The organism is Kordiimonas aestuarii (genome assembly GCF_025574465.1).
In the GTDB taxonomy this organism is placed as follows: Bacteria; Pseudomonadota; Alphaproteobacteria; order Sphingomonadales; family Kordiimonadaceae; genus Kordiimonas; species Kordiimonas aestuarii.
Map to the genome: position 1 here is coordinate 1 of NZ_JAOBPP010000012.1, position 57,671 is coordinate 57,671.

At 56.0% G+C, this 57,671-nt stretch carries 40 protein-coding genes (1 of these 40 running past the window's edge); 26 read left to right on the forward strand and 14 right to left on the reverse strand.

What is annotated here, in order from left to right:
• Positions 1-18 precede the first annotated feature (18 nt).
• Entirely contained in the window at positions 19-2,415 is a 2,397-nt protein-coding gene (locus tag OEU85_RS02420) for a calcium-binding protein (RefSeq protein WP_262689455.1), read from the forward strand.
• A 191-nt stretch (positions 2,416-2,606) separates the two neighbouring features.
• Here OEU85_RS02420 and rfbA read toward each other — a convergent pair whose 3' ends face one another.
• The 4 genes from rfbA to rfbC are packed head-to-tail and all read right to left on the reverse strand — an operon-like array spanning position 2,607 to position 6,042.
• A complete protein-coding gene (rfbA, locus tag OEU85_RS02425; RefSeq protein WP_262689841.1) occupies positions 2,607-3,476 on the reverse strand; it encodes a glucose-1-phosphate thymidylyltransferase RfbA in 870 nt (289 codons plus the stop codon).
• A gap of 12 nt (positions 3,477-3,488) precedes the next feature.
• Positions 3,489-4,403 carry a dTDP-4-dehydrorhamnose reductase gene (rfbD, locus tag OEU85_RS02430; RefSeq protein ID WP_262689842.1) on the reverse strand — a complete coding sequence of 305 codons (915 nt, stop codon included), beginning with the start codon at positions 4,401-4,403 and terminating at the stop codon, positions 3,489-3,491.
• A 10-nt stretch (positions 4,404-4,413) separates the two neighbouring features.
• Positions 4,414-5,460, reverse strand: a complete 1,047-nt coding sequence (gene rfbB / locus OEU85_RS02435) for a dTDP-glucose 4,6-dehydratase (protein ID WP_262689843.1) — start codon at positions 5,458-5,460, stop codon at positions 4,414-4,416.
• A gap of 12 nt (positions 5,461-5,472) precedes the next feature.
• Complete coding sequence (gene rfbC, locus OEU85_RS02440) at positions 5,473-6,042, reverse strand: dTDP-4-dehydrorhamnose 3,5-epimerase (protein WP_262689844.1); 570 nt, start codon at positions 6,040-6,042, stop codon at positions 5,473-5,475.
• Between the two features lie 182 nt (positions 6,043-6,224).
• On the opposite strand from rfbC, the gene OEU85_RS02445 reads away from it, so the two are divergent.
• Positions 6,225-7,211, forward strand: coding sequence for a hypothetical protein (locus OEU85_RS02445; RefSeq protein ID WP_262689845.1), 987 nt, complete (start codon positions 6,225-6,227; stop codon positions 7,209-7,211).
• Positions 7,208-8,968, forward strand: coding sequence for a glycosyltransferase family 2 protein (locus tag OEU85_RS02450; RefSeq protein ID WP_262689846.1), 1,761 nt, complete (start codon positions 7,208-7,210; stop codon positions 8,966-8,968). Before OEU85_RS02445 ends, OEU85_RS02450 begins: the two co-directional genes overlap by 4 nt.
• On the opposite strand, the gene OEU85_RS02455 is transcribed toward OEU85_RS02450, so the two are convergent.
• Positions 8,965-11,895 carry a glycosyltransferase gene (locus OEU85_RS02455; RefSeq protein ID WP_262689847.1) on the reverse strand — a complete coding sequence of 977 codons (2,931 nt, stop codon included), beginning with the start codon at positions 11,893-11,895 and terminating at the stop codon, positions 8,965-8,967. The genes OEU85_RS02450 and OEU85_RS02455 overlap by 4 nt on opposite strands.
• A 16-nt stretch (positions 11,896-11,911) precedes the next feature.
• Positions 11,912-12,922, reverse strand: coding sequence for a hypothetical protein (locus OEU85_RS02460; RefSeq protein WP_262689848.1), 1,011 nt, complete (start codon positions 12,920-12,922; stop codon positions 11,912-11,914).
• Positions 12,923-13,122: 200 nt separating this feature from the next.
• Between OEU85_RS02460 and OEU85_RS02465 the strand changes: the two genes are divergently transcribed.
• From OEU85_RS02465 to OEU85_RS02515, 11 genes are all read left to right on the forward strand, one after another.
• A complete protein-coding gene (locus OEU85_RS02465; protein WP_262689849.1) occupies positions 13,123-16,443 on the forward strand; it encodes a glycosyltransferase in 3,321 nt (1,106 codons plus the stop codon).
• A 149-nt stretch (positions 16,444-16,592) separates the two neighbouring features.
• Positions 16,593-20,507, forward strand: a complete 3,915-nt coding sequence (locus OEU85_RS02470) for a glycosyltransferase (RefSeq protein ID WP_262689850.1) — start codon at positions 16,593-16,595, stop codon at positions 20,505-20,507.
• Between the two features lie 21 nt (positions 20,508-20,528).
• Positions 20,529-22,307 (forward strand): asparagine synthase (glutamine-hydrolyzing), encoded by a 1,779-nt coding sequence (asnB, locus tag OEU85_RS02475; protein ID WP_262689851.1) that lies wholly within the window; start codon positions 20,529-20,531, stop codon positions 22,305-22,307.
• Positions 22,308-22,328: 21 nt separating this feature from the next.
• The gene (locus OEU85_RS02480; protein ID WP_262689852.1) at positions 22,329-23,015 is read left to right on the forward strand and encodes a class I SAM-dependent methyltransferase; all 687 of its coding nucleotides are present in this window, start codon (positions 22,329-22,331) and stop codon (positions 23,013-23,015) included.
• A gap of 79 nt (positions 23,016-23,094) precedes the next feature.
• The gene (rfbF, locus tag OEU85_RS02485; protein ID WP_262689853.1) at positions 23,095-23,871 is read left to right on the forward strand and encodes a glucose-1-phosphate cytidylyltransferase; all 777 of its coding nucleotides are present in this window, start codon (positions 23,095-23,097) and stop codon (positions 23,869-23,871) included.
• 6 nt (positions 23,872-23,877) lie between these two features.
• Entirely contained in the window at positions 23,878-24,981 is a 1,104-nt protein-coding gene (rfbG, locus tag OEU85_RS02490) for a CDP-glucose 4,6-dehydratase (protein ID WP_262689854.1), read from the forward strand.
• Positions 24,978-25,406 (forward strand): dTDP-4-dehydrorhamnose 3,5-epimerase, encoded by a 429-nt coding sequence (locus OEU85_RS02495; protein WP_262689855.1) that lies wholly within the window; start codon positions 24,978-24,980, stop codon positions 25,404-25,406. The genes rfbG and OEU85_RS02495 overlap by 4 nt, the downstream gene beginning before the upstream one ends.
• 1 nt (position 25,407) lies before the next feature.
• Positions 25,408-26,280 (forward strand): SDR family oxidoreductase, encoded by an 873-nt coding sequence (locus tag OEU85_RS02500; RefSeq protein WP_262689856.1) that lies wholly within the window; start codon positions 25,408-25,410, stop codon positions 26,278-26,280.
• Positions 26,273-27,538, forward strand: coding sequence for a protoporphyrinogen/coproporphyrinogen oxidase (locus tag OEU85_RS02505; RefSeq protein ID WP_262689857.1), 1,266 nt, complete (start codon positions 26,273-26,275; stop codon positions 27,536-27,538). The genes OEU85_RS02500 and OEU85_RS02505 overlap by 8 nt, the downstream gene beginning before the upstream one ends.
• 64 nt (positions 27,539-27,602) lie before the next feature.
• Positions 27,603-29,489, forward strand: a complete 1,887-nt coding sequence (locus OEU85_RS02510; RefSeq protein WP_262689858.1) for a glycosyltransferase family 61 protein — start codon at positions 27,603-27,605, stop codon at positions 29,487-29,489.
• A gap of 38 nt (positions 29,490-29,527) precedes the next feature.
• Complete coding sequence (locus OEU85_RS02515) at positions 29,528-30,334, forward strand: hypothetical protein (protein ID WP_262689859.1); 807 nt, start codon at positions 29,528-29,530, stop codon at positions 30,332-30,334.
• 117 nt (positions 30,335-30,451) lie between these two features.
• On the opposite strand, the gene OEU85_RS02520 is transcribed toward OEU85_RS02515, so the two are convergent.
• The 4 genes from OEU85_RS02520 to OEU85_RS02535 all read right to left on the reverse strand — a co-directional run bounded on the left by OEU85_RS02520 (position 30,452) and on the right by OEU85_RS02535 (position 35,264).
• The gene (locus OEU85_RS02520; protein WP_262689860.1) at positions 30,452-31,243 is read right to left on the reverse strand and encodes a sulfotransferase; all 792 of its coding nucleotides are present in this window, start codon (positions 31,241-31,243) and stop codon (positions 30,452-30,454) included.
• A gap of 126 nt (positions 31,244-31,369) precedes the next feature.
• Positions 31,370-32,353: a sulfotransferase family protein gene (locus OEU85_RS02525; RefSeq protein ID WP_262689861.1), complete on the reverse strand. Its 984-nt coding sequence runs from the start codon at positions 32,351-32,353 to the stop codon at positions 31,370-31,372.
• A gap of 111 nt (positions 32,354-32,464) precedes the next feature.
• Positions 32,465-33,793, reverse strand: a complete 1,329-nt coding sequence (locus tag OEU85_RS02530; RefSeq protein ID WP_262689862.1) for a glycosyltransferase — start codon at positions 33,791-33,793, stop codon at positions 32,465-32,467.
• Positions 33,794-33,830: 37 nt separating this feature from the next.
• Positions 33,831-35,264, reverse strand: coding sequence for a mannose-1-phosphate guanylyltransferase/mannose-6-phosphate isomerase (locus OEU85_RS02535; protein WP_262689863.1), 1,434 nt, complete (start codon positions 35,262-35,264; stop codon positions 33,831-33,833).
• Between the two features lie 240 nt (positions 35,265-35,504).
• On the opposite strand from OEU85_RS02535, the gene OEU85_RS02540 reads away from it, so the two are divergent.
• From OEU85_RS02540 to OEU85_RS02555, 4 genes are all read left to right on the forward strand, one after another.
• On the forward strand, positions 35,505-38,813 hold the full coding sequence (locus tag OEU85_RS02540; protein ID WP_262689864.1) for a glycosyltransferase: 3,309 nt from the start codon (positions 35,505-35,507) through the stop codon (positions 38,811-38,813).
• A 34-nt stretch (positions 38,814-38,847) separates the two neighbouring features.
• Positions 38,848-39,828, forward strand: a complete 981-nt coding sequence (gene galE / locus OEU85_RS02545; RefSeq protein WP_262689865.1) for a UDP-glucose 4-epimerase GalE — start codon at positions 38,848-38,850, stop codon at positions 39,826-39,828.
• 187 nt (positions 39,829-40,015) lie between these two features.
• Entirely contained in the window at positions 40,016-41,800 is a 1,785-nt protein-coding gene (locus tag OEU85_RS02550; protein ID WP_262689866.1) for a cytochrome c, read from the forward strand.
• Positions 41,801-41,925: 125 nt separating this feature from the next.
• A complete protein-coding gene (locus tag OEU85_RS02555; protein WP_262689867.1) occupies positions 41,926-42,744 on the forward strand; it encodes a substrate-binding periplasmic protein in 819 nt (272 codons plus the stop codon).
• A gap of 8 nt (positions 42,745-42,752) precedes the next feature.
• On the opposite strand, the gene galU is transcribed toward OEU85_RS02555, so the two are convergent.
• From galU to OEU85_RS02570, 3 genes are all read right to left on the reverse strand, one after another.
• On the reverse strand, positions 42,753-43,619 hold the full coding sequence (gene galU / locus OEU85_RS02560) for a UTP--glucose-1-phosphate uridylyltransferase GalU (RefSeq protein ID WP_262689868.1): 867 nt from the start codon (positions 43,617-43,619) through the stop codon (positions 42,753-42,755).
• An 11-nt stretch (positions 43,620-43,630) separates the two neighbouring features.
• On the reverse strand, positions 43,631-44,905 hold the full coding sequence (locus OEU85_RS02565) for a hypothetical protein (RefSeq protein ID WP_262689869.1): 1,275 nt from the start codon (positions 44,903-44,905) through the stop codon (positions 43,631-43,633).
• A gap of 194 nt (positions 44,906-45,099) precedes the next feature.
• Entirely contained in the window at positions 45,100-45,714 is a 615-nt protein-coding gene (locus OEU85_RS02570) for a 2OG-Fe(II) oxygenase (protein ID WP_262689870.1), read from the reverse strand.
• Positions 45,715-45,935: 221 nt separating this feature from the next.
• Here OEU85_RS02570 and OEU85_RS02575 point away from each other — a divergent pair, with 221 nt between their 5' ends.
• Together OEU85_RS02575 and OEU85_RS02580 are read left to right on the forward strand one after the other, a co-directional pair.
• Positions 45,936-46,364 carry a hypothetical protein gene (locus OEU85_RS02575; RefSeq protein ID WP_262689871.1) on the forward strand — a complete coding sequence of 143 codons (429 nt, stop codon included), beginning with the start codon at positions 45,936-45,938 and terminating at the stop codon, positions 46,362-46,364.
• 77 nt (positions 46,365-46,441) lie between these two features.
• Positions 46,442-47,419, forward strand: coding sequence for a calcium/sodium antiporter (locus OEU85_RS02580; protein ID WP_262689872.1), 978 nt, complete (start codon positions 46,442-46,444; stop codon positions 47,417-47,419).
• A 25-nt stretch (positions 47,420-47,444) separates the two neighbouring features.
• Here the strand turns inward: OEU85_RS02580 and OEU85_RS02585 are convergent, their stop codons facing one another.
• Positions 47,445-48,026: a hypothetical protein gene (locus tag OEU85_RS02585; RefSeq protein WP_262689873.1), complete on the reverse strand. Its 582-nt coding sequence runs from the start codon at positions 48,024-48,026 to the stop codon at positions 47,445-47,447.
• A gap of 297 nt (positions 48,027-48,323) precedes the next feature.
• On the opposite strand from OEU85_RS02585, the gene OEU85_RS02590 reads away from it, so the two are divergent.
• The 6 genes from OEU85_RS02590 to gspD form a co-directional block, all read left to right on the forward strand.
• The gene (locus tag OEU85_RS02590; RefSeq protein ID WP_262689874.1) at positions 48,324-48,704 is read left to right on the forward strand and encodes a hypothetical protein; all 381 of its coding nucleotides are present in this window, start codon (positions 48,324-48,326) and stop codon (positions 48,702-48,704) included.
• 203 nt (positions 48,705-48,907) lie between these two features.
• On the forward strand, positions 48,908-49,444 hold the full coding sequence (locus tag OEU85_RS02595; protein WP_262689875.1) for a prepilin peptidase: 537 nt from the start codon (positions 48,908-48,910) through the stop codon (positions 49,442-49,444).
• A gap of 207 nt (positions 49,445-49,651) precedes the next feature.
• On the forward strand, positions 49,652-52,486 hold the full coding sequence (locus tag OEU85_RS02600; RefSeq protein ID WP_262689876.1) for a hypothetical protein: 2,835 nt from the start codon (positions 49,652-49,654) through the stop codon (positions 52,484-52,486).
• Between the two features lie 119 nt (positions 52,487-52,605).
• Entirely contained in the window at positions 52,606-55,188 is a 2,583-nt protein-coding gene (locus OEU85_RS02605) for a TonB-dependent receptor domain-containing protein (protein ID WP_262689877.1), read from the forward strand.
• 60 nt (positions 55,189-55,248) lie between these two features.
• Positions 55,249-56,127 (forward strand): type II secretion system protein N, encoded by an 879-nt coding sequence (locus OEU85_RS02610; RefSeq protein WP_262689878.1) that lies wholly within the window; start codon positions 55,249-55,251, stop codon positions 56,125-56,127.
• Positions 56,128-56,150: 23 nt separating this feature from the next.
• Positions 56,151-57,671 carry the 5' portion of a type II secretion system secretin GspD gene (gene gspD / locus OEU85_RS02615; RefSeq protein WP_262689879.1) on the forward strand. Its footprint extends 462 nt past the window's final position, so only the first 1,521 of its 1,983 coding nucleotides appear in the window; its start codon is at positions 56,151-56,153; the stop codon falls past the right edge of the window.

Genomic DNA, 57,671 nt, shown 5'->3' on the forward strand with positions numbered 1-57,671 from the left:
GCTTTTAGGAGGAACACTATGGCTATTTACACACGTTTCGGTACGGAAAGTAACGATTCGATTTTCGGCACGGCGGATGACGATGTCACGTATGGTGCTGAAGGCAACGATCAGCTTTCTGGCGGTACAGGTAATGACTCGCTTTATGGCGAGGCAGGCAACGACACGCTGACAGGCGGCGCGAACGACGATGAACTGTCGGGCGGCGCAGGCGATGACAGCCTCGTTGGTGGCGACGGTAACGACAATGTTTCCGGCGGTGCGAACGATGATAAGGTATCTGGCAACGGCGGCGACGATACAGTCGACGGCGGCGCAGGTAACGACGAAGTTTATGGTGGTCCGGGCGACGACGTTCTGACGGGCGGCACGGGCGACGATACAGTTGACGGCGGTGACGGCGCGGATGACATTTCCGGCGGCAACGGCGACGACAGCCTTATCGGCGGTGAAGGCGATGACACGCTCTCGAGCGGCAATGCCAGCAGCGCTTCCGGCACAGAGACGATGGACGGCGGCAACGGCGATGACGTCTTCAACGATGGCACAGGCCAGGACGTTGTAGACGGCGGCCTTGGCGACGATACGTTTGTCATCGACGGTACTATCGACGAGACGACGGACCTGACGGTATCGGGCGGCACGGTCACGATTGACCTTGACGGCGACGGCAACGCTGACACGGTGACGAACGTTGAAGTGTTCCAGGCAGACAACGTAACGATCGACATGGGCTCGAACGACGACGTTAACTTCTCGATCTCGAACAGCCTCTCTGCAGTGGCTGGCGCTTCGGCGACGGGTTCGAACTACAATGACGACGTTCTGGTTTGGGACGCCTCAGCGGACGCGATTGTCACGACGGCGACCGCGGGTACCGAGTGGGGTATCACGGCGATCAATGGTACGGCAGTTGATTCAAACGGCGACACGGTTGCTGTTGACAACGGCACGATCACCGCGCTTGACACGGACAGCGATGGCAACATCGACAGCATCAGCTTCAAAGCCTCGACCGCGTTTGCGAACGAAAGCTCGAACGTTGATGATGAGTTCACGATCACGCTGACAGACGTTTCGAACGACGACGTTTCCATCTCGATGGACGTTACGACAACGGTTGTTGAAGACTATAACTACGATGCGGCTGAAACCGGTTCGACGATCACAGGCGACGCAGACAGCGAAGACTTTGACGGCGGCAACGGCGACGATCGCTTTGTTGGCAACAACGGCGACGACACCATGGACGGTGGTCTTGGTGACGACACGCTCAACGGCGGCAACGGTGCTGATTCGCTTAGCGGTGACGCAGGTGATGACGTTATCTGGGCTGGCGCAGGCAACGATGTTGTTGCAGGCGGCAACGGCGACGACACCATTGGTGGCGGTGCTGGTGACGACACGATCACCGGTGGTAACGGTTCGAACCTGATCTACGGCGGCACGGGCGATGACAGCATTGCTTCCGGCACGGGCGCGAACACCGATGGTGATTCGACTGTCTGGGCTGGTAACGGTGATGACACTGTTACGGGCGGCTACGGCGATGATGTTATCGGTGCTGGCAACGGCAACGACGACGTTGACGGCGGCGACGGCGACGACACGATCTATGGCGGCGGCGACAGCGGCACGGATGCTCTCCGTGGCGGCGACGGCGACGACCTGATCTTCGGCGGTGCCGGCATCGACACGCTTTCGGGCAACGCTGGTGACGACACTCTCTGGGGTGGCGACGGCAACGACTTTGCTTATGGCGCGGCCGGTGATGATCTTATCTGGGCTGGTGCAGGTGCCGACGTGGTTACCGGTCAGCTTGGTGACGACACCATCTGGGGCGGTGCAGGCAATGACACGCTGAACGGCAACGAAGGCGCGGACGTGATCAACGGCGGCGCTGGTGTTGACAGCGTGATGGGTGACGCAGGCAACGATACGCTTGACGGCGGTGCTGGTGACGACGTTGTGGCCGGTGGTGCCAACAATGACGTTGTTTCCGGTGGTGACGGCAACGATGACCTGTCTGGCGATGCTGGTAACGACACACTGAACGGCGATGCCGGTGACGATACGCTCACGGGTGGCGCAGGTAACGATGTGATGTATGGCGGTGCCGGTGACGACGAGTTCACCAGCGATGCTGGCAGCGACACGCTTGATGGCGGAGCCGGTGCAGATACGTTCATCTTCAGCGCGGGCCATGGCAACGACGTCATCAACGGCTTCAACGTTGATGAGGATACGCTTGACCTGACGGCGATCACCTCGATTACCGAACTGGACGACCTCGAGATGATCGATACGTCGCTCAACGGTACAAGTGGTGTGTTGCTGACCACCAGTGATGACGAATCGATCTTCGTGGCAGGCGTTACCTCCGCTGAGATCGTGGTGGCGATCGATATCGCATAAGCCATCTCGGTAATAAGCACCAAGAAAACTGGGGGAGCCAACCGGCTCCCCCTTTTTGTTGCCTGAGGCTTTAACCTCGCTTTTATCTATCTTGACGCAATTGGGCTGATATCTGGCAGGAAGCATAGGCGAAAAGCATAAAAAAGCCCCGCATGACTCAGTGGGGCTTTTGTTTTGGCTGAAACGGCAGGCTAATACTGGTCCTTCAGCAAGCGGGCCAGATATTTACCGTAACTGTTTTTATATGACTTCGCGAGCGCACCGAGCGCATCATCGGAGATGAAGTCTTTACGCCACGCTACCTCTTCCGGGCAGGCGATCTTCAGACCCTGGCGCTCTTCGATCGTTTGCACGAAGTTGCTGGCAGCCAGCATGGCATCCACTGTTCCGGTATCCAGCCACGCCGTACCGCGCGCAAGCTTGATGACGTTGAGCTTGCCTGATTGCAGGTACGCATCGTTCACACTGGTAATTTCAAGTTCACCGCGCGCGCTGGGTTTCACATTACGCGCAATATCAACGACCTGGTTGTCGTAGAAATAAAGCCCGGTGACAGCGAGATTGCTTTTGGGGTGTTTGGGTTTTTCCTCAATAGACAACGCCTTGCCGTTTGCATCTGTCTCAACGACGCCAAATGCCGTCGGGTCACCCACCGGATAGGCAAATACATAGGCCCCATCAGTTACCTTGCCTGCGCGCTGCAGGTGTTCACTGAAGCCGGCGGCATAAAAGACATTATCACCCAGTGCGAGTGCACAAGGAGAATTGCCGACAAAATCTGGGTCGAGCAGAAAGGCCTGAGCCAGTCCCTTGGGCTCGGGCTGTGCGACGTATTTGAGGTCGAGCCCCCACTGACTGCCATCCCCCAAAAGGTCTTGATAGAGCGGCAGGTGATGCGGCGTGGAGATGATCAAAATTTCCCTGATGTCAGCCAGCATCAAAGTGGTTAGCGGATAATAGACAAGTGGCTTGTCGTAGATCGGCAGCAATTGTTTACTGAGCGAGCGGGTGATCGGATAAAGGCGTGTCCCCATGCCGCCCGCGAGAATGATACCTTTCATGGTAATGACCCCTTATGCTTTTTGCTTGTTTCCAAAAGTACCCTCGCCAAACAGGCGGTTAACGCAGGCATTCAGGCTGCTTTGCCATGTGGGCAGCGTGACGCCGAAGGTCTCTTTGAGTTTTGTCCCATCCAACCGGCTGTTGGCCGGACGCTTGGCGGGTGTGGGATATTCGGCCGTCGTCAGCTTGTTGACCTTTGGCACAGGGTGCCCGTGCTCCGCGCCTTCACTGAAGGTTTGTGTGGCAAAACTGTACCAGCTTATGTGACCCGTGCCCGCCAGATGGTACACACCCGCCCATGATGGCTGCCATTTGTGCAGGCGCAGATAGTCGACGACGTCCAGCAGTGCATCGGCAATGTCGGGCGCATAGGTCGGGTTGCCAATCTGGTCGGCAACCACGCCGAGTGTGTCGCGCGTTGCTGCCAGCATCAGCATGGTTTTGACAAAGTTTTTGCCAAAGGGGCTGTAGACCCAGGCTGTGCGGAAGATCATTGCATCCGGGTTGGCTGCCGTTACCGCCTTTTCGCCCGCGAGTTTGGAGCGACCATAAGCACCCTGCGGGTTTACCGGGTCGTTCTCGGTGTAGGCACCGTCCTTGTCGCCGTCAAAAACATAGTCGGTGGAGATGTGCAGGTAAGGGACACCGAGTTTCTTTGCAACCACGGCGAGGGCCCTGGCACCGTCTGCATTGATGGCAGTCGCCTGGGCCTCTTCTTCCTCTGCCTTGTCAACAGCGGTGTAGGCCGCGGCATTGATGATGGCGTCGGGCTGGAAGTCACGGATCAGCGCTTCATTGACCTCATCAGCGCCAAGGTCCAGTTCCGGGCGTCCGAAACAGGCGAGGGTGATACCGCGTTTGGCTGCGGCTTCCTGAAGCGATAGAGCTACCTGGCCTGATTTTCCTGCAACGAAGATACGTGTCATGTTTACCCTGTTATTTTTTAAGAAGTCCGCGACGTTCCCCGGCTACATCACGCAGCGGGCCCCACCACCATTCATTATCCAGATACCACTGGATGGTCTTTTTGATGCCGGTCTCGAAATTTTCTGCGGCGCGCCAGCCAAGCTCATCCTCCAGTTTGGTGGCGTCGATGGCATAGCGCGCATCATGGCCTGGGCGGTCGGTGACAAACTTGATCAACTCGCGGCGCGGGTGGTTCGCTGGCCGCAATTCGTCGAGAATGTCGCAGATGGTTTCCACCACATGCAGGTTGGTGCGTTCATTCCGTCCGCCGACGTTATATTTTTCGCCCAAGCGGCCCTTGCTCATGATGGTGTACAGCGCCCTGGCATGATCTTCGACATAGAGCCAGTCCCGCACGTTGGAGCCGTCGCCGTATACCGGCAGTTCCTTGCCGTCGAGAGCATTGAGCGTGACAAGCGGGATAAGCTTTTCGGGGAAATGGTAGGGGCCGTAGTTGTTGGAACAGTTGGAGATAACCACAGGCAGGCCATAGGTCTCGAACCATGCGTTTGCCAGATGATCTGCCGACGCCTTGGATGCGGAGTAAGGCGAACTTGGGTCATAGGGTGTGGTCTCTTCAAAAAGGCCGTCCGCCCCCAGCGAGCCATATACTTCATCCGTGGAGACATGCAGGAAGCGGAAGGTTTCCCTGGCATCCTCATCCAGCTTGTTCCAATAATCCCGCGCGGCTTCAAGCAGCACAAAAGTGCCGACTATATTGGTCTGGATAAAATCAGCCGCACCGGTGATGGAGCGGTCCACATGGCTTTCAGCGGCCAGGTGCATCACGCCGTCAGGCTGGTGCTTTTTGAAGATGGCGTCCATGGCGCAGCGATCACAGATGTCAGCCTGCTCAAAGTGATAGAGCTGGCTGTGTTCAATCTCCCGCAAGCTGGCGAGGTTGCCCGCGTAGGTGAGCTTGTCGAGGTTGATGACCGTATGACCAAGGTCGTTTACAAGGTGGCGACATACAGCAGACCCAATAAACCCGGCGCCGCCTGTAACAATAATCTTCATTCCTATAAGTCCTTAAGCGTTTTCGCCGTAGATGAACGGGCTATCAATATCCTTCAGGCGTGGCAAAAGCTTGTCCTTGCCGGAAAGAGTGACCGTATCGCGGTTTACCGGCCAGTCGATGCCAATATCCGGATCATCAAAGGCGATGCCTGCGTCATGGTCCGGTGCATAAAAATTTGTCACCTTGTAGAAAAAGGCTGTGTCGGGTTCAAGCGTGCAGAACGCATGCGCGAATCCCGCAGGCACCCAGAGCTGACGCCAATTCTCGGCGCTCAGTTCCACCGCGACATGCTCGCCAAAAGTGGGCGAGCCTTGGCGGATGTCGACCACAACATCAAGGACCGCGCCGGAGATCACCCGCACCAGCTTGCCCTGGGCAAACGGCGGTTTCTGGAAATGCAGGCCGCGCAACACCCCAACATCGCGCGACAGCGAGTGGTTGTCCTGCACAAACGCCTGGCCGGGCACGGCGTCGTCAAAAAGCTTCTGATTGAACGTTTCGGAAAAGAAGCCACGGTCGTCCCCGAACCGCTTGGGCGTCAGAATTTTGACGTCCGGAATTTTGGTGTCTTCAACAAGCATGAAACTACCATCTGTTTCTAAATGAATTGCCCGCCTTGTATAACGAAGAATAACCGGTTTACAAAGGTTGAACGCTAGATTTGTACAAAATATGGCCGCTACCTTTCATGGCCTATAAGTCTTGGGAAACGCTGGGTGATATTGCACAAGCTGAACAGGCGCGGGAAAAGAGGTGGTTGTTCGTGTTAACCTACGCGCCGATACCGACAACTGACCTTTATTTCCTCAACAGCTGCGGCGACCTTGTGGCGCGCCCATGGCGTCGTGCGCCGGTCACACGCCTCGGCGCCAATGTATTTCGCGTGGGTAACCGCTATCTCGTCGTGCGGCGGGATCGGGAAAAGGTGATCCGGCAGGTACTGGCAAAACCGGATGCCGAAATCATCTATCTGATTGACGACAACCTGGAGGCGCTTGAGGATCAAAGCCTGCCTGATGGGTACCGGGAGCGCCTGCGGGCGCTGAAAACGGGTACCTACGCAGAAATGCTTGAGCGCGCGACGCTTGTCGTGACGAGCGCACAGGACATTGCCGCAAGCCTGCCAGCGGGAAAGAGGTACCGCATACTGGACCCAGTATGGCACGGGCAGCCAAGGGAAGCCAGCCATTTGCCTACCCGGCCCGCGCAGCACGTGGATATGGTCCATTTGGGCACCGGCAGTCACGCTGCCGGGTTTGGCTTTCTGGCACCGGTGCTGAAGCAGGTGCTTGAGCAGGCTGCGCATGCGCATTTTCACTATTTCAGCAATATGCCACAGCTTGGTGGTATGGACGGGCATCCGCGGGTTCACCGGCAGCGGGCAAAAACATGGAACAGCTACAAGCGGGCTTTGCCGGGGTTTCGCTTCGATCTCGGGCTTTATCCGCTGCCTTCTACGCCCTTTAATGCTGCCCGTTCGAAGAACAAGATTTTGGAGTATACTCTTGCAGGTTGCCCGGCTATGTACAGCGCAGCCTGGGGCAGCACGCATGGGCTGGTGGATGGTCAAACCGCCTTTCTCTCAGAGGAGGGGCAGGAGGCATGGATAAAGCGTTTGCTTGACGTGCTGGCGGCACCTGACGTTCTGGGCTCAGTTTATAACGGCGCTAAAATGCATTTTAAAGACTTGAATGACCTGCCCGGGCAACGGGCTTTCTGGCAGTCGGTATTCATAAAGGACAGCAAGTGAGGCTTCTATATCTCTGGATACGTGCGGCCTTGCTGCACCCGGTCAGAAGCCTTGTGGCGTTTTTTTGGCTGGTGTGCGGCAAACGGCTGCGCGCCCGCAACCGGTTTTCGGTCCTTATTGAAGATGAACGATACCGCTACGAGAAGTGGCTGCAGAAAAATGCCCGGCTAAGTGAAGCCGAGCGCAAAAAAATCATCGAAGCTGTGAAGGCGGACAAGGCCGAGGGCGTGCGTTTTGTGTTGTTGTGCGAAGTGCCACACGGCACCGGGGATATTTTCCTGCGCCGGACGATCAAATCACTGCGTGAACAGTTTTATGAGCACTGGACTCTCTGTTTGCTACCTGTGGGAGAGGATTTTACCCTGCAGGTGGCCGACAAGCGTGTGCAGATAGTGTGCGGGGTGCAGGCCATGCCTGAACTGAATGACGCGGACTATATATGCTGGCTCAAGCCGGGTGACGAACTGTCGGAACAGGCGCTTTACATGTTTGCGCGCGCGGTTGAGGACAGCCCTGCACTGGTGTATTGCGACGAAGATCAACTCAATATCAGGCATGTGCGTCGCCACTCGCATTTTAAGCCGGGGTGGAACTATGAACTGTTGCTGGCTTGCGACTATATCGGAGGGCTGAGTGCTCTCAGAGCCGATCTGGCCAGGAAGCACGGCGAGCCGACAGCCAGCTGGAAAGCGCGCTACGGGGCGCTATTGTCGCTTGGCGAAGGGTTTTCTCGCGACGACGTACGCCACATCCCGGCGGTGCTTTATCACCGGTATGTACGAAAATTTATTGGACCCAACGCTGTGCGGCTCGCCTCTCACGGCGTGAATCATGAGGAAATGCTGCGCAGGCACGGCCCGCTTGCAAGACAGGACGCAGATTTTTCCGTTGACGCCTTTGGCCATATCCGCGGACGCCGCCGCGTGGCAAACGACGGACCATTTGTGTCGTTGATCATCCCGACCCGAGATATGCGGCGGCTGACCAAAAACTGTGTCAGCAGCATATTGCGAAAAACCGAATACCGGAATTTCGAGATATTGATCGTCAATAACGACAGTCGTAAACCGGCGATGCTGCAATATCTTTCGAATATTGCCAGCCACAAAAAGGTTCGGGTGCTCGATTACCCCGGTGCCTTCAATTATTCCGCGATTAATAATTTTGCCGTGAGCCAAGCCCGTGGTGACTTTATCGGCCTCATCAACAACGACACGGAGGTCATTACCCCGGGTTGGCTTGACGAATTGCTGGCGCAGGCGATGCGCGCACACATTGGTGCGGTTGGTGCCAAGCTGTTGTATGGTGACCAGCGCATCCAGCATGCGGGTGTTTATACCGGGATGGGCGGCCTTGCCGGGCACGGCCACCGCATGCTCAAGGCAAACAAGCCAGGCTATTTTTTCCGTGCCCACCTTAGCCAGTATGTCAGTGCGGTCACTGCGGCCTGTCTGATCGTGGCAAAAGACAAGTTCCTTGAAGTGGGCGGGTTGGATGAAGAGGCGTTCAAGGTGGCGTTCAATGACGTGGATTTTTGCCTTAAGCTGCAGGCGGCGGGGTATGATAATATCTACCACCCCCATGCGGTGCTGTTTCACTACGAAAGCAAATCCCGGGGGAAGGACATTAAGGGCGAAAAACGGGCGCGTTACCTGCGGGAAGCAACTGCGCTGAAAGCCAAATGGGGCACCGATGTTGAAGTGGACCGTTACTTCAACATCAACCTTTCAACCGCGCGCGAGGATTTTGTGCTTTAGGTACGGGCCAGTTCCTGCCAGGCGCTCACAAAGATATCTTCGCCGTAGCGCTTCGCTGCTTCAAATGCCCTGAGCGCCATCTCCTGTCGTGCCTCTTCCTGCATGCCGTGATGCTGCACCAGCGTCCTTACCGCATCTTCTACCGTCGTGAATGTGTAGCCGACTTTGCTGTCACGTACGATTTCGGCCGCGCCGCCGCCATCGAAGACAAGGGGGACACAGCCATAGGACATGGCCTCCACGATTGTGATGCCAAAATGCTCCATATATTGCGGCTGTATGACCGGGTTGATGCCAAACCCTGTGGCGTGCATATAAATGGTGGCGTGGGATAACAGGTCAGCTATCCGGGCGCGTGAGACATTGGCCTCGACACTGATGTGGCGCGGCGCTGCTGCCTTCAGGCTATCAAAAAAAGCGTTGTCTTCAGTTTTTGTGGACAGGCTGCCGGCAATAACACTGCGGTGTTTTATGCCGTGACCTTTCAGTTGCTGAAGCGCGCGCAACACAATGTCCTGCCGTTTCATGTGCTCTTCGGTGATATAACGGCCGACGGTGGCCACGCCAAAACCATCGGTGTGATAGGCCGCGACGGCGGCATCGGAATTCAGTGGCACCGGCGGGTGTATCACCCTCACCGGCATATGGCCTCGCCCATACATCTGCAATTGTTTTACCGTGCAGTCCCTGGTGAACTGAGAGTTGACGACAATCTCGTCATAGCCGTCGAGAAACGCAATATTGCGCCCGGCGACACGGTGCAGGGGAAACGGGAACTGGCAATGGAATATGTTGCGCTTGCCCTGGGCTTTCACCGACGGGGCGAGCTCATTCCCCATGGAGATAAAGAGATCGGCGCCTGCGCGAAGGTCAATATCGTCAAGCGATGAGAGCGTGAAATCTCCCTTCAGCCCAAGGTCATCCATGACAAAGGCAAGCCGGGTGCGGCTGGTGGGGCATGAGGTTGCAAAGGTCACCGAATGTGTCGCGGATAGAGCACAGGCAACCGACAGCACATAACGTTCACCACCGCCAACCGACAAGGGGAACGGTGTATAGACGATGGCTGTCGGTTTGGTCTTCCCGTCGGTTTTTGGCGCGGCAAAGCGCGAAAGCCGGCTGCCGGTACGGGGAACCTCCATCCCTGCCGGGCGCCTTAGCCAGCGGTCGGCATAACGCAAACGGTTGGTGTTGATCTGCTTGATAAAGCCGTCTGCCAGAAATTCGCCGGTTGAGGTGTTTTCAATATGCACAACAAAAGCGTCGTGTGACACCAAGACCGACTTTCCGTGTGCGCGGATACGGCGGCACAGGTCCGTGTCTTCAAAGAAAAACGGCTCAAAAATATGGTCGAACCCGCCAATTTCCTCAATGAGCGCAGCCGGCACCATGGCGACCGCTGCGGATACATAATCCACAGTCGTCGCATCCATGTCAGGAGCGCGGCGTGTGATAAACTCATCAAACGGCAGGTGTTTTGACCGCTGGACGGAGTTGCCGCAGTCTGGCACCGTGCCGCCCTCTTCCTGAATGGTGCCATCGGGGAACAACAGGGTAGCGCCTACCATGCCACAATCGGGGGTGCGTTCCAGTACCTTAAGCATCGTGCTGGCGCTGCCCTTGCCAAGGTAGGCATCATTATTGAGGAACAGCAGGTATTTACCACGAGCAGCATCGATCAGCAGGTTGTTACCTTCACCAAAATAGGTGTTGCGGTCTGACGAAATAATGCGAACGTTCGGCAGTCTGCCAATATATCGCTCAAGCTGGTGGACATCCCAGTTGCCGCTGCCGTTATCCAGCACCAGAAACTCGCAGGCAATGTCGTCGCTGTTTCGCACTGCTGCAAAAACCGACAGGATCGTGTGCTCAAGGTTGTTATAGTTAAGGACCAGCACGCTAAGAAGCGGCGCGTCGACAGGCGCAGCATCGGCTGATGGTACTCGCTCCAATGTTTCCAGGCGCAGGCTGGAAATCAGAGAGATCAGATTGCGGGCCTCAAAGGGCCGCCCATCCCCTGCGACGCTATCCTGCATGGCATGGCCAAGCGCCCCGAAATTGAGTTTTGCATGTGGCGCGATGAATCTGTAGCGCGGGTCCAGCGCGCAAAAGGCCTCCAGCGGATTGCGATATGCGGTTTCCTGAAGGTTCGCCTCGTTATTGAAAAAACCGCAGTCGAAAAAAGGCGACGGATTAGGCCCGACACTCCAGTTCTCGACAAAATGCTCAAGTGGTGTCTGGAGATCAAAACTGTAATGATCAAGCGTTTCGTACTTTTCCAGCATTTCGAGATAATGCCCGCCATCAAAAAGCGGGTGGGGGTCATAACCCTTGCGCCAGCCGGACAACAGATAGTCATACAGCTCATTGCCCCATTCGCGTGTATGGGCAATGCGTTTGTAAAATATCGGGCGGAAGATACATTTGGGAAAAAGGCCCATCAGGGACGTTTCCGGGTCGAACAGCTGGCTGTAGGCGGTGGCGGCCAAAATGTCCGTCAGTTCTTCGGTCCAGTTTGCCGGTATGATTGTACTGAAGGTGGGCGTGTGCCCGCGGCGGACTTCCGACAGGAAGTGTTGAAACAGGTCGGCAATGTTTTGTGCGTCGCCGCCAAGGAAATAAGCATAAACATGCGGGTTAAAAACCGGGTTTGGCCAACGGCGTTCCAGGCAGCCCGTGCGGACATAGTGCACAAAAGCTGGCGTGTCTGCGGGTGCGCCGCCGCCCCGGCCACACGCCTCATACACCGTGCTGCTGAAGTACGGGCCGGGGTCATGCCCTTCCCAGATGCCCTTGCTGAGAAATGCGTCTTCCAGTGCGCTGGTGTCGAGGCCGTCATACTCGTAGCGTGCGCCATACCATGCCGGGTCAAAATAGCTAAGCGCGCGTCTCCGTTCGGCGTCGGTCAATCGTTGCTGTTCTGACATGAAACTGTACTTCCCCTCAGCGTGGCTTGTCGCCAGTACCCTTGGCGATCACCTTATCAAACAAGTGAGCGGCCAAGCGCTTGTCAAATTGCGATAAATTTACAAAAAAGTCCAAAATTTCGGGTGTTGTGGGTTTGCGAAACACATGCCCGCTTTCTTCCATCCTGCTGTCAAATGGCGTCGTGGTGTTGCCATAGCCGCCAAAAGCTGCCTCGTTTGACTCTTTGTAGCGCTCCAGAAGCGAGTGTCGTTCTTCCGGCGTGAAAATATCCAGTGCGGGTTTTGAGCTCAGGTTGCCCAGAATGTAGCTCAGAAGGGCATCACTTGTTTCCTGGTTAAGGTCTAACCCGTTGAAGTAATGTCGGAATATGAGCTGTTGCCCGTCGAGTGTCGGATTGGCGCGAACGCGGTCAAGGCCTGAAAGTGTGTCAGCCGGTAGGCCAAGGATAGCAAGGAAGCTCTTGATGAGATTCTTTTTTTCTGCGTCATACGAGCGTAGATGCAAGGCCGACACCTTGGGAGCATTGGTCCAGCCGCGGCAATAATGCTCGATATCCATGTTGATGCGCACTTCATCCGCGATGAAGTCAGAGGGACTCATCGCCAGTTTCAAATCATCACTTTTGCTCCACTGCTTGAACACCGAGGCAGCCAGCCTGTCCTGACGGCGGGCATAAAGGATAATCTCAATCTCTTCAGCAAGGGCACAAACCCGGTCCCAGAGCGGGGGGAAACGAGCACCCTGCTGGTAGGCGTTGGGGAATAGCTCGGAGCTGAGAATCAGGTTGCTGCACTTCTCGGCCGCAACCTCGTCTGCCAGGAGATCAAACGCCTCGCCATAATCCTCGCCCTGCCAGAACGGTAGCAACAGGCGGTGGTGTGAATGGTCATCCCACGCAACCGACTTAGGGTACAGATAGTTCTGTGCTAATAGTTTTTCGCGCGCATGAAACAATGCATGCTGAATGGCGCTGGTGCCGGTTTTGTGTAAACCTATATGCAGAAATAGTTTTTTTGCTATAACCATCTTGGCAACCTATTGCCCGCTAGTGTTCAGGACCGGATTGGTAGACGAGTGTGATAACTCTTGAAAGAGCAATTCCGCAATTGCCAATATATATTCTAGATGAGTTTCATTGATAGAACCACTGAACCTGCAGGTCAAACGCGTCCGTGTCTTCTTATGGAAAAATATCGGGCACACCAAAGAGTTAGAAACAGCGGTCCATGAATATGAGCATCAGCAAGCCTATCCTGTCGGCCTACTGTGACAGCCAGGGAACCTCCTTTAAGGAGATACCGGATTATGGCGGTCCATCGCTGGTTTTTGTGCCACACGGGGCACACTGGTATCTGGAGTGTGAGGGCGCATGGTATGTGGTTAATCAGGCAGGCATGGGCGCGTGCCTTGCCGAATTTTTCCCGCTGAGTATTTGGGACGGGGCGCATCCTCCGGCGTTTGTGCGGCCGTCCGGGCAGGTGGAAGCGGTGTCTTCCACAGCCGATGCTTTGAAGTTGACATTGGTGCACGGCAATGAGACCCGCATGATGCACTATAACGCCACCGGCGGCGTGTGGGCGCGGTGGGTGGTGGGTGCCTATGATGATGACTGGCTTTCCGACCATGCCGTTGTGCAATATGATGGCGTCGGCAAGGTGCAGTTTGACTTTTACCTGCCAGAGCAATCGGCTGACACGCCCACAAAAAAAATAGAGATACGCGCCTGCGGCGAACGCCTCAAGGAAGCCGAAGTCGCGCGTGGGGGCGTTACGAGTGTCTCCCTGACCCTCCCTGCCGACGTCGGGGCTGGCTTTCTGGAGCTTGTCTGCGCCGCGCCTGAGGAAAAAGCCCGCAGTGGCGATGACAGAGACCTCGGTGTCGTGCTGGCGGGCTTGAAGCTTACCGCGGGGGCAGTTGACACGAGCAGCCGGGCGCGACGTAATCTTGCCCTGATGGCTGGTGTTATAGCCTCTGCTACCGGGCAAGGCACGGGAAACGCGCGGCATACAGTGCCGGTCGTTACCCACTTTGGTGCAGATATGCCGGTGGGGAAAAAGCCGCGCATCGCAGTCGTGTGCTGGGACCTTTGTCACAACCCGGTGGGGCGGGCGTTGGTGTTGTATCAGCTTTTGTCTGACACAGCGGACGTTGAGCTGGTAGGCCCCCGGTGGGCCCATTGTGGCGGCGCCCTGTGGCCGCCTCTTGCGGGGCTTGATCTGAATATCCGCAGTTTTCCGTGCCGGACAAGCGCGGACTTTTACCCGCAGGCCGTAGCCCTTGCTGCCAGCCAGACATATGATCTGGTTTATATCTGTAAGCCGCGGTTGCCGGGGGTATTGCTTGGCCTGTTGATTAAACAGGCCAGTGGTTGCCCTGTGGTGCTGGATATCGACGATTATGAGCTTTCCTTTTTTGACGATCCAGACAGCATATCATCCGAGGGCGCAGCGGAGATGCTGCCCGCGGCTTTTGATCAGCTTGACGGAGAGCTTGCCACCCGGCTTTGTGACAGCCTGACGGCTGAATTTGATGCGATAACAGTCTCGAACCCGGCGCTGAGGAAAAAATACGGCGGGCAACTGGTCCGCCATGCGCGTGATGGCCGACTGTCGGACCCTTCGGTTACGGCTGCGCGCGTAGCGAGGGAGCGGCTTGGCATTGCGCCTGATGTATTTGCGGTGTTTTTTCTGGGGACTGTCCGGCGCCATAAAGGCGTGGTCGAACTGGCGCGCAGGCTTGCTGCCGCCCCTGGGCCGCAGCGCATTGAACTGCACATCGTGGCACCGGAGGTCAGCACCAAAATACTGGCGGACCTGAAGGCTGTTACCGGCATTCGCGTGTGCCTGCACGAACCGGTTACTTTTGCGGAGCTGCCTGCCACGTTGGCCGCGGCAGATTGTGTGGCGTTGTTACAGGCGTCGGGGCATGCCATCTCTCGCTATCAGATACCGGCAAAGATATCAGATGCGCTTGCGCTTGGAGTGCCCGTGGTTGTCAGTGATGTGGCCCCGGTCCGCGACCTGATCGCGCAAGGGGCCGTGACCGCAATCGGGGAAGACAATTTCACCGAGGTTATCAATATGCTCATGGCCGCGTCCGGGGACGCGGCGGTTGCCAAAAAACGACGGCGCGAAATTTTTGATGCCGAGTTTGGCTTCGATGTAAACAGGGCCCGGCTCCGGTCGGCGTTGGATACCGCTGCGCACGGCGCCGCGCCGCTCGGTGGGAAACTGGCGACACTGCTGGATTTCGCGAAAGAGGCCTACGTAAAAACACAGGGTGGTGGGGTAGACGCGCTGCCCCGGCGGTCAGTTCAGGCAGCCCACAAAACCCCGGGTCCGTACGACATTGTTTATTTCTGGAAGCAGAATGACAGCCACCTCTATGGCAGGCGCGCGGATATGTTGCCGCACTATCTGTTGGAGACAGGACGCGTTCGAAAGGTTCTTCGTTTCGATTTGCCTATGAATGTCGATAAATTGCACCGGCAGTCGCTGGTCGCGGAGGATGTGGATGCGCAGTCGTTTCACATTCAGCGCACAACGGTCAACAATCTTCTGCATCTGAACGACCGTGGTGGCGTCCGGTGCCGGACGTTCCTGTATTCAGACGCACCTGGAAAGCGCTTTGTGGCGCAGGATGTGCCACCGGTCGAAGATTATGTCGCTTTCATCCGGCGCGAGATGGCGGCATGGCAACTTGATCCGGCAAGAACCCTGGCGATGGTCAGCCCGGTGGTGCCGCAGTTCCCCGCGCTGGCCCGTGAATTGGGATTTATGCACACATTGGTTGACCTGATTGACGACCAGCGTCTTTTTGATGTGCCGGCGAACACGCTCGAGGATTGGGAACAGGTCTACCGGGAGACACTTGCCCTGGCGGACGCTGTCATAAGCAACTGCACGCCCTTGGCGGAAGCGTTCTCTGGCTACGCCAAACAGGCCATAGATGTTATCCCCAATGGCGCAGATACGGCGCAACTGCTGAGGAATGCCGGGAGCGATACGCCGCGCCTTGACGGTATAGGCGGGCCGATCGCCGGTTATGCGGGCAACCTGCGGGACCGGGTCGACTGGCCGCTGGTGTTGACAGTGGCAAACGCGTTACCGGACGTGTCATTTGTTTTCCTTGGTGGGGGGCTGCAAGAGCAAACCCGCCAGGTATTTGCCCGTGTGACAAATGTGCATTTCCCGGGGGTGGTGCCCTATGGCGACCTTGGCGCTTATCTGGACAGGTTTTCAGTGGCGATAATGCCCCACACGAAAAGCGAGATGACGCGGAACATGAATCCGCTTAAGTTGTATCACTACCTGTGTCACGGTTTAGCTGTTGTCAGCACAGATGTTGAGAATATCGAGCTGGACCTGATGGATGGCATTTCGCTGGCAAAATCGGCTGATGAGTTTGTTGCCATGCTACGTGACATCCTCGGGCAAGAAAAAGTCCGTAAGGCTTGTATTCCTGATCATGTATCATGGACTGCACGCGCCGGTCTTGTTGTTGATAAAATTGACGCAGTATTCGCAAAACAGTGGCCGCAGCGATGATGTGGGCCGCCTGAAAAAACAGATATGAAATAGTTTGAATGCAGGGGAAAAGTTGATACAACAACCCCGGATTTTAGACAGGTTTTTTTTGTTTTTTTTTCGTTAAAGGTGTTTTGAAAAGCATGGGTGCGAAGTACTCAGAGGGTTTGGTGAAGCTTGTTCGCGACTGGTTCGCGCAATCTGGGCGTGTGGCCCAGGATTTCTACATGCAGAACAACCCTGACGTGGAAAAGGCGGGCATAGCCCCCGTTGACCATTTTGTAGAGCACGGGTTGTTTGAGGGGCGAGACCCACATCCTGACTATCGGTCTTCGGATATTGCGCTGATCCTGAAAGACTGCCGCCTTCAGCACGATGAAATACCGCTTCTTGCATATCTTTCCCGGCATGTGGGTGATGATGATGCCATGGCCGAGGGCCAAGTGGAGGAGCTGCTGGAGAAAATACCGGCGTTGCAGGGCGATGCACATTTCGGGCACCTGCGCGCGTTGCGCGACTTTGTCCTGCGCTCTGATATTTTCAACCCGAAGTTCTACCTCAAAAAATACGGTGATGTGGGGGAGGTCGGCGCCGACCCTGTATTGCATTTTGTGCTCTATGGGGCCGGGGAAGGGCGGCTGCCGTCCGAGCGTTTCGCAAGATTTCTGGACCTGCTTAACGCGGACCGTAGCGCAGATGACAAGGTCAGCGTGCTTGACGGGGTCGAATATTTACAGAAAGTGGGCATTCGGACGCTTGAGGTATTTAACGCCGGGGTCCCGCACGATCTCATCTTTTATGCGCTTGAGCACAAGTTCTTTGACGTCGCGTTTTACAACGCCAAAAGTGGGTCCAGGCAAGCGTTGCGTGAAGATGCCATCTTACACTTTATCCGAAAGGGTGAACATGTTGGCCGTCGTGCGTCGCATTATTATTCCAAGGGGCGGTTGCACCAGTTCGCAAGCTATTATGGCACGGCGCCGGGCCTGAGCCTGTTCTGGAACTTTATCCGCATTGCGCAGGAAAAAAAATTCACCACATGGTCGGCTGGGTGCCGCTCCCTGGCGGCCTGCTCGGATTGGGTTACGCCTGGCAAAATGGGTATTGTTTTCCGTCAGGGTGCGGTGCGCGAGGAATGGTCTATCGGCGCGTCTCAAGTGCCGGGTGACCGCTATCGCTATCCGTTGTTCGCCGGTGTGGAGAACGCGCTTACGATCCCGTTTGTGGTCGACCGGCGCAAGGCGGAGATGCTTGAGATCAGAAGCGTCGCCTTGCATGGTGAGCAAGCCGTCCTGCGGTATGTGATCGAAGATGCAAACGGTGCCAGTGTTGCGCGGACGGGGCGGCTGGTTTTGCGCCAGGATGACGAACCCTGCACAATTTCAGTGCCCCTAATGGCCTACCATTTTGAAATTGAGGCATCGCGCTACTTCCTGAAAATATGGCTCGAAGATGAGCAGGCTGACGTAGATATCGTTGGTGCGAATTTTGATGCAGCGTTTCACTTTCGCCGCGCACCAAGCTTCCAGGGACTCGAACTACAGCATGCCCAACACCTTCCCGCGCTGCGTGACAACGCAACCGACGATGTAGTGTTGTGGTTCGGTGCGCCGGGAAAAAGCCGTAGCGCGCTGGCGCGTTCGTATCTTGGTGAATACTTTGAGGGCGCAATCATTATAGACGCCCTGGCCCTGAAGCATTTCGAAGATTTTCTGGCGATATTGCCGACATGCAAGGTTGCAGTTTTTGACGCAGGCCGGTTTGGCGCCGCCAGCAAGTTTTTTGGCGTGTCGACGGACCAGTTGGTAACCGCATTGACCCGCTCGGGCACTGTCACCGCCGGTATAGCGTTCACGGATGAAAAGCCGAGGAACATAACCAATTTTATTGATGTGCTGATCGAATTGGAAGCGTCCGGCGCCGGGCCTGAAGACGAAAAAAACACACCCCCTGAAGAGGATGACGACGAGGCCCATGTGGTTGCCGCTGATTGGTGGTGCAACCGGTTAAGGCCCTGGCAGGCAGAGACCGAACCTAAGCCCATTGACCCACCCTATACGGTTACTCGCCTGCAGGAGGCCTGCTTCGATCTGCCGGCTTTGCCCCATGTGGTGATTGTCTCCGTACTTTATAAAAAAGCCGAGGTGGTGCAAGGCTTCCTGGAGGCAATTAACCGGCAAACATATCAGGGGCCGCTATCGGTTGTGCTGGTGGATGACTGCTCGCCGGACGGGTCTTATGAAACCGCATTGCGGGCTGTGAAAGAGACCGAGGAAACGCGCGGAGCACATATCTCGGTCCATGTGATTCAAAACAGCGAAAACTCGGGCAACTGCCTTTCACGTAACACCGGCATCAAATATGTCGAGGGCGATATCTACAGCGTTATCGACTGTGACTGCCTGATCAATGACGACTATGTTACCGCGCACCTCAAAGAACATTTACACGGTCAGGCAAACGTCGTTGTGGGGCCGCTGAACCTTGAAACCCACGGCCGCCCGGCGTGGGACTTGCTTCATGAGCTTGAAAGCTCACGCGATAAGGTTCTCGCCAGCATGAATATGCAGGACGACGTGCTGTACGAAGGGTTTGTCAATACAATCACCCGCAACCTGTCGGTCCGGCGTGAGTGGATCGAGACGTTTGGCGGGTTTGATCCTGACTTTTCCTATTCTGCCAGGAAAAACTCCGGCTTCGGTTGGGAAGATGTGGAGTTGGGCGCGCGCATTTATAAATCAGGCGCCAATATTGCCTTTACGCCGGATGCCTTCTCCCTGCATCAGTCCCATGGTACGTCGGTGCCGGTCGAACGGCAGATTGTGGGGTCCGCAACCAACTTCAACAAGCTGTTCAAGAAACACCCTGATATTGCTCTTGCCGCGCGGCGCTGGTCCACCGACACGGCGATGCGCATTGGCGACTGGGCGAAGGGCTCGGATGTCGAGCATCCAGAACTTGAAAAAATGCGGCAGCGCTTTGATGCCAGCCGTAAGCTTCTGGCGCCGTTTATCAAACGCTGGCGTCGGCCGTCAAAGCGGCTGCGTGTTGTCAGCTTGCGCTGGCATGTGCCGCACCAATATGAAATTCATAAACTGCCGTTTGATTTCACCTTGCTGACGGGTACCGGCACGGGCTTCACCAATGAATGGGCTTATCATCAGCGCGCGCTGCGCCCGAATGTGAAGTTCCTGCCGGTGGAGCAGTTCGACCCGCGAGACTATGACGTTTGCATCATGCATTTTGATGAAAACGTCCTGTGTTCGGACCTATGCAACGGCATTATCGGGCCGGACTGGGGCCACAGCTTCAAATGGTTCCTTGAAAATGTACCGTTGCCGAAAGTTGCCATCTGCCATGGTACACCACCGTTCAAGGGTCAATATGGCCAAAACCCAGAAGAAATCAGGGATTTTGAGATTCATCAGCATGAGGTGGAACGCCTGCGCCATCTGCTGTCGGACGTTATGGTTATCTGCAATTCACACCAGGCGGCGCTTGAGTGGGGCTTCAAGAAAAGCCGGGTCATCTGGCATGGTGTGGACCCGCAGGAATTCCCGCCTGGCACCCATGACCTGGACATCCTGAGCGTTGGGTCTGACTGGAATCGGCCGCATTACCGTGGTGTCCATATGCTTGAACGCATTCTTGAAGCACTTGGCGGCGGCTACACTTCGTCAAGCCATAAGCATTTTGTCGGGGGTATGCCAGCCCCCCATGATGCACGCTTCCAGCAACTGCGGTTCCGCCGCTGGGTTGACCATATCCGCCGCCACAAGCTTTACCTCAACACCACACTTCGCTCGCCGATGCCGCGTTCGCGCAGCGAAGCCATGATGTGCGGTGTTATCCCGGTCACGCTCAATAACCACGATGCAGCAGCCTTCATCAGGCAAGGGGTGAACGGTTTCTATGGGGACAGCGAAGAAGAACTGATGGAATATATCAAATTCATCTGCAGGAACGACGGCCCACGCGAGAAAATCTCGAAGGCCGCCCGTATGACCGCCATGAACGTCTTTAACAACGACCGTTTTTTGGCTGACTGGATGGACAATCTGACAGACATGGGCCTGTTGGATTAGGGCGCGGATCGGAGACTTTATATGTGTGGCATTGCAGGAATTTTTCTCAAGAAATCAGCCGACCGCGCTTATGTGGATACAGCTACGGATATCATGCAGAAAGCCATTTTCCACCGGGGGCCAGACTCTTTTGGCGCCCATGTGGAGGATGACCGCGCGTTCCTTAATCGTCGCTTGGCGATTGTTGGTATCGCAGGTGGAGAACAGCCGATCTACGGTGCCGACAAGAAGGCGGGCATTGTCTATAACGGCGAGGTCTATAATTACCGGGAACTGCGTGAAGACCTGCGCGGCAAGGGCCATGCGTTTGCAACTCATACAGACACGGAAGTGGTGCTGAAAAACTACCTTGAAAAAGGTGTCGATAGTTTTGCCGACCTCGAGGGCATGTTCGGGCTTTGCATCTGGGACGAACGCAGTGACGAGATTGTGCTGGCGCGCGACAGCTTCGGGATGAAACCCCTGTATCTGTACGAAGATGCGGAGAAGTTTGTTTTTGCGTCGGAGTTGAATGCGATCCTTGAGGTGCCGGGCGTCGATGCGTCCCTGAGCGCTGACGGCCTGCAAAGCTACCTGACGTTCCGCTACTGTGTTGGCGGGCATACGCTCTTCAGGAATATCCGCCGCATTGAGCCGGGCACCTATGTCAAGCTGTCCCGCAAGGGGGCGTATCACTTCTCCTTTTCTGATTTGTCTGAGCTTCGGCCGGAGCCGTTTGCGGGAACATATGAAGAGGCGAAAGAAGAGCTGCACGCGCTTTTGCTGAAGTCGGTGAAGATGCACCTGATCGGGGAGGTGCCGATTGCGCTTCTGTTGTCAGGCGGGGTGGATTCATCGGTTCTTGCAGGCATCTTGCATGAGCTTGGCACCAATATGGAATGTTTCAACATCGGTTTCGATGAGGTGAACGAGTTTGAATTTTCCACGGCGGTGGCGGATAAATACGGCTTCAAGATGCATAATATCGAGCTTTCGGCTGCGGCAATGGAAAGTGAGTTTGAAGCGATCGTCTCCGGCCTTGATGAACCCATCGCGGACCCCGCCCAGATTCCGCTTCACATCCTGTCGCGCGAGGTGAAGAAGTCTGCAACCGTGGTGCTGTCGGGCGAGGGTGCGGATGAACTGTTTTGCGGCTATCCGCAATATTGGCGCTGCCGGGATGAGATTTCGCACAGCGCCAGCCTGCCGACCTATCTGAAAAACAGCTATTATTTCCTCAACAACAACCAGTACCTGAAGCAACCGGGCGGCAACGGCCTGTGGCCAACAACGCGCAAGTATTTTGCCGGCAGCACGACATTTGGTGCGATGTCCAAATACGACTTCAAGACGTGGGTGCCGGATAACCTGATGATGAAGGCAGACAAAATTGCCATGAAACATTCCCTTGAGGGGCGGTTCCCGTTCCTCAACAGGGAGATCATGAACTTTGCGCAGTCCTTGCCGACAGAATTCCTGCTGGGGCAGGACGGCACCAGCAAACGCCTGCTGAAGGATACTTTCGAACGCTTGCTGCCTTCCAAGGTGCTCAAGCGGCCGAAGATGGGCTTTACAGTGCCCACAGGCACCCTGCTGAAGCACTTCAAGGATTTATATCTGGACTCTATCAGCATGCTTCGGGACACTGAGGTGGACGAGTTTCTGGAACTGCAAAAGATCGAGGATTCTTTCACAAGCTTCCTGAACGGTCGCGATGATTTTGCGCTCCGCTGCTGGACGACCATGATTTTGTGCGTCTGGCTTGCGGGCAAAAAGAGAAGCCAGACCAGTTTTGGTCAGGATCGCGCAATCGCAAGCTAGAGCGCGCCGAGGAGGACAGCAATGTTCAGCCACTATTACGACAAAGACCGGATTGCTTCGCTGGTGGGGGAAGATAACCACCGCGGCGTTATTGGTGGTTTGTGGGAAGAAGTGGGGGTGATGCAGTTTGCGCTCTTGCGCCAGCATGGCCTGCGCCCCGACCATCGCCTGCTGGATATTGGCTGCGGCAGCCTGCGCGGCGGCGTGCACTTTGTACCTTTCCTTGATGCAGGTAACTACTGGGGCACCGACCTGAACCAGTCTTTGCTGGACGCAGGCTACGAGAAAGAGATTCTACCGCAGGACTGGGCTGAGCGGTTGCCGAAGGCACAACTGGTTGAAGATGCCGAGTTTGACCTGCCGGGTGTCACCGGCAAGTTTGACTTTGTGCTGGCTCAGTCCCTGTTTACACATTTACCGCTGAACCACCTGCGACTGTGTCTGGAGAAAGTCCAGGCCGCGGTCAGGGCTGGTGGCAAGTTTTTGTTCACCTATTTTGAAATTCCAGCGGATGCGGCTTATAGCCTGCCCTTCAAGCATAAGGTTGGCGGTGTCACAACCTTTGCGCACAAGGATCCTTACCATTACAAGGTGGCTGATCTGGAGTTCGCTACAAAGGGTACGGATTGGTTATTGGAAGAAGCCGGGCCTTGGGGGCATCCGCGCGCGCAGAATTGTGCGGTGCTGCGCAAGGTGGGCTCCGCCTGATTTTTGATCGTGATTTGACAGTGGCTCAGGCGCGCCGTGGTGCGCGCGGCCATACGGGTAAATTGAGAGGGTAGAAAAAGTGAAGGCTGTGATTTTGGCGGGAGGCCTCGGCACCCGGATCAGCGAAGAGACGCAGACGAAACCTAAGCCGATGGTGGAGATTGGTGGGCGTCCGATCCTTTGGCACGTGATGAAGATCTATGCGGCCCACGGCATTACTGATTTCATCATCTGCTGTGGCTATAAGGGCTATATGATCAAGGAGTATTTCGCGAACTATTTCCTGCACACCTCCGACGTCACCTTCGACCTCAAGAAAAACTCTATGGAGGTACATGAAAAGCGCGCCGAGCCATGGCGGGTTACCCTCATCGATACCGGTGATAGCTCCATGACCGGCGGGCGATTGCGCCGTGTGGCAGGCCACCTAGAGGGTGAGGAGCAATTCTGCTTCACCTATGGTGACGGTGTCGGCGATATCAACGTCACCGAAGCGGTCAAATTCCATAAGGAGCACGGCAAGCTGGCTACGCTGACCGCGACAGTTCCGCCCGGGCGCTTTGGTGCGCTGGATATTGGCAACAACGGCTCCGTCAATACCTTCAAGGAAAAGCCGAAAGGTGACGGCGCACGCGTGAACGGTGGCTTTTTTGTCCTTTCCCCCAAGGTGATCGACTATATCGAGGGTGATACCACAACCTGGGAACAGGAACCGCTGATGCGGCTGGCAAATGAAGGCCAGTTAATGGCCTATGAGCATGACGGTTATTGGCAGCCGATGGATACGCTGCAGGATAAAAACAAGCTCAACGCGCTGTGGGACAGCGGGAATGTGCCTTGGAAAATTTGGGAGTAAGTACGGGTGTTCGGTAACATTTATAGCGGCAAGAAGGTTCTGATCACCGGGCACACCGGCTTCAAGGGGACGTGGCTGACAACGTGGCTTCTCAAGCTTGGTGCCAGGGTTTATGGCATCTCGGACGAGATACCGACCACCCCGTCCATGTTTGAAACCCTGGGCCTTGAGGACCATATCGACCATCATTTCTGTGATATCCGCGACCTGGATGCGCTCAGGAAAATTATCCATGACGTCAAGCCTGACTTTCTGTTCCATCTGGCAGCGCAGGCGATTGTATCGGTTTCTTACGCTGACCCGCTCAAGACCATCAGCACAAATGTGATCGGCACAGCCAACATTCTTGAAAGCCTGCGTGGCCTCGAGAACGAGTGTTCGGCGGTGATCATCACATCAGACAAATGTTATGAGAATGTCGAATGGGAGTGGGGTTACAAGGAGACCGACCATATGGGCGGGCGCGATATCTACAGCGGCTCAAAGGGTGCAGCTGAAGTTATCTTCCACTCCTATCACTGTTCCTTCTTCGACGGCAAAAACGACCATATCAGGCTGGCAACGGGGCGGGCCGGCAATGTGATTGGCGGTGGCGACTGGGCAAAGGACCGTATCGTTGTTGACTGCATGAAAAGCTGGGCCGAAGGCAAGACGGTGGAAATCCGAAGCCCCGCGGCCACCCGACCTTGGCAGCATGTGCTTGAGCCGCTGAGCGGATATCTCACCCTTGGTGCACAATTGAGCCAGAACCGCGACCTGCACGGCCAGTCTTTCAACTTTGGCCCACAGGCGGAACAGAACCATACGGTGCTGGAACTGCTGGCCGATCTCAGCCGTCATTGGGATATCGAAGACATCGATAAAGCGTATCAGGTGACGGGCAATATCCCGTTCCATGAGGCGGGCCTTTTGAAGCTGAATTGTGACAAGGCGCTGTTTCACCTGAAATGGCAGGCCACGCTCAATTATCAGCAATGTGTGCAACTGGTCGGGGAATGGTACTATAAATTCTACCGCGATAAGGCCGACATGTTTGACTATACCAAAGCGCAGCTTGAGCAGTATGAAAGCGTGGCTGCACAGTCGTCGATCATCTGGGCGCAGCCATGATGTCAGAGACGCTGCCGGAAGGGATTGAGCTGACCCCGCTGAAACGTATCCACCACCCGCAGGGTGACATCTATCATGCCCTGAAGGCATCTGAAGGATCGTTCAGCGAGTTTGGCGAGGCCTATTTCACCACGGTCACGCAGGGGGAAACCAAGGGCTGGAAACAGCACACCCGCATGACTATGAATTTGGTCGTTCCTGTTGGTGACGTTACATTCTTTTTGCGCCACGTCGAGACTGGTCAACATATGGCCGTCACTTTGGGCGCAGACAATTATTGCCGCCTGACAGTGGCGCCAGGCTATTGGATGGCGTTCAAGGGGGAGGGAAGTCCTCTGAATCTGGTGCTGAATATCGCCTCGATCGAGCATGACCCGGGTGAAGCGGTGAATGTGGCACTGGAAACCTACCCGCTGGAGCGGTGACATGAAACTGGCAATTACAGGTAGCTCAGGGTTGCTGGGGTCCACATTGACGGGCATGGCGGAGGAGCGCGGTGTGCCCGCACACAGCCTTGACCGTGGCGCATTGACGGCCATGGGGCTGGTTGCCGCGCGCGAACAGCTACGCACGCTTGGCGCGGATACACTGGTGCACTGTGCGGCCAATACCGATGTCGAGTGGTGTGAGCAAAACGCACAAGCCTGCATGCGCGATAATGTCGGCCTGACCGAATTCCTGCTCAATGTGTGTGCGCCGCTCGGTATCAAATTTGTGTTTATCAGCAGCACGGGCATTTACGGCAATTATCAGGACAGGCCTTTTACCGACCATGACGCCGTGCACCCAACAACAGTGCATCATGCCAGCAAGTGGCAGGCCGAGCAGGTGGTGATGGCACTCAATGCGGCGCCGCTTGTGGTCCGTACCGGATGGCTTTTCGGCGGAGCGGCCAGTATGAAGAAAAACTTTGTTGCCAACCGTATCCGCGAGGCGCGCGGCTGTGGTGGGACCATGCAATCGGACCAGAGCCAATGGGGCAACCCGACCTATACTCTGGACCTTGCGCACCATCTGCTACGCTTCATTGAAGCCGGGCTGGTTGGTACGTTCAATTGTGTAAACGCGGGGCCGGCGACACGGTTCGATTATGTGTCAAGGATCGTGGCTTTGGCGGGTGAGCAGGTCGAGGTGCAGCCGACACCAGCCGCACATTTCAAACGCGTGGCGAAGGTTTCCCATAACGAAGCGGCGGTTTGCAGCAAACTTGAACAATTTGGCCTGTATGACATGCCGGATTGGCAGGAGAGTCTCGCCGCCTATATGAAGACGTTAGTGAAAGAGTTGGATAATGAGTGAGCATGTTGATGTGCTGGTGCTGGGGGCCGGGATTGCCGGGCTGGGCGCGGCTGAAAAAGCCAAACGCTGTGGCCGGGAGGCTGTGCTTTTCGAGGCGCAGGAAACAGCCGGTGGCCTTCTGGACAATTTTATTGTCAACGGCTTTCGGTTTGATAACGCGGTTCACCTCAGCTTCTCGGAAGACAAGGAAGTACGGGATATTTTTGACCGCACACCTTACCTTACGCATCCGACAGATTCATTCAACTTTGATGAAGACCGCTGGCTCAAACACCCTGTGCAGAACAACCTTTACCCGCTTGAAGCCGAAGACAAGGTTGAACTGATCGAATCCTTTCTCGCCCGACCTGACAGCATGGCATCCGATGACTATGGCAACTGGCTCCTGCATCAGTATGGTGAGAAGATCACCGACCGCTTTCCGGGCCGATATACGCGCAAATACTGGCAGACAGACGCCAGGAACCTTTCCACAACCTGGATCGGGAAGCGTATGCGCCGCGCCGAACTGTCGGAAATTCTGTATGGTGCTGTAACCGACCAGACGCCAAACACTTATTACGCCAAAGAAATGCGTTATCCGAAAGAAGGCGGCTATAAGGCATTTATCGAACCGCTGATCGAGGCGGCGACCATCCGCTGCGGGCACCGCGCGGTCGCCATTGATCTCAACGGTAAGTCAGTGCGCTTTGGCAACGGAAACGAGGTTACCTACACCACATTGGTTAACACGTTGCCATTGCCGCTTTTCGTGGCGCTGTGCGGTGTAACAAGAGGGCCACTGCACGATGCTGCCGCACAGTTGAAAGCCACGTCGATCGATCTCATCTCCGTCGGTTTCAACCGTAAGGTCACGGACTATCTTTGGTTTTACATGTATGACGAGGATATCCTCGCCAGCCGCGCCTACTCGCCGTCGATCAAGTCGCCGGCGAACGCGCCGGATGGGTGCAGTTCTCTCCAGTTCGAGATTTACAACCCAGACAGAACCAGCCAGCACCAACCGGATGATTTGATCGAAAATGTTCGTTATGCGCTTGCCAAGATGAAACTGGCCACGGAAGACGACATTCTGTTCATGCACCACAAACATTTACCGTGGGGCAATGTGATCTTTTTCAAAGAGATGGAAAAACACCGGCAGGTCATTCGCGACTTTATGGCGGCGCAAAAGGTTGAAACCTGTGGGCGCTTTGGCGAGTGGGACTACCTCTGGAGTCACCAGGCATTCCTCAGCGGATTGAATGTCAGTCTGTGACCCGTTAAGAGTGTAGCGAAGATCGCTGAACCATACTCCAACTGTTTCATGCAGGACGATATTGATGAAGAGTTTTTTTGAGGCCTTGTCTCGAGTAGATGTCTATGCCGAGGTCAGGGCCCGGCGTCACAAGGCCTATGCTCATGCGATAACGGGCTTCGAGACATCGGAGGCCGACCGTCTTGCCAATGCCTATGAAATGCTCGGCGCTGTTATCCGTGCCGACTGGGTTCTGGACTGCGGTGCAGGGCTTGGGGAAAACACGCTTGCCTTTGCCGCGGCCGACAACAAGGATGGTCGGGCATCTGCCGTTGTTGCGCTGGATACCTGGCTTGGCAATGCGGCCGACTGGGCGTCAGGGCATGCATTTCCACCCTATTACCACAACAATATGGGGATATATCAGGGTTTCCGGCGCTTTCTGGAGAATGTGAATTTCCATAAATTGTGTGACCGGGTTTTCCCGTTGCCGGGCGGATTGTCGACCCTGTCTGACCTTGCATGTTTTCACGGCGAGCAGCCAACAGTGATCTGCCTGACGGACCTGTCGCGGTTTGATGGCAGCAGGGACTGGCAGCTTGAGGTGCTGTGCGAACTCCTGGCGGATGACGGCGTGCTGTTTGGTGACGCCATCTGGTTCAGGGGGGCAAGCTTGCCACCGATGGTACACAGCTTTGTCTCAGGAGGCGTTGTTTACCTGTGCAAGTCAGGCGACATTTTCAAACACTTAAAAAAAACGCTGGTAACGCAGGGAACACAAGAGGCAACGCAGCCGCAGACACTCAACCTCACAGTCTGGCGTATGCAAGAGGGACACATCCCGACACACGAGTTGGATAGTTTCGACACAAATGCGCTTGCAACTGGCGCACCATGTTTTGTCCGGTCTGCACCCCAGACGGCGGCGAGCGGGGGCCAACTTCTTGATAGCATTAATCTACGCGGTAACGAGCGGCTGACAAAAAGAGTAAGCGGCGGCATACACGAAAGCGCGGAACCTCGGGTAATGGTGGCCAGGAATATGACGCTGGTGTGTGACGGCCCGTGTAACGAGGTGCCCAAAGTTTATGCGCTGGCAGCGAACGGCACGTTCGTCAACGATAGCGAAAACGTGGTGCTTCAGGGGCTTGCATCACAACTTCTGCGCCGGGGATCGGAACGCGGTACCTTTGACATGTGCTATGCAGGTACAGTGACCGAATGTGACATGCCGGTGCTCTATCTTGGCGGCGTCGCAAATTTCTACCATTGGCATGCCGATCATTTGTCTGCGCTTTATTATCTTGAAGAAACCGCAAAAGCGCTGGGGATTGAGCGCTTTAGGCTTGCGGTGAGCAACGTGAATGCCATTGCACGGGAGTCACTTGAGTTATTGGGCTATGTGCGCGGGGAGGTGATTGATATTACACATGCCGCGCTCAAGGCTCCGCTGGTGTTAAGCCTGATCAGGAATGCGGCGCCTACGCTGAATGCGCGCAGTAGCCGTATCTTTGACAGGGCAGTCGTCAGGTTTGGCGATACTGAAAAAGAGGCACCTCTCAATACCCCGGAGTATATTTACCTCACGCGGTCTGACTCGAACCGGCGCCGGGTCACGAATGAAGACGAGCTTTTCAAGGCGCTTGAGCCGCTGGGCTTCAAGCTGGTTCGCGGCGCGGAACTGAGCTACCTTGAGAAAGTACGGATGTTCTCAAAGGCCAGGTGCGTGGTGTCTCCGCATGGTGCAGGTATTGCCAATACCCTTTTCAGCCCCCCGGGGTGCGGTGTGCTGGAGATGTTCAATCCTGGCCCCGCTAACAACCTCAACGGACGGTTGCTGATGTCCAAGGGGCACTACTATAAATATATCATCTTTGACACCCCCCATCAGGGACCACAGGACTTCGCGGTCGATGTTGATCTGGTGGTGCGGGAGACCACCAGCCTGCTCAAAGCGGTGAACGGCGGATGATCTCTTTTTCAACGACGTGAATTCGAAGGGCTGGGTCCATGGGTAAGATTCTCGAAAACATATACTTTCTTGTTGCCAAGCAACGCTCGGGTACGCAGCTGTTTACCTCTTTGCTGAATCAGCAGAATAGTATCCGGGTGACAGGGGAATTGTTTCACCGCCGCCATGAGGGGCGGCACCGCTTTTTTTTCGAAAAACGGCAGGAGTTTTTCCGTGAGGACCCCAGCCTGACCTTGCCATCACCCGAGAACCAGCGGGTGATTTTTCGCAAGTACTTTCAGTTCCTCAAAGAGAATTTGATGGGTAACCCTGACAATGCCTTGGTGGTTGATGTCAAATACTCCTCATGTCACCATTTCAATACATACTGGCAGTCTCCGATGGAGGCACCGCACATGGCGGCGCTGGCACAGGGGCAGGGTGTCGGCATCGTGCATTTGATCCGGCGGAACCTGCTGGCCAATTATTGTTCAAGCCTGCTGGCACGTGCCAACAAAAACTGGTCTGCCGTTGATACCAAGCGGGCGATCAGGACCGTTGAAGTGCCGGTTGACCTCCTGCTGCAGGAGCTGGAACGACGGGACGGAGAAGTGCGCTTCTATAGAGACGCCTTCCGGGCCTGCCGCACCTATGTTGAGGTTGACTATGAGACCTTGTTGTCACCCGAAAATACTATTAGCGAGGAGGCGGTGGAAAAACTTACCATTGCCCTTGACCGGCGGATTGAGCCGACACTGACGCCAGGAACACGCAAGACCGCAGCCCCCCTGAGTTCCCTGATCAGCAACCATGATGAGGTCAGGGAATGTCTGGAGGGGACCCGTTTCAGCCATTTTCTGGACTGAGTGATTTTCGGCGCAGTATAGTTCATCGGCGGCATAGGGCGTCAGGCTGGCCCAGCCGCCCGTGACGGGCAGGAAAGGACGCCCTGCGACCGTTTCAGCGATGAAGGGAAAGTTGTATCAACCCGCCAGTAGGGCTTCAAACTCGGTTCCGGTCAGTACCTTTTTTACCTCATCAAAGTTTTCAATGCTTTGCGCAAGTGGCGGCGCAATCTTGATAAGGCTGGGTTTCTTCGGCAGACCTTTTATGCCAAGAAAGCTTTCCGTCTCTTGCAAAAATGCCGGAGCGAAGTTCTCTCCATCGAACATTTTTTCGTAGATGACGGTCAGGCAGTTGGCGCGTGCAAGCATCTGCTTGAAGTGCTGGTGCTCCTGCGTGCGGCGGGCCAGTGTTTGCGCAAGGCCATCGGTCGGTACCTCCGCGGAGCGATGCTTGATGCGGCTGGCATCGCTGGTGGCCCATACCTGATTTTTCATAGAGAGCAGGCTGGAGACATAAGTTGCCAGCACATTTTCGCGCACGATGTGGATAATCTTGAAGTTTCGGCGGATGAACTGGCGAAGCAGGAAGGGTGCCTGGCTCCAGTTATGCTCGCCCGTCGACAGGGCACCTTGGAGAAAATTATATTTACAATCAAAAAGCAGATAGTCGCTATCGGGCGACTTGATGGTGTCCAGATAGGTTAGATAGTCGTCAAATAACTGAACACTGTTTTGCTCGCTGGGGATAATGAGGCCGATGTCGTCTTTGACCCGCTCTTTCAGGAAGTGATAATAACACTCCTTCATATGCGCGTGACGGCCCAGGAACACCTCGCCAAACGCCGAGATGTTGGCATGTTCTTCAAGAAGTGCGCGCAATACCGTGGTGCCGGAGCGCTGCGTACCAATCACGGTGATATAGTCTGTCAAAGTCTGGGCTCCGAACGTATATTTATTGTACGGCTGTCCGCCTGCTGCCTGTCTAGTTTAAAGCCGAAAGCATTACAACAGGCTTTTGGCCGTGAATTATAAGCCGGTTTTCATGAACTTGACGGGTTATTGCAGGCCCTCCTGCGCTTTTTTCAGCCTGAGACGCGTTTCAGCCACCTTTAATTGCTTTTTCAGCAGTGCGTGTTGTTCCGAGAGGGTCTCAAAGTGCTGTGCAGTGCGTTGGGAGCGTTCGATGGCGGCGTCGATGAAGGGGGCAAACAGGGTGTAGGATTTTTCCAGTTCGCGTTTAATCTGGTCGATGTCGGCGAACGGTAGCGGTGACGTTTGCAGCAGCTTGTCAAGATTGTCGATTGTGTCCTGCATGGCAGGAGATATTCCGTCGTCGCCCCCGGGTTTGGCTTTTCTCTTTGTGGGCTTGAGAACCGCGTCGATTGCCGCCCTGTGCCGCATCGCTGTTTTGGCGGCGTCCGACCAGCCCAGGGCTGTCAGGGCTGCTTCGACAGCCTTGAAGGGGGACTTTGTAAAGTCAGCATAGGGCAGCACATGTGTGTTCAGGCCTTTTACATTGACCACTGCGTCCAGTGTGTAGGCAAGCCATAGAAGGGCTGCACGGTCGATCTCTTCGCGGTCCCTGCGCACCAGTGACATGATGGTGTCATGGGGATTCCGGGCAACAACCACAAAACCGGTCTCAAGGTTAGGTAAATTTGTCCGCACGTCATCAAGTGCCTCAAGCCACAGCGGCAAGGTTCTGCATAGCCGCGGGTCCTTGATCACCAAAGCGTCGGATGTTTCCAGTTGACCTGCCAGCCGCGTCCCGATCAGGCGTCGGTTGGGCAGCAGGGCGGCATTCTCCTGCAACTCGGCGATATCAATAGGGCGCGGGTCGCGCCAGTGCCGCTGTGTAGTGGTCAGAATCTCTTCATTGCAGGCAACGTAGACTTTGTCTTCCCAATAGCCGTGGGGATTTCCTTTGTTGGCGGGTAGCAATGTGTCGCCAACGTCAAATCCAGCCTGATGAAACGCGTGGGTTACAACAGAGGTGCCGCTGCGATGAGGGCCGACGATGAATAATATTCTTTTTTTCATAACGTTTTGAATTCGTTGCTGCTGTTGGTGTTATTGGCCGGTGTGCTTGTTCGCGCCATTTTGCATGGCTCACGTGCCCCTGTCCATAACGGTGGTGTCGAATTCTGTTTTCTAGGTGGTATGGTTATCTGCCTTGCCCAGAAGCTCACGGGTTCTGGCAATATGATCGGGGGCGGCGCTGCTGCAGCTTTGCACCATATACCGGTAGGCGGCTTCGGCGATATCGAACCGTAACTGCGAATTCTCATAATACCGCCTCAGCCCGGCGTGCCAGCCTTCCGTGCTGTTCTCCGTGAGCAACCCGGTGATACCTTCTGTAACGCTTTGTGCCTGTTGCCCGACATTTGAACAAAGGGTCGGTACCCGGACCGCCGCTGATTCCAGAAAGCGGATATGGCTTTTGCAGGCATTAAACGGCGTGGCGGTCAGCGGGATGATCTGGATATCGAACGATGCCAGTGCGGCGGGTAGGTCAAACCATGGTACTTTTGCGTGCTGCATGATCTGGGTCGGAAGCCGTTTCGTCATTGATTCCGGGATCCTGACGTCCCCGATGCAGTGCAACTCCGCGTCTGGATGCTCGGAAAGAAATTGCTCAATGGCTGGCAGCGCCACGGTAAGGTCGTGGTCGTGGCTGGCGGAACCGGCAGCATAGCCGATAATAAAGCGACCCGCGTTGGCGTGCGCCGCTTCGTAAGCCTGTGCGGACGCCGCCAGTTGCTGACGGTTCAGGACGTTTGGCACCACATCCGCATCCTTGTGGTAAAACACCTGCAGGCGGTTGGCAAGTTCCGGCGTCGCCGCCAGAAACGCATCGGCATAGGCCATAATATCCAGATAGCTGGCGGGTGGTATGTCCCAGCTTTCAAGCCGCCAATCCTCAAGTTGTTCCCGGTCAAAAAGCAGGTCGTCAATGTCATACAGTATCCTGCAGCCGGTTTTTTTTAAGGTGTGCAGAAACGGCATGCTGGCGGGGTCCTGGGCCGAAAGGCGTTGCAGGACCACGGGGAAAGGTGATTTCCTGACGTCGCTGAAAAAGCCTTCGGGGGGAGCCTTGAAATCTATCATGCACACCTGTGCGAAACTTTCGCACACCTCGGCCAGATGGTTCGCGCGGTATCGTTTGGTGTTCCTGTTGCCCATGAAGGCGGGCACTATGTATAGCGCAGGCTTTGTGTCTGGCCTCGCCTTCGCTTTGCCGGGCGAAGATGTTGTCGCCGCATGAGGGCTACGCCCTTCGGCTTGTCCATGCAGGATATAATGTAAAAGCGGTGGCAAACCGGCATCTACCACATCGGGATAGTTGCGGCAGTAAAAGGCAGCGTCAAACCGGTCGTTCAGCGACAGCCAGGCCATTGCCATGAAAGCGCCGGGCGGCAGAACAAGTCGGTGCTTGCGGGCATATCGTATCGCTGCCCAAAGAGGCCCTGTAGTTGCCATTGTCTGCTTAATAACGTCCCATAATTGTGTGCATCCGCTAGCCGGAGCGTTCACGCATGAAGTCATCCTCGTAACGAATGATGTCGTCTTCACCAAAATAGGTGCCGGTTTGCACTTCGATAAGGCGCAGCAACCGTTCACCCTTGTTTTCCAGCCGGTGCCGTGTCTTGACCGGCAGGAAAACAGACTCGTTGGCCTTCAGGGTCAGGATATCGTCGTTACGGGTGACCGTTGCCTCACCTTCCACCACCACCCAGTGTTCGGCCCGTTTGTTGTGGGACTGCAGGCTGAGGCGTTTGCCAGGGTAAACACAAAGTTCCTTGACCTGAAAATGGCTGTTGATCGCAAGGGAGGTGTAAAACCCCCAGGGACGATAGACCGTTGTGTGCAGTTTGGCTTCATCGCGGCCCTCTTTCTTGAGAGCATTGACGATGTTCTTGACGTTCTGGTCCTTGTCCTTTGGTGCAATCATGACGGCATCATCGGTGGCCACCACCACAAGATTGTTGATGTCTGTCGCGGTGATCAACCGACCATCGGAATGGACAAAGCATCCCGATGAGGCAAGCAAGGTCACATCCCCATGGGTGACATTGTCGCGGGCGTCTTTTTCGCCCGTGTCATGCAGCGCGGAAAAGCTGCCAAGGTCCGACCAGCCGATGGAACAGGGCACCACAGCGGCCCGCGTCGTCTTTTCCATGATGGCATAATCGATGGAATTGTCGGGCACGGCGGAGAATTCCTTTTCCGGCAACCGGTGGAAGTGCAGGTCTGGTGTGATGGCGTCAAACGCGGTTTTGCAGGCATCGAACATTGCGGGCTCACAGGCCCGTGCTTCCTCCAGAAACTGTTGAGCGGAAAACATGAACATGCCACTGTTCCAGAGATATTCCTTCGAGGCCAGATAGGCTTGTGCGGTTGCAGCGTCCGGCTTTTCTCTGAAACTGTTGATCAGATGTGCCCCTGCCGCGCCCTCCACCGCTGTGCCCGGTTTGATATAGCCATAGCCGGTTTCTGCGGATGTCGGGTGGATACCAAAGCAGGTCAGATATGCGTTGTTCGCGGCGGCGGCGGCACGTTCCACAGCTTCGTGGAAGGCCGGTACATCGCTGATCAGGTGGTCGGCTGAGAGGACCAGAATTTTGGCCTCTGGGTCCGTTTGCGCTGCCTCAAGCGCGGCGATAATAACCGCAGGTGCCGTGTTGCGCCCCATGGGTTCGAGGATGATTTTACCGAGCGGCAGGTTGGCGTCTCCTGCCTGCTTGGATAACAGGAAACGGTGTTCGCTGTTTGCGATGATGATGGGTTCCTTGAAGCCGTAGCGGCGGGCGACGCGCTCAAGCGTTTGTACAAAAAGGCTTTTATCTCCCTTGAGGGGCAAGAACTGCTTGGGCATGCCGGAACGCGACAGCGGCCAAAGGCGACTGCCGGAGCCACCACACATAATAACGGGGTAAATGCCTGAAAACATAAAGAATGTCCTGAAGTATAATGAAATATGGCCCGTAGTTTCTTCGGCTTTTGAACCGGCGTCAAGTTGCCATGGTCCAACGGCGCCACCACGGTGTGCGCAGCCGGTTATGAATATTGTAGTTGCAGCACAAAACAAGTGTATTTTAAGCTCGCATTTGCTACACCGCTAACAATAAAATTCTAGCATTTTTAATTACATAATGCCGTAGGTGTGTCGTTTAAGCACGGGAGAGGTTTTTTGCAGCCCGATATATTTTCCCTGGGGTCGACAATACTCGTCTCAGCAGATAGGTCCGTTGCGGAAGGTCTGCATGCCGTCCTGTCTGATGGCAAGGACGTCGAGCTGCAGCCTAGTTCACTGACCAATGCCATCGCAGGGATTAACCTCCTGTGCAACGGTGATTTCACTTCCGCCGATATCCCCTTTCGTGCGTCGCAGCCTGAGGTGGGGATTGGCCGGGATATCAGTGCCGAGTGGACGCTGGCCGACGCCAATGTGGCATATGCGGCGCTACCCGATGGCGTGCAGGACGCCCGTGTTGTTTATACCGACCCGGTACACGGTGATATGCTACCTGTCTGTGAACGGGTCGATTTTGTTTTCTCCGCCATGATGGCTGCGCACCGGTGTGGTGTCGCGCTTGAGGCAGAGTATTTCGATGCCGCCCATACGCCGCTTGGCACTGCTCGTGCCGAGTGTGGGCTGTTGCCCACTGGCGGCGCGGCGTTGGAGCAATACGCGCTCAGACATGTGCATTGCTGTGTGCCGGAAGGTGGCTGTTTTGTTCGGCTGTCGTTCCATATGGAGAACGCTGCCGGAACGGACGGGGCGTATCTCTTTTTTGCCTTCACACGCTTTTATGTCTCTCCCGCGCGTCTGACGCGGGGCTGGACGGACCGTCCCGTAGACCTGTTTCCGCTTCTGGCTGCACATCAAAACCATAACAATGTAATCCTGCGGCCGAAGCATTCGCTGACCCGGTTTGGTGAACAGGCGTCGGTCACGGTTTCCGTGGATGGTGAAGCGGTGGCGGACCCGTTGGTGCTGACACCCGCGCCTGTCGTATCAGATGGGATCATGCTGCGGGGACGCCGGTTGAATATCATCCTCAATCATCCCGATGAGCAGAACCTGACAGGGGCCTATGGTGATTTCAAACGGCCGAGTGCAGCCGGGGTGCAGGTGCTGGTGGACGGCACGCTTGATACACTCGCCTTCGCACACAAGACAACGCGGCCCGACATCAGGGACCTTTATGTCAGGCTTAGCCCCACGCTGTATGACGGCAAGCCACATCATATTGTTGTGCGTAGCTTTGAAGGACAGGTATTCGCCCAGGATGTGCTGATCCTGTCGCCCCAAAGTTTCGACCTTGAGACCGTGAAGGAGCACACCCGCGCGCCCTACAAGTCGCAGATGAGCGCGCTGGCAGGTCTCCGGTATCGCTCACTGCAGGCGCAAATGGCGTCGGCGGGTAAGCTTGGCGTACAAGGTGTCGCGCAGGTTGGCTATTGCCATGAGGTCGTGGTGCAGGGCTTTGAACGCAATAGCGACTTCCGTCCGCTTGTGTTTCCTGCCACAGACAAGCCGGAAGTGTCGGTCATTGTGCCCGCGCATAATAAATTTGCGGTTACCTACAACTGCCTTGCCGCTCTGCTGCTGGCCTACAATGAAGCGACTTTCGAGCTTGTGGTGGTTGATGATGGTTCGAGCGACGAGACCATCAAACTTGCTGATTATGCACAGAATATCACGGTTGTGCGACATAATGAGGCGCAGGGTTTCATAGGGGCCTGTAATGCCGGGGCCGCCGCCGCAAAAGGCGACTATCTTGTATTCCTCAATAATGATACCGAGGTCACCTACCGTTGGCTTGATGAGCTTCTGTTCTCTTTCCGCCACTTTGCCGGGGTCGGGCTCGTGGGTGCCAAGTTGATATATCCTGACGGCGTGCTGCAGGAAGCGGGTGGTGTTGTGTGGGCCGAGGGCAAGGGCTGGAACTATGGCCGCCATGGTAACCCGCATGAGCCAAAATATAATTACACACGCCCTGTGCACTATTGCTCGGGCGCTGCCATCGCCGTGAGCCGCAAAGCATGGGGCGATGTGGGCGGCTTCTCGACCGAGTATGCGCCAGCTTACTATGAAGATACCGACCTTGCGTTCTCGCTGCGGGCGAAGGGCTATAAGACGCTTTATAATCCGCTGTCGGTGGTGGTGCATTTTGAAGGCCTGTCGAACGGTACCGATGAAGCGGCATCCACAGGTCTGAAGCGGTATCAGGAAATCAACCGGCCCAAGTTCACCAAAAAATTTGAGGCTGTCCTAGCTGGCGCGCCGGAGGTTGGGGAAAACGCGGACCTCTATAAAGACGAAGGCGTGGAGAAACGCGCCCTGTTTATCGATTATCAGGTGCCGCGCACGGACTATGACGCCGGCAGCTATGCTGCTGTTCAGGAAATGCGCATGATGCAGGCCTTGGGCTACAAGGTCACATTCCTGCCCGATAACCTCGCGTGGCTCGGAAAATATGTCGAGCAGCTTCAGCGGATTGGCGTGGAGGTCATTTATTCACCGTTTTATGTATCGACAGAAGAGTTCCTGCATGAACGCGGGAACGAGTTCGATGTTGTGTATATGACCCGCTATTATGTGGCGCAGGACAACATAGACCTTGTGCGCCGCCATGCGCCGCAGGCAAAGGTTTTGTTCAATAACGCGGACCTGCATTTCCTGCGCGAGGCTCGGGCGGCGGTGCTTTCAGGTGATGCGGATGCATTGGTGGCGGCGCGAAAAACCCGCGATGACGAGCTGGCGGTGATGGAAAAGGTTGATCTGCTACTGAGCTATAATGAGGTCGAACACGCCGTTGTGCTGAGCCATAATTTTGAAAAAACCCGCATTGCAAAAGCGCCTTGGGTGGTGGATGTGTCGTCTGACGTTGCGTCATTTGAGGGCCGGTCGGATATCGCGTTTTTGGGCGGCTATGGCCATCCACCGAACATTGAGGCCGTGCAGTATTTTGTCACCAACGTCATGCCGCTTGTACGCGAGAGCATGCCGGGGGTGGCTTTCCACATCTATGGCAGCAATATGTGCGACGAGGTGCGGGCCCTTGCCGCGGATGACGTGCATGTCATCGGACATGTGAAGGATGTCGCAGAGGTTTACGCACAGCACCGCGTTTTTGTCGCGCCGCTCCTGAGTGGTGCGGGCATCAAGGGCAAGGTGCTGGCGGCCATGGCGCACGGTATTCCGGCGGTGCTGTCGCGCATTGCGGCTGAGGGCACGGGCGTGCGCCACGGGTATGACTGTGAGATCGCAGGCACGCCTGAGGAGTGGCTGCGGTCGCTTGAGCATTTGTACACGAACCGGAAGGCATGGGGCGATATTTCCGAACGATCGCGCAGCTTTATTGGCGAGGGATATTCCTTTGCCAGGGCATGCGCGGATATGCGTGCCGCCCTCAACATGGTTGATGCGCCGTTTGAAACGGAAGATACCGGCCTTGTGATAACGACATCTACGATGGACCTTGAGCCATAACCGGCTCCGCGTGGATAGCTGAAAGGATTGAGCAATGGCAATTTTGGTGACAGGCGGCGCGGGGTATATCGGCAGCCACATGGTGATCGAACTGGTTGAGAACGGTCATGACGTTGTGGTGCTGGATAATCTTGTTACTGGCTTTCGCGACGCGGTGGCGCCTGAAGCAACCTTCATTGAGGGTGACGTCAGTGACGCGGCCATGCTTGACAGGGTATTCCAGACCCATCAGGTCGACGCTGTCATCCATTTTGCTGGCTCCATCGTGGTGCCGGAATCGGTCGAAAACCCGCTGAAATATTATGGCAACAACACGGCCGCCAGCCGCACCTTGATTGAAGGGTGTGTGCGCCACGGTGTGAAGAAGTTTATCTTCTCATCGACCGCTGCCGTATACGGCGACCCGGAAGTGGTGCCAATTGGCGAGGATGCAGACCTCAAACCTGTTTCTCCTTATGGCACCTCCAAATGGATGACCGAACTGATGCTTGCGGACGTCGTCGCCGCGCATGATTTTTCCTATGTCGCGTTGCGCTATTTCAATGTGGCGGGCGCAGACCCCAAGGGCCGAACGGGGCAATCAACGGCGAACGCCACCCATCTGATCAAGGTTGCGTGTCAGGCTGCCCTTGGCCGCCGCTCGCACCTTAGTGTGTACGGCGACGACTATGATACGCCGGACGGCACTGGCCTGAGGGACTATATCCATGTCTCTGATCTGGCGGCGGCGCACCGGTTGGCGCTGGGCTGGCTGGACAGAGGCGGCGAGAGCGGAGCGATGAACTGCGGGTATGGGCACGGCTTTTCCGTGCTTGAGGTCATCGAGGCGGTCAAACGCGTCACTGGCGTGGATTTTACAGTCAAGATGGAAGGGCGCCGCGCGGGAGACAGCCCCAAGGTTGTGGCGAAGGCCGACAAGATCCGCAGCACACTCGGGTGGCGGGCAGCCCATGATGATCTCGACACCATCGTCGCGCATGCCTTTGCGTGGGAAAAGCGGCTTAAGCAAGGCTGATGATCCATAGGCATGGTGTCGGGGCATGAAGGTCGGGCCGTAGCGTCCGGCCTTTTCAATTTTTGCTGGTATTTTAGCTCACCCCTAAGTTTAATCGTCATATGGCGTATGCCATGGAGGACTAAGGATTTATGTCTGGGCATACTGCCGGGCATGTCTGACTGGGGCTAATTCAGGGGAGTCTATTATGCAGTATAGGACAATGCTGGCGCCGTGGCGTGCCGTGGTGACAACCTGTTGCGCACTGGGGCTTTTTGCCCTTTCTGCTTGCGACAAGGAGAATGCACACAAGGAGGTTGAATATAAAGGGGCAGTGCAGGAGAACAACCTGCCCTGGTGGCAAGTGGCGCAGGGATGGGACTATCAGTCCCAGATGGGTTTCTGGTTTCAGCCGCAAGGCGCGCGTCAGATGCCGTATGTCTGGTTCCTGATTCTTGAACAGGAAAACAGTACCCAACTTTTCCGGTCGGATGCGAATATTGAACGCCTGCGCTATATCCCGGCGCCCAAAATGCCGGGCTTCAACGAAGACGCCTTGCCGATCGGTTTTACCAAAAGCGAAAAGCCCGACGAACGCGGTGTATACTGGATGGGCATGACATGCGCAGCCTGTCACACGGCAAAGCTCAACCTCGGCGGCGAGGAAATCCTTATCGATGGCGGCCCCGGGCTTGGCGATTATGTCGCCTATAACACGGAACTCGTGAACGCGCTGGTCGCGAGCTACGAAGACGATGCCAAGTTCAAGCGTTTCGCGACGAAGGTGTTGGGCGAAAACTATACCGAGGCCGACGCTTCAAAGCTCAGAAATGAGATGGAAGAGCAGTCAATGGAAATGGCTGCGCTCAACGAGCTGAACCATTCCAGCCTGGCGTATGGCTATGGCCGTGTGGATGCCTTTGGCGCCATTTTGAACCGAGTGGTCGCTGAAGATATCGGTGTGCCCGAGAACAAGATGGAGGCGAACGCGCCTGTCAGTTATCCGTTTCTGTGGGGGACGCCGCAATCATCTGTTGTGCAGTGGAACGGTTCGGCGCCAAACAACAAGGATGGCGCAGGTCCCCTGTTTCGTAACGTGGGTGAGGTTGTTGGTGTGAACGGCGTGGTTGAGGTGAAACCGGCTGACAGTGACGACTTTATCGAGAAGGGTGACGTGATCGACGATTTTGTCTCGAAAGCCAGCTATTTTGGTTATGCGTCCTCTGTCAATCTGCCGAATGTCGGGCAGATCGAGGAATGGCTGCAGGAACTGCGCTCCCCGAAATGGCCGCAAAACCTGCTGCCAGAAATCGACAAAGCCAAAGCGACCAAAGGGAAGAAGCTGTATGGCGAGCACTGTGTGGGGTGTCACCATGTGGTTGCACGCAAGGACGAAGCCAAGCCCTACGACCCGGTCATGGTGCCAATAACTGAACTGGGGGCTGACCCGCGTATGGCGGCGAACTTCCTCTACAAGAAAAATCCGAAAACCGGGGAGCCCTGGAAATCAGGCAAGCTTGAAGGCAGTCGCTTGCTGCTTGTTACCGGCGAGAAATACGGTGCAACGCTGCCAAGCCGTGGCGAGGCGCTCGTAACACTGGTTTCCGGCGTGACTCTTGGGCATCCATTGCCGGCACTTGAGGCCGACTATGAGAGTTATTATTCCAGGCATAAAGAGGTCATGAACGCGAACCTGATGTCCTATAAAGCGCGTCCACTGACCGGCATCTGGGCGACGGCGCCTTATATGCATAATGGTTCTGTGCCTAATCTCTATGAAATGCTTTTGCCGGAAGAGGACCGCACAAAGAACTTCTATGTGGGCAGCCGCCGCTTCGACCCGGTTCGGGTGGGGTACGAACATGATGAAGCCCCGAATACCTTTGCGTTTGACACCACACTCGATGGCAACCGCAATACGGGGCACAATGTGGGCAAAGCCCTGACGGACGACGAACGCTGGGCGATTGTTGAATATCTGAAAACGCTTTAGTCCCCAACGCGGTACATCAGTCAAAGAGGGGCGTTCGCCCCTCTTTTTCATGCGGATTGCTTGCTGCATCGCGCCCCGCGTGGCAAAATCCTGTCATGGGATGGAGCGAAGGATGGGATATGCCTATGCGATCCGGCTGGCCTGCCGCGCTGTTAATTACCTTATTGATGACCTGCGTGAAATTGACGAACGCCGCAGATGCCACGTGCAAGGAAGTGATCCTTACCGGACCGGAAAGCTATGTGCCTTTTGTCTGGTTTCGTAAAAGCGATGAGCAGGTTTTGGGGGCTGGGGTTGAAATCGCGCGCCGTGCACTGGCCGAGCATAATATAAGCCTGAAAACGGAACGCACCTTCGCTTGGAACCGTACGCTGGCGCGCGCCCGGGCAGGCGAAATTGATATTCTGGTCGCGCTATACAAAACCGACGAACGCGAAAAGACGATGGAATTCATCGGCCCTTACGCCAACGAACGCACCCTTGTGTTGACGCGCGCAGCGCTTGATCTTGATGTGCGGTCCCTTGATGACCTGAAAGGGCTATATGGGGGCGCGGCGCAGGGAGACAGCAGGGGTGACGCGCTGGAGGCCGATATGCGTTCAGAGCTTAACCTGATCCGTGCTCCGCATGTACGCCTGTTGTTTGCCATGCTGATAGCCGGTCGGCTTGACTATATGCTGCTGGGGGAATCGGCAGGCCTCTACCGGGATGATATTGACGTGCGGGCGCACCCGGCGATGCAACGGCATATCCTGCCGGAGTTTGAGGAGGGGGTGTATCTCGCGGTTTCCAAGCGGTCGGCTTGCGCCGCAATCCTCAGCCAGATTTTGGGCGGGGCGGTGCCGCGAATGATTGAAGACGGCACGACCAAACAGTTGCTGGAATATTATACCCAGCTGTTCGGGAGCGGACAGAAAAAGTCCGCCCCGGGGCATGATCCCTGAGGCACGCCCTACTGGAAGGTGATCAGTTCCTTGAGCTTGCTGGCAAGGTATGGGTCTTCAGCAGCCATCGACAGGTTAGCCATCAGCCAACCAAGTTTTGAGCCGCAGTCAAAGCGGCGGCCTTCAAATTCCAGCGCGTGGAAAGGCTGTTCGCCAATCAGGCGGGCCATGGCATCGGTCAACTGGATTTCACCGCCCGCGCCGATGGCCTTTTCTTCAAGATAGTTCATCACCTCGGGCTGCAGGATATAGCGTCCGACAACAGCTTGGGTCGATGGTGCGTCCTCGGGGTGGGGTTTCTCAATCAACCCTTTGACCTCGATGATGTTGCCCTTGCGTGTGCCAGGCGTGATGACGCCGTATTTGGAGGTGTCTTCCTTGGCCACGTCCATGGTGGCAACCAGATTGCCACCCAGTTCGTTATAGGCCTCAACCATCTGTTTGAGGGCGCCCGGTTTGCCCTTGATCAGGTCATCGGGCAGGGCAACGGCAAACGGATGGCCGTTGACCAGTTTGCGTGCGCACCAGATGGCGTGGCCCAGACCCAGTGGCCGCATTTGCCGCACATAGGAAATGCGGCCTTCTTCAAGCAGCATGGAACGAGACGTCTCAAGCGCCTCGTCCTTGCCTTTTTCCTGCAGGATTTTTTCAAGCTCGTAGGCGTGGTCGAAGTGGTCTTCCATCACCTGCTTGTTGCGTCCCGTGACAAGAATGATGTCTTCAATGCCGGCTTCGATGGCTTCCTCAACCGCATACTGGATCAGCGGACGGTCCAGTACCGGCAGCATTTCCTTGGGAATTGCTTTGGTGGCTGGCAGGAAGCGGGTGCCGAGGCCGGCAACCGGCAGGACAATCTTCTTGATGGGTGCGTTCATATTAAATCCCGTTAAATATCTAGTTCGTTCAAATACTGTCGGGTCAGCACCTTGCCTTCTTCAACGGCAGGCTGATCAAATGCATCTACGCCCATGAGGTGCGCCGTCACGACTGTTTCAAGCATGAAGGAGACAAAAAGGCCACCTAGATTTTTTTCAGACAGAGCGTCGATCACAATTTCCCGTACAGTCCTTCCTTTTGCACGCAAGGTTTCCTGTGTCGCGCGGGACTGGCAGGTAACCGTGTCCCCGATTGTGCGACCGGCCATATAGTCAAGGCCATAGGCTTTCGCTTCTGCAGGATCAATGCGTGGTCCCTTGCCATAACTTGGAATTGTGACAAAAGTGCAGAACTTGTCATTGGGGCCGTCAAGAAACAGCTGGAGCTGGCTGTGCTGGTCCACGGGGCCGACCGCGCGGATGGGGGTGGTGCCCAGGCCATCCTTGCCAAGGCTCTCCGCCCACAGCTGGCCGTGCCAGCGTGTAAAGGCGCGCAAGCTTTCGGCATATGGCATGATCAAAACCTGTGTGATGCCCTTGTGTTCGTTTAGTGTCTGGGTCAATGCCGCGCCCACAACGGCGGTGGCTGCCCCCGGATTTTTGATGAAATCGTCGCAGACTTCCTCAGCGCCTTCGCGGAAAGATTTGACGGACAGGCCGGAGACCGCGACCGGCAGCATACCAACATTCGTGAGCACGCTGAAGCGGCCGCCAACGTCGGTCGGGTGGTCAAGAATCGGTGACCCCAGCTTTTCACCATAGGTGCGCAAGGGGCGTTTGCCGGGTTCAGTGATGAAAGTGAAGTGGTCACCCAGATTGGCGGCGTGCTCTCCCGCTTCGATCCATGCGCGGCAGGCAAGCAACTGCGCCAGTGTTTCTGCAGTGGTGCCGGATTTGGAGACGGCAAGCACATGGGTACGGCGTGTGTCCAACTCGCGGAACAGCAGGTCCATCTCAAACGGGCAGAGGCTATCGGGTGTATGGATGCGCACCTTGCCCTTGTTGAAGCGCGCGAGGGCGATGGCTGCCTGCGCGCCAAGGCTGGAGCCGCCGGTACCCAGCACGACCAGGTCATCGCAGGTGGCATTGATGCGGGCCGCGGCGTCGGCGATCGGGGCCATGTCCGGGCCATCTGAAGCTTGGCGCGCGAAAGGCAACAGGCTGCTAGCGGCAAGCGACTTGGCATAAGTAACCGCTTTTTCCAAGTTTGCGTTAAAGGCTGCCGTCAGGCCTTCGGCCTCCAACAGGGTTTCAAAGCTTTTATCACCAAATGAATAGCTGAACATGATTTTCCAAACTCTTTAATTTCCGCCAATGACAACGTTGCCATATAGCCGATAATATATGCCGCGATCAAGTCTTTCCATAATTGTTAAGACACAGTGTTACGAAACTGTGGCTTCTTTCGTAACAAAACCAACCATGAGCCAATGCCTGGGGCAATTTTGTTGCGGTATTATGGGCCGGAAAACCGGCAATGTTATTTGTCGTAGGTCCTTTTCTCAGCACGAAACCAAAGATTGAAGGCCCATTTTTCGCCTTCCTCTACTGGTCGCCCCGCATGCAAAGACTGAGGGTGCCTCTCCGTCGTGCCGGGCAGGCAGTTATGAAACACCAGCAGTTTTCCCATTTCGGCGGGGATGCTAATACCAAGTTTGGGAAATTCTGTGGCACCGCCTTTTTTAACCATATTGAGATAACCCAGCACGGTGATGAGCCGTTGCCCGCCGCCCTTCATATTCCGTTGGCCCGCCTTGGTATTGTCGTCAAAGGCATCGAAATGAGGCTTATATTCGGTACCGACGTCATACCGGATCACCTGAAATTTTTCCGCGTGGGACAGAGGCATGCCGACAAGGCCGGCGACCTTCAGTGCAATGCGCTTGCAAGCCGGGTCGCCTGTGTGGTCAAGCCAGCACACATCGTTGGTGCGCCCGGCAGAAACCACGCCATCGGTCTCGCCCGATACGGTGGCACGTTTCATTTTTTGTGTTTTGGCGCGGGAAACCAGATGCCGGCATTCCGCACCTTCGAGAAAATCCGCGATGGTATAGACCCGGGGGTCAAGGTGCAGGTCGATGATCGCGCGTTTCATTTGGTAAGGGCCCCTCTTGAGGTCTCATTCTTGCCTGGCCGGAGCACTATAATATACCCCCATGATTTTCCTAGCATAGCTTGAGGTGGACGACAGCCCATTTTTGCAGTTGTGCAGCAGGCGTACTGTTGACTACAAAGAGGGATAATAAAATGGTCCGGTGGCCTGCCTCTGCCCAGAGGTGAGGTATCAGGGTATTGATCCGATCGAGGGAGGAAATAATGAGCCGCATGCACCGTTATCTGGCGGGATTGATTGTCACCTTTGGTGTGATAAGCACCGGGGTGGGCTATGTTTCAGCGCTTGAACCAGCAAGCAAGTCTTCGCAAGCGCCGGTTGTTCTGACCAATGGGGAATCCATCGGGGACGTTGCAATGCCTGCTGGAGCTGTCATTGATACCAAAAAATCCATGATCCTTGGAAACGGCGCCAACTCTTACGGCAAGATCTTTGCAAAAGTGAAGGCGGACCAGATGAAGGTGGCGGAGTTTTTTAAAAATAATATGCCAAATGAAGGTTGGGGCCTTATCAGCGAAGCGCAGGATGACGATATCATGTTGACGTTCCAGAAACCGACGCGGGTTGCCTTGATCAAAATCGAACGCGGGTCAAAGCCGAAACTGACGATTGTTGTTACCCCGCGAAACTAGAAGCGGGTATCGCGCGTACAGGCTTTGACCAGGTAACGATCTGGTCAAACCGATGTCGGGTCGAGAGGTAGAGTCACGTGTTATTACCAGTTGTTGCCATTTTAGTTGGGCTTGTCGTCCTGGTGTGGAGTGCAGGCCTGTTCATTGACGGCGCCAAGGCCGTTGCCCAGCGTTTTGGCATGTCACCCCTGTTGATAGGCATGCTGGTTATCGGGTTCGGCACGTCAGCCCCGGAAATGGTGGTCTCTGGCCTGTCGGCCGCGCAGGGCAACCCGGGTCTCGCTCTCGGGAACGCGTTTGGCTCCAATATTACCAATATTGCCCTCATACTGGGGCTGACCGCACTTGTGCGCCCGCTTGGTGTGCATTCCAAGATATTGCGCAAGGAGCTACCCGTTCTGGCGGTGGCGACGGCTCTTGTCGCAATTTTAATGCTGGACCATCTCCTCGGTTTTTATGATGCGCTCATACTGCTTGCTGTGTTCGTCGGCCTCACTGTCTGGTCAGTCTATGAGGGGCGGCGGCATGCGCGGGACAGCTTTGGCACAAGTGTTGACCAGTCGCTGTGCAAGCCCGAAGGTCGTATGTCGCGTTCCGTGGTGATCCTTGTAACCGGGCTGGTGCTGCTTGTAGCCAGTTCGCAGGCGCTTGTGTGGGGCGCCGTGCAGATCGCAGAAGGGATGGGTATCAGCGACGTGATCATCGGGCTGACCGTTGTGGCGGTTGGTACATCGCTGCCTGAACTTGCCTCGTCTGTGATTGCCGCACGCAAGGGGGACCATGAAATTGCTTTCGGCAATGTGATCGGTTCAAACCTGTTTAATACGCTCGCGGTGACCGGTATCGCAGGCAGCATTCATGCCATCAAGGTGGACCCGATTGTTTTGACACGGGATGTGCCGGTCATGGGCTTTTTGACCATGGCGCTTTTTCTACTTGGTTTTGGCTTTCGGGGAATCGGCCGCATCAACCGGCTCGAGGGCGCGTTCCTGCTGTTGTGTTTTGCCGCCTATACTGCAGTACTCGTGGACAGCGCACTGGACGGCCTCGTCTAGTGCGGTCTGGCGGGTCCTGAAAAACTTAAAGTGCAGCTTCCAACTGGCTCATGACCTGCGCCCGCGCCGCGACATAGATATCATGGCCGTCAATGCGCACCGCCTGTGCGATCGCATCCTGTTCCTCGATCAGTTTCACGAAGTGTGGCGATGATTCTTTTTCCTGCAAGATGGAGCGCAGCTCCCGCGCATTGAAGTGTGTGTCGTAGATGCCGGCAAGCATGTCTGCCCATTTGGCGCCATACTGAAGTTGGGCCGTGCGGATGGCGGAAACCACCGTATCCTGTACCTTTTCAAACCCGTATTGTTTGATGGCCGCTTTCACATGGGCCTCTTCCTTGACGTCATGCAACAGCAGAAGAGACAGGTTTTTTACGGCGCCGGTGAAGCGGACAAAATCGTGCGCCGGGCTGGCGACACCTAGCATACGGCTGGAGGCGGGCCGCGTTGAGAGCGAGGCCATCAAATCGGCGGTTGCTGGCGTCACGGCGACATTTGGCATCTCACCAACCGAAACGCTGGCCCCGGCAACCACGGGCAACGCGGATGTCGATGCAATAGCAGCAGCAAGTGCAAGGTGGGAAAGCGAGCGAAAAAAACGTGTCATCCAGCGGTCCTGAAAACGGTGTAAATATTACTTTCAAGCCCTTTGCTACGAGAGAAATGATGACAAATCTGCCTTTTTCGGGCACTGTCATAAAAATTTCACACACTACCTGCCGAATCACCTTCCGCGATGTAAGCTATTGAAGTGTAACAGTAATATTTTCCGGTGTGATATGAAAAAAAATTAATGCAAACACTTCAAAGCATTAAATCCTTCTTTGGCCAAATATGACTGGGTGTTACATTAATCTGTAACAAACACGTACATAATAGGAAGATTTGCCAGAAGGAGGCCAGTATGCGTTTTGTATCTTTCAGTGCCATTATCGGTGCAACAATTCTGACGGCTTGCGCGACGGCTGATGAGCCACGATTCGCCGCCGAAACACAACCGGCTGACCCTGCGGTTTATGCAAAAAGCGAGCTTCAGGACGGCGACTGGTCAAAAGCTGAAGCCGCTCTTCTCGATGCGGACGTGGCTGAAGAAGACCAGGTGTTCGCGAAGTTGAACCTTGCCTTTGTATATAGCACGACCGGCCGCCGTGAGCAGGCCATGGCTATGTACCGCGACATTCTTGACGGTCGCGACAACCCCTATGCGCTTCTGATGAACGGTGAGCCACGCCGGGTGAAGACGATCGCCAAAACCGCGCTTGAGCGCATGGGTGGTACGCAATAAAACTTTTAAACCGCGACTGAACAACACCCGTGGTTTTATTCCCGCCCTCACAGGCCTGATTTACGTCAGGGCCTTTGGGGGCGGCTCCGTGTTGGGGCCTGCGCGTTTCGCTGCATTGGGGTAATTACCAGCCCACCCGACATCCTTCTTGTTCAGACACAAAGCACATTATAGGCTCACGGCAACAGCCACTGGGACCTGATATGAACACACAGCCGGGCAGGCACCGGATACTTTACGCCGTCATTTTCCTGTTGCCCGCCGCCGGCCTCCTTTGGGCGGATCGGCCGACCTGGATCTCGCTTGCGCTGTTTCTCAACCTTTATGCACTGGCGCTGTATGACCAGTTTACCTTTCGCCTGCCAAACCTGTTGACCGGCACGCTTGTTTTGCTCGGACTATTGCGCGCCTATCTGGACGGGCTTGCCCTGCAGCCTTATCTGATAGGCGTTGCTGCCGGGTTCCTGTCGCTTTGGCTGCTGGCATTTCTCTATGAAAAACTGCGTGGCCGCCGCGGTATGGGCATGGGCGACGCCAAGTTTCTGGCCGGTGCGGGGGCATGGGTTGCGTGGTACGGCTTGCCTTTTGTATTGCTGGCAGCATCCTTGGCCGGACTCGGCGCATTTGTTCTTAAAACTGTTATGAAAGGCAAGTTTGACCCCCTCGAGCCGATACCATTCGGCCCTTACCTTTGTCTGGGGGCGTGGCTGTCTTGGTTGTATTTCGATCTCATAAGTTAGTATTCGCGACAGTTTTGTCACACTCGTGCTTCTGTCATGTCGCTTTTGCCACTGAATCACAATGTGACATCAATGGTCAAAGAACTGCAAACAAACTGAAACATATCGGGATTACCGATCATTCCCTGTGAGCCGACAGCAATACGTTGGCCATTTCGCTTGCACCAAATTTTCAAGCGACACTTTAGGCGTCGTACGGGGAATACAATGACAAACCTTCAGATCATGAAAAACACGCTTCTCGCAGCAGTGGCCGCCCTGGCGCTGGTTGCTTGTGGCGACGATAGTACTGAACTTGCATCACCGGGCAATCAGGGCCCGAATCCAGGCACCGGTAACCCGGGCAACGGTGGCGGTGATGGCGGTGGCGACGGCGGCGGCAGTGCCGGCGAATGCCCAACCGGCACCGAAACCGTAGCGGTAGGTGATGAAGACCATTGCCAACTGTCGGGTACCATCACGGAAGACCTGACACTGAGTTCCGACAACATTTACCAGCTCTCGGGCAAAGTGGTTATCGGTGTTGACACCGGCGCGGACGGCACAGCCGCCGACGGTGACGCTGCTACCCTGACGATCGAGGAAGGCACGCGCATCTACGGTGCGACGAAGACCGACGTCCTCGTGATCTCCCGCGGGTCGAAAATCGAAGCTGTCGGCACGCAGAGCGAGCCGATCATCTTCACCTCCGGCCTTGATCTTGGTCTCGCGTCCGAGCTTGGCCTCACGCCGCGCAGCGGCCACAGCGGTTCCGCGCTCACGGAGCCTTACACCGCAGAGTGGGGCGGCATTGTGATCAGCGGTCGCGCCACCATCAACACCTGCAACGGTGACGGTGTGTGTGAAGCTGAAGGCGAAGGTGACAGCGGCCTTTATGGCGGCGGTGACGACACCGATTCGTCGGGCACCATGAAATATGTTCAGGTCAAATATGCCGGTAACCCGATTACCAGCACCGACGAGCTGAACGGTATCGCGTTTCAGGGCGTAGGCTCGGGCACAACGCTCGATTATATCCATGTTCACAACGGCGCGGACGACGGCGTTGAGTTCTTCGGCGGTACCACCGAGATCAAACACCTCGTAATCACCGGCGCAGACGATGACGGCTTTGACTGGACCCAGGGCTGGCGCGGTAAGGCTCAACATGTAATCATCATGCAGAACCCGAACCAACCCGCTTCCGACCAGGGTATCGAGGCCGACAACTTCGGTGACGGCAACGACTTCCTGCCGCGAGCCAAGCCACGCCTTGCCAACTTCACCATCGTTGGCTCCTACAGCCAGGGCGGTGAAAGCGACATCGGCATGCTGCTGCGTGAAGGTACAGGCGCAAACATCTATAACACTGTCGTTTCTGACTTCGGCGATGCGTGTCTTGATATCGACCAGGACGCTACCTTCACCAACGCGGGTTCTTCTGCTACGAACCTCACAGGTAACCTGACGATCGAGAGCACGCTCCTCGACACCGGTTGTCTGTCGGTCTTCAAGGACGATGGTAACAACTTCGACCTAGAAACATACTTCACCAACCAGGACAACAACGTTGTTGGCACGACAACCCTGTCGAACGGCTTCATCAACGGGTCCGCGGAAAATGCGGTTGTTGCAACAGATGTCAGCGCGGTGGACGGCTTCTTTGACGCTACCGACTATGCCGGTGCTGTGAAAAGCTCTGCCGGGGAAGACAACTGGACAATCGGTTGGACCTATGGTCTGAACCCTGATCCGGAATGTCCTTCGGGCACGTCCGAAAACGCCGATGGCCAGTGTGTGATCTCTGGTACATATACCAGCGATCTTCGCCTCGTATCGGGTCTGGACTATGTGCTTGACGGCAAGGTGACCTTCGGTATCGACATGGGTCCGGACCCGGACAGCCCGCTTTCAGCTGGTGTTGCTACCACGCTGACGATTGAGCCTGGTGTTACGGTTATGGGGGCTGACCTTGAAAGCTACCTGATCATCTCCCGCGGTTCCAAGCTTCGCTCGAACGGTACGGTTGATGCGCCGGTTACCTTCACTGCGATCGACCCGGATACCCGCAACCTCGATACCGATACAGCGCTTTGGGGCGGTCTCGTGATCAACGGTCGTGCGACGATCAACACCTGTAACGGGTCCGGTGTGTGCGAAGCCGAAGGCGAGGGTGATAGCGGCCTCTACGGCGGTATCGACGACACCGACGACAGCGGTCAGATCTTCTACACCCGCGTTGTTTATGCCGGTAACCCGATCACCAGCACGGACGAGCTGAACGGTATTGCCTTCCAAGGCGTTGGTTCCTCAACGGAAATCGACTACCTGCAAGTTCACAACGGTGCGGACGATGCGGTTGAATTCTTCGGTGGTACCGTCAATGCGAAACACCTCGTACTGACTGGCGCTGACGATGACAGCCTCGACTGGACGCAAGGCTGGCGCGGTAAGGTTCAGCACGTTGTAATCCTGCAGAACCCGAACCAACCGGCGACTGACCAGGGTATCGAAGCCGATAACTTCGGCGACGGTAACGACTTCCTGCCACGGGCACACCCGGTTATCGCCAACGCGACAATCATCGGTGCGGCTGCGGCTGGCGGCGAGAGCGACATCGGTATCCTGCTTCGTGAAGGCACTGCCGGTAACCTTTACAATGTGGTTGTTGCTGACTTTGGTGACGCATGTCTCGATATCGACCAGGATGCTACCTTCGCGGTATCCGGTCCGACTGCGACGACGCTGACAGGCGACCTGACCATGCAGTCGACCATGCTGGCCGAGAGCTGTGCCACGATCTTCAAGGACGACGGTAACGTCTTTGACCTCGAGACATGGTTCCTGAGCCAAAGCAACAACTTTGTAGCAACCCACACACTGACCACACAGTCGGGCGCTGCTAGCTTCAAGAACTACATCAACGGTTCGACGGAAGCTGGTGCAACGGCAACTGATGTGAATGCAGTGGACAGCTTCTTCGACACCACCACCTACATCGGCGCGGTGTCTGGCGCTGACGCTGACTGGGTTGCAGGCTGGACTGTCTGGCTGAACCAGTAATCAACACCATGAGCCGCGGTGGGAGACCCAACTCTCTCGCTGCGGCTCCCGTTTATGCAAATCCCATAAGCTGGATGTGAAAAATGAAATTGTTCCACAATAGTCTTAAAGGCTCTCTCATGGCCTCGACTTTCCTAGTGGCAGCACCTGCGCTTCTGGCGTCTGGTGCGATCGCACAGGAGAGTGATGATCAAGACAGTGGCGTAGAGGAAATCACCGTTCAGGGTCGTTATATCCCGGACGAAAAGCGGGCTACTTCCGAGATTGCAAATGTCATCGACGCGGATGCTTTCTCATTGGCTGGCGATAGCGATGTCGCGGTTGCGCTGCAACGTGTGCCGGGCCTGTCGCTTGTAGGCGGCAAATACGTTTATGTACGCGGCCTTGGTGAACGTTACTCCTCCACGCTTCTCAATAACTCGGGCATCCCGAGCCCGGAACCACTTCGCAAGGTGGTGCCGCTCGATATCTTCCCGACGTCGCTGATTGAAAGCGTCCTCGTACAGAAAACCTATTCGCCGCAATATCCGGGTGAATTCGGTGGTGGTGTGATCGACCTTCGCACCAAGGCCGTACCGGACGATTTCGTTCTCGAAGTCGGCATCAAGGGAAAATACAACTCCGAAGCCACCTTCAAGGACGGTCTGAGCTATGACGGCACGAATTCCGAGATTTTCGGTTTCGGCGGGTCGCGCCGCAACATCCCGGATGAAATCTTGAAGGATGTCACGCTCGAAAGTCTGACGGAAGAAGAGCGCGAGGCAGCCGGTGAAGCGCTGCCGAACATCTGGTCGATCGACCATGAGACCAACCTGCCGGGTGGTGGCGTGGACTTCGTCTGGGGTAACCGCTATGACGTGGGCAGCGAAAGCGCCTTCGGTTTCTTTACCGCCGTTACCTATGATGTGAATACGCGCTACCGGAACGGCATTCGCCGCACGGTGACCGCGTCCGACAGCGGGCCGGTTATCCGTTCCAACTTCGCGCCGGAAGTCTGCTTCAATGACGACTTCAAGGGCGAAGGCGGGGACGACTGCGGCGTGCGCCAGTCCAACATGGACGTGTCACTGAACGGGATCCTTTCCCTCGGCTACGAGATCAACAACGACCACTCGCTGAACGTCACCTCCACGGTGCTGCGTCAGAGCACGAAGCGGTCGCTGATTGAAAAAGGTGTGTTCGCACAGGAAGACTCACTCCGGACCCGTTCGACGATCGACTGGATCGAAAGCCAGGTATGGGCGAACCAGCTGAGCGGCCAGCATAACTTCATGCTGTTCGGTGACAGCGATGTGTTCCAGGACACGGTCTTTAACTGGCGCGCGAACCTCTCCCGCTCCGACCGTGACGTGCCGCTGCGCCGGAACACGGTGTATGAGTACAACAGCAACCTGGACGCGGACCTGATCCTCGCCCGGACCGACGGCAACACCACGATCTATAACGCTCTCGACGAGGAAACGAAGGAATTCGGCTTCGACCTTGAGCAGGCGATGTATATCGCGGACACGCCGGTTGATATTCTTGGCGGGTTTACCTATGCGGAGAAGGAGCGGAGCTTCGGCCTCGTGCGCTATAACTTCGCCTTCCCGTCCGGTACCACAACCGACCTGCGTCGGCTCGCGCCCGAAATCATCTTTGGCGCGGTCAATATCGACCCTGACGGTATCCGTCTGACGGAAACCTTCGATCCCTCGGACTTCTACACCGCCGACTTTGAAAACATTCAGGGTTACCTCGGCGCGGATGTGGAGCTGTCGCCCAAGATGCGGATCGCCTTTGGCGTTCGCTATGAGGACAGCACCCAGGTTGTCGATACGGTTGACCGGACGACGGATGACCCGATCCGGGTAACGCAGAAGGGTGAATACTGGCTTCCGGCTGCGACCTTCACCTATGAGATCATCGACAATATGCAGGTTCGCCTGGCCTACAGCCAGACGATCGCCCGGCCCGACATGCGCGAGCTGTCTACCGCCCCCTTTGTTGACGATGAGCGTGGTCTGACGGTTCGCGGTAACCCGGAACTCCGGATCACCGAGATCGAAAGCTATGACGCCCGCTTCGAATGGTATTTCGCCGCCGGTGAAAGCCTGACGGTTGGCGCCTTCTACAAGAAGTTCGACAACCCGATCGAGCAGAGCGTGAACGCCCTCGGCGATGACCGCCTGATCACCTATGTGAACGGCGAGAAGGCCGACCTCAAGGGTGTCGAGATCGAGGTCGAGAAGATCCTCTTCCTGCAGGACTGGTTCGGCTGGGATTGGCTCGGTGGCCGCGAGGTGTTCATCAAGGCCAACGGCTCCTATATCGACGGTGAAACCACCACCGCGGAAGCGGATCTCGGTGCGGTGACAAACGCGATCCGTCCGTTCCAGGGGCAGTCGAATTGGCTTGGCAACCTGCAGTTTGGCTGGCGTGATTATGACCGCGGTGAAAACCTCGCCCTCGTCCTGAACTATACCGGCAAGCGCCTGTCGCTTCTCGGTGTGTTCGAGACCCCGGACGAGTATGAAAACCCGCCGCTTATGCTGAACTTCGCCTACAGCAAGGAATTCCAGGTGGGCGACAATATCCTTGAGATGAAGCTCGAGGCCGAAAACCTCCTGGGTGACGAGATCCTCTACACCCAGTTCGGTGTCGCGACAGAGCAGTATGACCTTGGTCGGACTGTCACTCTCGGATTTAAATATAAATTCTAGGACAAAGCCTTTAGGCTACGGCCCAATGCTACGGCATTGGGCCCTTGAGTATAGATGCATATGAAAAACAGACTTCGCTCTTTCTTCGCCGTATCTCAGGGAGACGGCACACAACACCGGGCCAGGCAGCATGCCGGTCAAACTGCGGGCCCCAAGTCGGTCCGCATTGGTGTATTATTGTGCGAAGTCGCGGCCACGATTGCGCTGGCTTATATCGCGGTCCAATTCTCCCATGGGCTGATGATGCCCGCGCGCGGCGTTGTGCCCACGGGGACATTCGCCGCCAAAGCAGTTTCAACACAAGACAAAGATTATTCCGCCCTCCTGAGCTTTGATCCCTTTTTCCGCACTCTCGCTGACGGTGCGCCAGCATCAAGCGAGGCAGCGCCCGAAAGCTCGCTCAAACTTGCGCTATACGGCGTGCGCGCGGACGGTGACGGCAAGGGCACGGCGATCATCACCGCATCGGGAGACGCGCAGAAACTGGTCCGTATCGGTGATGAACTTACCTCGGGGGTAAGCCTGAGTGCCGTGTACGCCGACCGTATCGAGGTAAGCCGCCGCGGCATCCGCGAGGCGGTCTACCTCAAACCCAAAGGGGAACGAGGGAGCACGATTGCCCCGCGACCCGCCACAGCCCAGACTGCTGCAACGGAAGGCGGTGAAGGTTTCCTGGCGGCACTTGTAACGCTGGACCTCGCGCCCGTGATACGGGAAGGCCGTCTTGTTGGTTTTCGCATTGGCGACGGCGCGATCGGTGCTCTTCCCGGGCGGTTCAGCTTTGAAGAGGGGGACATCCTGATGGCGGTAAACGGTAGCCCGCTGACATCTTTCGAGCGTCTTGGGGAACTGCCGGATGAATTTGCCCGTGCGACAAGCCTGACCCTTGAGATCGAGCGTAACGGCGCAAGCGTAACCCGGACCATAGACATCCAATAGTGCCTTTAATGATTGAAAATGCCATGCTGAAAAATATCCTGAAAATAATCTTCCTGACCGCAGCAATCGCCTTCTCTGGCGTGACCTACGCGCAGGAGCATGTGCTCAATTATCGTGACGCCGATATCCGCGTCTTTATTGACGATATCGCGGCACTGACCGGCAAAACCTTCATTATCGACCCGCGCGTGCGCGGCAAGGTGAATGTGGTTTCCTCCGCCGAGGTCACCAGCGACGGCGTATTCCAGACCTTCCTGTCCGCCCTGCGTGTGAACGGTTTTACGGTCGTACAGACAGCATCAGGCGCGCTCAAGATCGTACCGGATGATGAGGCCGCGCAGGACGCTGGCCCGGTGGACGAGGCGCGCCGGGGGGATCAGCTTATCACCCGCGTATTCACGCTTAAGTTTGCCGACCCGCTGGCGGTGCAGGCGGCAGCCAAGCCTTTTGTGTTCAAAAACGGCCGCACCTTCGCGCGCCGGGGCATGCCTCACCTGATCGTCACCGACTATGCCGATAACCTCGCCCGGATCGGAAAGCTGGTCGCCAGCATGGATGTGGACCAGTCGGTCATCCGCACAGTGATGCTGGAAAACACGTCGGCGGGCGAAATGGCGGATATCGCGCTATCGCTTTCCGCCCAGCCGGGGTTTGAAGACAACAGCTACCAAACGTTGTCGGTGATCCCGCTTGAAAGCAGCAACACACTTATCCTGAAGGGGCAGGCGGAAGTGATCGATGCCTTCCTGCCTGTTATCATGGACCTTGATAAAAACAATGCCTCGCGCGGTGACCTGCGGGTGATTTACCTCAAGCACGCAAGCGCGGAAAAGCTGTTGCCGATGCTCGAAACCATCACCCAGTCGATCAGGAAAACAGATGGCAAAACCCAGCCAACCGCGTCGAACGAAGTGACGGTGTCCACCTATTCGGGTGCCAACGCTATAATCGTGAACGCGGCACCCGAGATGCAGCAGAAAATCAGCTCTATCGTGCGCATGCTGGATGTGCCGCGTGCGCAGGTGCTTGTTGAGGCCATCGTGGTTGAAGTGTCTGAAGGCGCAGCCAAGGAGCTTGGCGTGCAATATGTGCTGGCGGGCGGCGACCGCGACGGTATCCCCTTCACCGTCGCCAACTATTCCAACACCGCGCCTAACGTTCTGGCAGCCACCGGTGCGCTTGTCATCGATGATGACAGTGGTTCGGGCAGCGGCAATGACAGCGGCTCGTCTTCCACGTCCGACCTTCTGAAAGCCGCGGCCGTGGACAGCCTTCTCGGCTTCAATGGCTTTGGCCTTGGTGTGGGAGGCCGCACCAAGGGTGGTGGCGTGTTTGGCGTCATTCTCAATGCACTCGCCAGCGACACCGGCAGCAATATCCTGTCTACCCCGTCGATTGTGACGATGGATAACGAGCCCGCAAGCTTCCTGTCGGGTCAGGAAATCCCCTTCACGACGGGTGAGGCGCTGGGCAGTGCCAATTCAAACCCGTTCCGGACCGTGGACCGCAAAAACGTCGGCATACAGCTTGAGGTCACCCCACAG

What these genes read in the sequence shown, in the direction of transcription:
- OEU85_RS02420 (WP_262689455.1), top strand. Translation starts at nt 19, where the DNA reads ATGGCTATTTACACACGTTTCGGTACGGAAAGTAACGATTCGATTTTC.
- rfbA (WP_262689841.1), bottom strand. Translation starts at nt 3,476, where the DNA reads ATGAAAGGTATCATTCTCGCGGGCGGCATGGGGACACGCCTTTATCCG.
- rfbD (WP_262689842.1), bottom strand. Translation starts at nt 4,403, where the DNA reads ATGACACGTATCTTCGTTGCAGGAAAATCAGGCCAGGTAGCTCTATCG.
- rfbB (WP_262689843.1), bottom strand. Translation starts at nt 5,460, where the DNA reads ATGAAGATTATTGTTACAGGCGGCGCCGGGTTTATTGGGTCTGCTGTA.
- rfbC (WP_262689844.1), bottom strand. Translation starts at nt 6,042, where the DNA reads ATGCTTGTTGAAGACACCAAAATTCCGGACGTCAAAATTCTGACGCCC.
- OEU85_RS02455 (WP_262689847.1), bottom strand. Translation starts at nt 11,895, where the DNA reads ATGTCAGAACAGCAACGATTGACCGACGCCGAACGGAGACGCGCGCTT.
- OEU85_RS02460 (WP_262689848.1), bottom strand. Translation starts at nt 12,922, where the DNA reads ATGGTTATAGCAAAAAAACTATTTCTGCATATAGGTTTACACAAAACC.
- OEU85_RS02465 (WP_262689849.1), top strand. Translation starts at nt 13,123, where the DNA reads ATGAATATGAGCATCAGCAAGCCTATCCTGTCGGCCTACTGTGACAGC.
- asnB (WP_262689851.1), top strand. Translation starts at nt 20,529, where the DNA reads ATGTGTGGCATTGCAGGAATTTTTCTCAAGAAATCAGCCGACCGCGCT.
- OEU85_RS02480 (WP_262689852.1), top strand. Translation starts at nt 22,329, where the DNA reads ATGTTCAGCCACTATTACGACAAAGACCGGATTGCTTCGCTGGTGGGG.
- OEU85_RS02495 (WP_262689855.1), top strand. Translation starts at nt 24,978, where the DNA reads ATGATGTCAGAGACGCTGCCGGAAGGGATTGAGCTGACCCCGCTGAAA.
- OEU85_RS02500 (WP_262689856.1), top strand. Translation starts at nt 25,408, where the DNA reads ATGAAACTGGCAATTACAGGTAGCTCAGGGTTGCTGGGGTCCACATTG.
- OEU85_RS02505 (WP_262689857.1), top strand. Translation starts at nt 26,273, where the DNA reads ATGAGTGAGCATGTTGATGTGCTGGTGCTGGGGGCCGGGATTGCCGGG.
- OEU85_RS02510 (WP_262689858.1), top strand. Translation starts at nt 27,603, where the DNA reads ATGAAGAGTTTTTTTGAGGCCTTGTCTCGAGTAGATGTCTATGCCGAG.
- OEU85_RS02515 (WP_262689859.1), top strand. Translation starts at nt 29,528, where the DNA reads ATGGGTAAGATTCTCGAAAACATATACTTTCTTGTTGCCAAGCAACGC.
- OEU85_RS02525 (WP_262689861.1), bottom strand. Translation starts at nt 32,353, where the DNA reads ATGAAAAAAAGAATATTATTCATCGTCGGCCCTCATCGCAGCGGCACC.
- OEU85_RS02530 (WP_262689862.1), bottom strand. Translation starts at nt 33,793, where the DNA reads ATGGCAACTACAGGGCCTCTTTGGGCAGCGATACGATATGCCCGCAAG.
- OEU85_RS02535 (WP_262689863.1), bottom strand. Translation starts at nt 35,264, where the DNA reads ATGTTTTCAGGCATTTACCCCGTTATTATGTGTGGTGGCTCCGGCAGT.
- galE (WP_262689865.1), top strand. Translation starts at nt 38,848, where the DNA reads ATGGCAATTTTGGTGACAGGCGGCGCGGGGTATATCGGCAGCCACATG.
- OEU85_RS02550 (WP_262689866.1), top strand. Translation starts at nt 40,016, where the DNA reads ATGCAGTATAGGACAATGCTGGCGCCGTGGCGTGCCGTGGTGACAACC.
- OEU85_RS02555 (WP_262689867.1), top strand. Translation starts at nt 41,926, where the DNA reads ATGCGATCCGGCTGGCCTGCCGCGCTGTTAATTACCTTATTGATGACC.
- galU (WP_262689868.1), bottom strand. Translation starts at nt 43,619, where the DNA reads ATGAACGCACCCATCAAGAAGATTGTCCTGCCGGTTGCCGGCCTCGGC.
- OEU85_RS02565 (WP_262689869.1), bottom strand. Translation starts at nt 44,905, where the DNA reads ATGTTCAGCTATTCATTTGGTGATAAAAGCTTTGAAACCCTGTTGGAG.
- OEU85_RS02570 (WP_262689870.1), bottom strand. Translation starts at nt 45,714, where the DNA reads ATGAAACGCGCGATCATCGACCTGCACCTTGACCCCCGGGTCTATACC.
- OEU85_RS02575 (WP_262689871.1), top strand. Translation starts at nt 45,936, where the DNA reads ATGAGCCGCATGCACCGTTATCTGGCGGGATTGATTGTCACCTTTGGT.
- OEU85_RS02585 (WP_262689873.1), bottom strand. Translation starts at nt 48,026, where the DNA reads ATGACACGTTTTTTTCGCTCGCTTTCCCACCTTGCACTTGCTGCTGCT.
- OEU85_RS02590 (WP_262689874.1), top strand. Translation starts at nt 48,324, where the DNA reads ATGCGTTTTGTATCTTTCAGTGCCATTATCGGTGCAACAATTCTGACG.
- OEU85_RS02595 (WP_262689875.1), top strand. Translation starts at nt 48,908, where the DNA reads ATGAACACACAGCCGGGCAGGCACCGGATACTTTACGCCGTCATTTTC.
- OEU85_RS02600 (WP_262689876.1), top strand. Translation starts at nt 49,652, where the DNA reads ATGACAAACCTTCAGATCATGAAAAACACGCTTCTCGCAGCAGTGGCC.
- OEU85_RS02605 (WP_262689877.1), top strand. Translation starts at nt 52,606, where the DNA reads ATGGCCTCGACTTTCCTAGTGGCAGCACCTGCGCTTCTGGCGTCTGGT.
- OEU85_RS02610 (WP_262689878.1), top strand. Translation starts at nt 55,249, where the DNA reads ATGAAAAACAGACTTCGCTCTTTCTTCGCCGTATCTCAGGGAGACGGC.